Raw genomic sequence first — 53,702 nt, 5'->3', positions numbered from 1 at the left:
GCGGGGTGGGCGATCCGGTCAAGGAACGCTTCGACCTCGTCGGCGCGGTAGCGGCTGAAGAAATCCGCGTGGGTGTTGAGCGCCTCGGCCAGCATGGCGCGGTAGTCCGCGCGCGGCACCTCCGTCGCGCCGAAGCGTTCCAAATGCTTGGTGACGAACTGGGTGTCGAGGAGCGTGAAGTTCGCCGCCTTGAGCCGCGCGACGAGATGGACCAGCGCCACCTTGCTGGCGTCCCGGCGGCGGGAAAACATGCTTTCCCCGAAGAAGGCGCCGCCCAGCGTCACGCCATAGAGCCCGCCGGCGAGCAGGTCGCCCTCCCACACCTCCACCGAGTGGGCGTGTCCCATGCGGTGCAGCGAGGTGTAGAGGGTCAGGATCTTGTCGTTGATCCAGGTACGCGGCCGACGTTCCGTCGATTCCGCGCAACCATCCATGATGCCCTCGAAATTCTCGTCGAAGCTGACACGGTATTTGCGCGAGCGGATCGTGCGCCGCAACCGCTTCGGTACATGGAAGGCGGTCATGTCGATGATGCCGCGCATCCGGGGGTCGATCCAGAAAAGATCCGGATCATCCCGATCCTCCGCCATCGGAAAGACGCCGATCGCGTAGGCCCGGAGCAACATATCGGGCGTCAGGTCGAGCGGTTCCATCGGCGGTCGCCGGTTCCCTGAAACAAATGCACGCGGATCGACTCTAGAACCTTTCGGCGCCGCACGGAAGCATTGAGACGCATCCCGCGCGGCCGGGCGGGCCTATTTCTTCAGGCCCATCCACTTCTCCAGCCAATGGATGTCGTAATCGCCGTCGATGAAGCGTTTCTCGGCGATGATCCGTTGATGCAGCGGGATCGTCGTCTTGATGCCGCCGATCACATATTCAGAGAGAGAACGGCGCAACCGCATCAGGCATTCATTGCGGTTCTGGCCATGGACGACGAGCTTCGAGACGAGGCTGTCGTAAAAGGGCGGTACCGCGTAACCGGAATAGAGTTGGCTGTCGACCCGCACGCCCAGGCCGCCGGGCGCGTGATAGTCGGTGATCCGGCCGGGCGTCGGCAGGAAGCTGTCCGGGTCCTCCGCCGTGATCCGGCATTCGATCGCGTGCCCCTGGATCTTGACGTCCTCCTGCCGGATGTCGAGTTGGGCGCCGGCGGCGATGCGAATCTGTTCGCGCACCAGATCGATCGAGCAGACCATCTCCGAAATCGGATGCTCCACCTGCAGGCGGGTGTTCATCTCGATGAAGAAGAACTCGCCGTCCTCGTAGAGGAATTCGATCGTCCCGGCGCTGCGATAGCCCAGCTCCTTCATCGCGTTCGTCACGGTTTCGCCGATCCGGCGGCGCTGGGTCGCGTTGAGGGCGGGGGAGGGCGCCTCCTCGATCACCTTTTGGTGGCGGCGCTGGATGGAGCAGTCGCGCTCGCCCAGATGGATGCAGTTGCCCTGTCCGTCGCCGAGCAACTGAACCTCGATATGGCGGGGCTTGGCCAGATAGCGCTCGATATAGACCGCATCATCGCCGAAGGCGGCCTTCGCCTCCGTCCGGCAGATGGAAAGTGCGGTCTTCACCTCGTCAATCGAATAGGCGACCTTCATGCCGCGCCCGCCACCGCCGGAAGCCGCCTTGATGATCAGCGGGAAGCCGACCTCCTCCGCGATGCGCAGCGCCTCCGCGTCGGTTTCGACCGCGCCGTCGCTGCCCGGGACGCATGGAATGCCGAGGCGGCGCGCGGCCTCCTTGGCCTCGATCTTGTCGCCCATCATGCGGATATGCTCGGGGCTCGGCCCGATGAAGGCGATGCCGTGTTCCTCCACCATCTCGGCGAAGGCGGCGTTCTCGCTGAGAAAGCCGACACCAGGATGGATCGCGTCGGCGCCGGTCAGGGTCGCCGCCGTCAGGATGGCGGCCTTGTTGAGGTAGCTGTCCTTCGGCGCCGGCGGGCCGATGCAGACGGCCTCGTCGGCGAGGCGTACATGCATCGCCTCCGCGTCGGCGGTGGAATGCACGGCGACCGTCTGTATACCCATCTCCTGACAGGCACGGTGGATGCGAAGCGCGATCTCGCCGCGATTTGCGATCAGGACCTTCTCGAACAAAAGGGCTCTCCCCCCGGGCGCGCGGTGGCGGATCGGCGCCGCCGTCCGCGCGCGCGACACGACTATTCCAGGATCACCAAGGGCTCGCCGAACTCGACCGGTTGGCCGTCGGTGACAAGGACTTCCTTGACCTTGCCGCCCTTCGGCGCGGGGATCGGGTTCATGACCTTCATGGCCTCGATGATGAGCAGGGTCTGTCCCTCCTTCACCATATCGCCCGGCGTGACGAAGTTGTCCGCGCCCGGTTGCGGCGCGAGATAGGCGGTCCCCACCATGGGCGAGGGCACGGCGCCCGGATGCGCGGCCTTGTCCGCGCCGCCCCCGGTGTCCCCGCCACCGGGGATCGGACCCGCGGCCGGTGCCACCATGGGCATCGGCGCGGCCAGTCCCGCCTGTTGGCGCGATAGCTTGAGCTTGTGATCGCCCTCGGCGAGTTCGAGCTCGGTCAGCGCCTTTTCCTCCATCAAGTCGGCCAGCTTCCCGATAAGGTCGGCATCGACGGTCAGTTTCGGCATGATCGCCCCTTGAAGTGAACCCCACTTGCCGCCCGTGCCCTATATCGGAGCACGGACAACCCGCTTCATGTAGCCCCCTCGTCCGGGGGGGCTCAACCCCCTAGTCGCACCTAACGCTCCGCTTTCATGGCGTCGGGCGGACGATATCCGCCATCGCCTCGATCGCGAGGACATATCCCTTGGCGCCCAGGCCGCAGATCATACCGACCGCGATCGGCGCGATATAGCTATGATGCCGGAACGTCTCGCGCGCATGGATATTCGACAAATGCACCTCGACGACCGGCAGTTCCGAGGACAGCAGCGCATCGCGCAGCGCGACCGACGTGTGGGTCAACGCGCCGGCATTGACGATGATCCCGGCGTGCGTCTCCCGCGCCTCCTGGCTCCAGGTGACGAGGTCGCCCTCGTGGTTCGATTGCCGGAAATCGATCGCGACGCCGCGTGTCGCCGCTTCCGCGCGGCACATCCCTTCGATGTCGGCGAGCGTCGTCGCGCCGTAGATCGCCGGCTCGCGCTTGCCCAGCATGTTCAGATTGGGCCCGTTCAGGACCAGGATCGTCGCCTCGGCCATTCGGCTCTCGTCCCCCTGTCGACCGCCCCGTTCCACCGATCCGGCCCGGCGCGTGGCGCGGGCGGGAGTATAACCCGGCACCCGTTTTGGGCAAGCGGGCGTCGGGACGGCGTGGGTAGGGGCCGCGCGCTTGGGACGGTCGGCGGCCCCTTTCCCCGGCCCGTCGGCGTGGGTACGCTGCCTGGGTCGCAGCCTCCCATCAACGAGTGAAAGCGTCGAGCATGGCATCGCAGAAGACCGCGCCCTTCGGCAGTTGGGCCTCGCCGATCACGACCGACCTGATGACCCGGGGATCGGTCGGGTTGGGCCAGATCCTGCCGGACGGGGACTGCGTCTATTGGACGGAACAGCGGCCTTGGGAGATGGGCCGCACCGTCCTGGTGCGTCGCGGGCCGGACGGACAGGCACGCGATCTGACGCCCGCCCCCTACAATGTCCGCACCAAGGTGCATGAATATGGCGGCGGCGCGATTGCGGTCGGCTTGGGGGGGGCGTGGTTCGTCGATGCGCGCGATCAGCGCCTCTATCGCGCCGAAGGGGAAGGGGGCGCCATCCATCCGGTGACGCGTGCGGACGGCACGGCCTATGCCGATCTGCAAGTCGACGCGCGGCGGGAACGGTTGATCGCGGTCGCGGAAATCCCGCGCGAGGGACAGGAGCCGGAGAATCGTCTGGTCGCGATCGGTTTCGACGGCACGGTGGAGACGCTGGCCGAGGGGGCGGATTTCTACGCCATGCCCACCCTGTCGCCGGAGGGCGACCGCCTTGCCTGGATCGAATGGCGCCACCCCAACATGCCTTGGGACGGCACCGACTGCCATGAGGCGGTGCTGGATTCGGATGGGCGCGTCGTGTCCACACGCCATGTCGCGGGCGCGCGCGATATCGCGATCTTCCAGCCGGCCTACGCGCCGGACGGCCGGTTGCACTATGTCTCGGACGAAAGCGGCTACTGGAACCTCTATCGCGACGGCGAGCGGCCGGAGCATTTCAAGGTCGCCGCCGATTTCGGCCTGCCGCATTGGCAGTTCGGCATGCGTACCTATGGCTTCGTCGACGCGACGACCGTGCTGACCGCCTTCGCGGTCGAGGGGGAGTGGCAACTGGCCCTGTTCGACCTCGATGCGCGCAAGCTGAATCCCCTTTCGCTATCGGGCGGGTGGTGTGTCTTCGACGGTGTGCGCTGCGATGGGAACCGCGCGGTCTTCATGGCGGGTCGGAGAGGGGCGCCGGGGGCGGCGGTCCTGCTCGACCTCGCCGGGGGGCGGGAGACGGTGCTGCGCCAAGCTTCGGATTTGAAACTGCCTGAGGATGCGGTCTCCATCGCGCGCAAGGTCGATTTCCCGACCACCCTGCCGGACGGGACGGCGGCGCGTGCCCACGGCTATTTCTATCCGCCCGCCAACAGCGATTTCCAAGGGCCGGAGGAGGAGAAGCCGCCGCTGATCGTGATGAGCCATGGCGGACCGACGGGGCAGACCACGGCCTCCTTCGCCCTAAAGGTCCAGTTCTGGACCAGCCGCGGATTCGCCGTTCTGGACGTGAATTACGGCGGCTCCACCGGCTTCGGCCGGGCCTATCGCCGGCGCCTCAACGGTGCCTGGGGGCAGGTCGATGTGGAGGATTGCACGGCCGGGGCCCTCCATCTGGCGGAAGAGGGGCTGGTCGATCCCGACCGTCTCGTCGCGGTCGGGGGGAGCGCGGGCGGCTATACGACGCTCGCCGCGCTTACCTTCCGCGATGTTTTCCGCGCCGGGCGGTCGAGTTACGGGATCGGGGACCTGGAAACGCTCGCCCGCGATACGCACAAGTTCGAGAGCCGCTATCTCGATACCCTCGTCGGGCCGTGGCCGGAGAAGGCGGACCTATACCGCGCGCGCTCCCCGATCCATCATATCGAGGGGCTGAACTGCCCGGTCATCTTCCTGCAGGGGGAGGACGACAAGGTCGTGCCGCCCAATCAGGCGGAGGCGATGGTGGCGGTGCTGCGCGAGAAGGGGCTGCCGGTCGCCTATATCCTGTTCGAGGGGGAAGGCCACGGCTTTCGCCGGGCGGACAGCATCAAACGGGCCTTCGAGGCGGAACTCAGCTTCTATGCCCAGCTCTTCGGCTTCGAGCCGGCGGACGCGATCGACCCGGTGGAGATCGAGAATCTTGGCTGACGGCGCCTGCAAGCGCCCGTTTTCTCGACGTCGGGCTCAACGATCGGGGCCGAGTTGCGTGGCGAGATAGTCGAGGACCACCTCGCGATCCGCCTCTTCCAATGGGTACATCCCCTGCTCCTCCACCATCCAGACCAGCAGATCGTCCCAACGCTCGCGGCTCAGCCCCTGTTGGGCGACCAGCTTATTGGAATGGCAGGCGCCACAATAGCCATAGACGAGATCCCGCCCTTCGCCGGGCGGCAATCCCTCGTACTCGTCGTCCTGGGCGAGCGCCGACGCGCAGGCCGCCATCGCGAGACAGATCGCGCCCGCGGCAACCAATGATTTCATTACCGAGTACTCCCTCGTCCTCGTGAAAAGGTGCGGGCGAGCCGGTGGGGAGGCTCGCCCGCACGCAGGGGTCCTCACACGACGCGGACCGAGATTCGGTGCATCGAATTGTTGAGATACCCCTTTGGATTCCAGGCGATGGCATGGGGCTGCGAGATTCCCTTGTCCGATGTCGCCCGGGCCCAGACCTCGTAATAGCCGGCCTGGGGGAAGGAGGCCTCCGCCCGCCATTGCTGCCAGGCATAGGGGTTCTCCGGGGCGTCCAGGCTGGCTTCCCGCCATGTCGCGCCGAAGTCGTTGGAGACCTCCACCTTGGTGATCGAATCGTCCCCCGCCCAGGCATGGCCGCGAACCTCGATCGTGCGTTCGGCGGTCTCTCCGCCGGTAGCGGGCGCGGTGATCAGGGATTTGACCGGCATCGCCTCGATGATGACGAAATCCTCCTTCGGGACATCCTCGCCCGGGGCTACGGGGCGGTTGGGAACGCGATAGGAGGTGCCCGTCATCTTCGGCCCGTCATGAACCTGATCGCGCAGTTGGATGCGGGTCAGCCATTTCTGCGAGCAGGAGCCCGGCCATCCCGGCACGACGAGGCGCAGCGGCGCGCCGTTCATCGGATGGATCGGCTCGCCGTTCTGGGCGAAGGCGATCAGGTTATGCGGGTTCATCGCCTTCTCGATCGGCACCCCGCGCGAGATCGGCAGCTTGTCCGGGTCGCCGGAGAGGTGCCAATCCGCCCCGTAATGCGCGGTATAGACGACGGAGTCCTTCACGCCCGCGGCCTTCAGCACGTCGGCCAGCCGCACCCCGGTCCAGCGCGAGCAGGCCACGGCGCCGTAGGTCCACTGGTTGCCGGATGCGGGCGGGTCGAAGAAAGCCCGGCCGTTGCCGCCGCATTCGATGGTCAGGTTTTCCTCCACGACCTCGAATCGCTCCTTCAGGTCGGCGATGCTGAGGGTCATCGGCTCGTCCACCAGGCCGTCGATCGTCAGCGTCCAGCTATCGGGGTCGACATCCTCCGGCGGGATGCCGTTGTTGCGGATGAAGTGGCGGCTGGTCGGCGTTACCGCGTCATCCAGCAGATGCGGCGGCGTCTCGGCGTTCATCGGCCGGTCGTTGAGGACGGAGAGACCGTCCTTGCCCTCGATCGCGCCTTCGCTTTCGGCCAGCGCCATCGGGATGAAGCCGGACGGCATGGTGCGGTGATAGGGGATCGCCATGCCCACCATCGCCGTCATGGTGGCGAGGCCGGCGCCACGCAGGAAACCCCGGCGGTCGGCATTCGGAATGCGTCCGAAAAGACGCTTGTCCGCGCCTTCCGGGTCGTCGCGATACATATCGTACAGGGTCGGGACGGCCGGATCGTCCCGGCCGGTATCATGGTCCGTCATCGCTTTCCTCCCTCATCGGGTTCGCGTCGGCGCGGCGCGCCGACGGGGCGGCTTTCTCGCCGCTTATGGAGAAGAAACGATCGGAAGCGCCGGTTTATTCCCCGGCGATGTCGAGAAAATCGATTCCGGTGGTCGAAAAGCTTATTCGAGGGCGTCAGGCCCGGCAGGGTTGGCTTCGGCGGCGCGCGTCGGCGATCCGCTCGCGGTCGGCGCCGTCGATCTCGCGATGGCGCTGGCTGGCGTCGTGCACGGCCCGCGCGATGACCGAGAGCCGGGCGGGCTCCATCCCGCTGGCCATCAGCATGTAGCGCACCCGCCCGACCCGCCAGGCCAGGAGGGTCGTATCGGCGAACTCCCGACGCTCCAACGCCTCGCCAAGATTGCCCGCCCCGTCGTCCAGCGCCGCGAGCGTCAGCTTGCACCCCCGGTTGCCGCGATAATGCACCGCCACGCCCTGATGGCCGGAGGGACCGGCGAAGGACATGCGACGGACGATATGCAGTTGCCCGGCATCCAGGCGTGGGATGAAGGGGGAGAAGCCGTCCGTGGCGATCGGGGTGCCCCGGGTGGCTGGCGGTGGGGCTGCCTCCGCCTCCCGGGATAGGACCGCATGCTGGGCCAAGGCGGTCTCGATCCAGGGGGGCATTTGGGCGGCGTCGGTCGGTGGGGCGCCATCATTCTGGACAGCGATCCAGCCCGATCCGGCCACCAGGAGAAGCAGGATCGACGCGGCCAGCATCCGGCGGACGAGGGAGATGCGTGGATGGCCGCTCCGCGCGCCGGGGGTCGGCGGTACGCGCGGGATGCGGTCGTCCATCGGCGTCAGGGCCTCCGCGACCGATCCCTTCACGGCGCCCAGCATGGCGGCGTCGCGTGCATCGGCCGGATTCTCCGCGATCGATCGCGCCAGATCGGCGGCCTCCCGGCCCTGCAATTCCCCGTCGACGAAGGCGCAAAGTCGCCGCCAGCGTTCGGTCTCCTGGGTGTCGCGGTCGTCGCGGGTCAAGGGGGCGCTCTCTCGCTTCGGGGTTTCGCGTGGGCTTCGGGTCAGCTTCGCCCGGACCGCGTGGGAAGGGGCACGATGTTGCTGTCGTCGATCGCCGCGATCAGATGGGCGCGTGCCCGGCTGATCCTGCTCATAACGGTTCCGATGGGCACGTCAAGAAGGTCCGACGCTTCCGCGTAGCTGAATCCGGCGACATCGATCAGCGCCAGGATCTCGCGCTGATGCGGCGCCAGCTTCATCAGCCCGAAGCGGACGGTCAGGATCGTGATCGCGGCCGCGTCCTTGCGGCCGGGATGCGTCGTGTCGGATAGCTCCCCGTCAGAAGCCGCGTCGCGGACGGCCTGCCGATAGGCTTCCGCCCGCGCGGCCCAGCGGCGTTGATCCAGGAACAGATTGCGCAGGATACGGAACAGCCAGGCGCGGAACGCCGCCGCATCCGCCGGATGGCGGTCGGCGGTCATCGCCTTGATGAAGGTTTCCTGGACCAGATCCTCGGCATCCTCCGGATTGCGCGTCAGCGCCATGGCATAGCCGTAGAGCCGTGCCGCCTGATCCTGCAGCCTGCCGCGCAGATCAGGCACGGGGTGACGCCTTCCAGGTAGCGGAGCGATCCGCAGGATTGAGTCCGACCATGAAACGAACGATAGCATAGGGTGCGGGCAGCGCGCATCTTTCATACCATTCGGGCCCGACTCTCGGGCGGGGATCACTCCCGAAGGGGAAGAACCAGGATTTCGTCTTCCCCGGCGATGCGGCCCGTGCGTCGCCAGCCGAACCGGCGGTAGAAGCCGGTGGCACGAATATCCGGATCGGGATTGGCCTTGAGCCAGGGACATTCGTGTCCGATGGCGCGCAGCCAATCGACCACGGCGGCCAGCAGGCGCCCGCCATGGCCATGCCCCTCGTGCTCGGGGCGGACGGCGACGACCAGGACTTCGCCGTGCGCGCGGCTGCCCATGGCGAAGCCGACCACCGCCCCGCCGACCTCCGCGACCCAGCCCGCGACGGCGCCGCTCGCCAATGCGTTCGCCATGGCGGGTTCGGTGACGCCGTAGGTTTCCGCCAGATCCGCGCGGGTCACGGCATTCTCGACGGTGGAGAGGCGGACGGCGAATGCCGCCGGGACATCGTCCGCCGTCATCGGGCGGATCGGCGGTATCATCCCGTCCAGACGATGGCGATTGCCGCCGGAACGCTGCCCACGGCGATCACGGTGGAAACCAGGATGGCCGTCGAGCCGCGCGCGACATACTGGCCGTAGCGTCCGCCGACGATGAAGACATTGGCCGCGATCGGCAGGGCCGCCGTCAGGATTCCCGCCACCGCCCAGAAGGGGTCGATATCCATCAGGCGGAAACCGATGGCGACCGCGACGGGATGGATCGCAAGCTTGAAGAGGCTCATCGAACCGACCTCCGCCAGCCCCTTGGATATGGGACGGCCATAGAGACTGGCGCCCAGCGCGAAGAGGGCCGCCGGCCCCGCCGCGTCCGCCAGAAGGCGGGTCAACAGGTCCGCCGGTCCGGGCAGCGACCAGCCGGTCGCGGACCAAAGCACGCCGGCGGCGATCGACAGGATGAAGGGGTTGCGCGCCGTGCCGGCAAGCGCGCCGAGGGTGGTTCGCGCGATGGACCGCCCCCCGCCCTGGCGGCGCGCCTCCCCGATTTCCAGCAGCAGGATCGAGATGGTGATCGTCACCACCAGGTCCCAGAACACCGCGATCACGACCGGCAGGGCCGCCTCCGGCCCCATCACGCCGGCGATCAGCGGAATGCCAAGGAAGCCCGCATTGCTGACGGCGGCGGCTTGGCCGTGCAACGCCGCCTCGCCAAGGCGCAACCGGAACAGCAGCAGCCCCACCAGGAACGCCGCGCCATAGACGGCCAGGCTCGGCAGGCCATAGGCGATCAGAAAGTCGAAGCGCTGGATTTCCGCCAGATCGCGGGTCGCGAAGGCGCGGAAGATCAGGCAGGGCAGGGCGAAATAGAAGACGAAGACGTGAACGCCGCGCGCCGCGGGCTCGTCCATCAGCCCCCGCCAAACGGCGACCGCGCCGCAGCCGATGACGGCGAAGAAGGGCAGCGTGGTGCCGAGGATCGCGAGTATCGCACTCATGACACCCCTTATGGCCGGCCGGCGATCCGGCCACAAGGGGGTAGGCACGTGATGCACAGGATGGGGCTTTCCCCATCCGCGCGGCGCGCTATCCTTTCCCCATCATGCAGGACAGCTCACCGAAGGCGGTCACGGCCGCGCTCATCATCGTCGGCAACGAAATCCTCTCGGGCCGGACCCAGGACACCAATCTGAAGCATCTGGCCGAACGGCTGGGCGCGATCGGGATATCGCTGGTCGAGGCCCGCGTGATCCCGGATAAGGCGGATGTGATCACCGATACGGTGCGCGCGCTTTCCGCCCGGGTCGATTACCTCTTCACCACGGGCGGGATCGGGCCGACCCATGACGACATCACGGCGGATTGCGTGGCGGCCGCCTTCGGGCGGGCGATCGATATCCATCCGGAGGCGCGCGCGCGGCTGGAGGCGCACTATGCCACCAGCGAGCATGAGTTGAACGAGGCCCGCCTGCGCATGGCGCGCATTCCCGACGGCGCCAGCCTGATCGACAATCCGGTTTCCGTCGCGCCGGGCTTCCGGTTGGAGAACGTCTTCGTCATGGCCGGCGTGCCGCGCATCATGGCGGCGATGCTGGACGGCGTCCTGCCCACCCTCAAGGGGGGCGCCCGGGTAGAGAGCGTCACTATCCGCTGCGACCTGCCGGAGGGCACGGCGGCGGAGGGGTTGCGTCATGTCGCGGCCGATCATCCGGCGGTCGATATCGGCAGCTATCCGAAATATGGCAGCGGCGGGTTCCGGCTCTCGATCGTCGTGCGCGGCGTCGATAGCGCGGCGGTGGAGGATGCGGCCCGGGCGGTCGAGAAACTCGTCCAAGACCTCGGCGCGGCGGCGGAACGGTTCGATCCGGCGGCGGGCTGAGGGCTTTCCCGGCATCACATCCGGTCGCGCAGATGAAGCGCGATACCGACCACCAGCGCGACGGCGATCGCGACCGGCAGCATGCGCCGCCAAGGCGCATCGCCGGCGCGCCCGCGTCGCGCCAGTAGCCAGAGCAGTACGGCGCCGAGCGCGATCAGCCCATAATTCGTCCAATCCCGGTCCATGGATGAGAGCATAGCCTGGACTTTCGGGTAATTGCCAAGGTTACGCCATATTCCCGTCCTGATACCGACATTCCGGTTGGGTCTTCTGGGTGTCTCGGATGGTGGGGACGGCCAGGGTCGGATATCCGGGCGGGGCTTGAAGCGGTTCGGCTGGCGCGGTAGCAGGGGGTGCGTGCCGGTGGCGAACGGACGATCAACGCGCATCCCGGCGCATGAGACGGACCGACATGGGCGTGAGCACTAAATACACCAAACGTAAGATCAGGCTGGACCGCGGCGATACCCTTGGCGGCACGGTACCGCTCAGTTTGCGTAACCATGTCCAACCGGATGTGGGGTTCGGCGAACGGCGGTTCTCGCGGCGCCGGCGCGGTGGTTCCAACGCCGTATCCTGGATTCTGACGATCCTTCTCGCGCTCGTTCTGGCGATCGCCATCGGCCTCGCCATTGGTGCGCTCGATCAGCCGGGGCAGGGGGAAGGCGGCGGCCTGCTGCCGACGCTCAAGAGTTGGATCAATGCGTTCATGGAACGGATGCGCGGGCTTTTCCCGGGATAAGAATGTGGCGCGTGGAGGCGATGGGCCGGACGCGCTTACTTCCCTCTTCCAAAACCGGCACCGCCGATATAGCGTCCGTTCCGCCGTCGCCGCGCGCGCCGGTTGCCAAGCGGGCGTGGCGAAACTGGTAGACGCAAGCGACTTAAAATCGCTTGGGCTTTGTCCCGTGCCGGTTCGAGTCCGGCCGCCCGCACCATTTCTCCTGACGTCGAACTGGCGCTCCAGTTTTGGTTCGACATCCCTTCGGGATGGGGCACCATTTCTTCCATTTGCTTGTTCCGGTGCCACGATCGTCAAGTGGCCCGATGGTGAAGCGGATTATTGGGGCGGTTATTGCAAGCTGCTCCTGGCGAGGGCGCCGATCAGGTCGGTTCGTGTCACGATCCCGACGAGGTCGCCATCGGCCAGGATGGGAACCGCGTCGACATCGCCACTGGCCATCATCGGTAGGAGCGCTGCGACCGGGGTCGTCGGCGCGGCGCGTGGGGGCGTCGTGTTCATGAGGTCCGACGCACAAGGTGGAGGCATCGTTTCCCGGATGAGCAGGCGCCTCATCGCCGGGCGGAGGCCTCGATCAAGGCGGTGGGCTTGCGCGCCGATGCGCTCGATGAGGTGCATCTGGAAAATCACGCCGAGAAATCCGTCATGCTCCCCGACCACGGGGAGCGAGGTGAAGCCGTGCCGTCTGAACAGGTCCGCCACATGGGCAAGAGGCGCGCTCGGGTCGACCGTCACCAAATTGCGCGACATGATGTCGGCGGCTGTCATGGGGCCGGTCCCGTGCGTGGCGGCCTGCATCCCGGCCGCGCCGATCAGCCGGGCCAGGTCTTCGACACCCAGGTTGAAGGACTGGCGATAGCGCTCCAGGAGTTCCGTCAGTTCCTCCTTCGTGAGGCCGATTCGTTCCATCGGCTCGGGATCTTGCGTGCCATGCCGATTGGGGGCGTCGAACTGCCGGAACGGATAGCGCCGCCCGGTCAACCGGGCATAGGCGGCGGCGATCACGACCAATATGACGGTTCCGGTCGCGACCGGCGTGATGGCGAAGCGGAAGCCGAGATCCGCCACGGCGTCGGGGCTCATCGCGGCGGTCATCGCGACCGCGCCGGCCGGTGGATGCACCGCGCGGCACAGGATCGTGGCGGTGATCGCGAGGCCGACCGCGAGCGCGATCCGGGGAATCGGCTCCGGCACACTCAGGCAGACGGCCACGCCGACCGCCGCCGCGACGGTGTTCCCCACGATCGCCGACCAGGGTTGCGCCAAGGGGCTGTTCGGAACGGCGAACAAAAGAACCGCGCTCGCGCCGAAAGGAGCGATTAGATAGAGGCCGAGCGTCCGGTCGATAGACGGCGACAGAACGAACAACCCCGCCACGCCGAGGCCGATGAGGGCCCCAAGTCCCGCGCGGACGGCTTCGACGGGGGATGTCCGGGCAACCGCCGGACCGAGCGAGCGAGGAAAATGCTGCATGGGGGGTTCCCGACCGGGATGATCCTGGACCGTGCATTACGCACCAGCCATGCCGAGGATTTCAGCGAAACAGGGAAAAGACAATCCGAACCGCGCGACCCACCCGAACTTACCCTTGAAACCCTGATGGAAGCCCTGATCGTGGGGCGGAAACAATGCTCCACGCCGATACCGCGCGAAGCGCCGTGCCATGGCGGTAGCGCCGGGCAAGGAAATGCGACCGAATCCGCTTTCGGCCTCGCTTTCGGTTCAAGGCCTGGTTCCGGTCGGTGGGCAGGGCGGATTCCGCGGTCAGGAAATGATGCGCGCCCTTGGGTGCCGTTCGCTCAGATGTCCGCCTTCGCCACCGAGGCGGCGATCTTCGCGCCGCTGCCGCCACCGACTGCGACCGGTACCGGTGGGTTTCCGGCCGGAAAGACGGGTTTCGACGATGGGCGGTGAAGACCGCGCGCTTGAGGGTCCCGGATGGCATCGACCGACACCTTGCGCTCCGGCTTGGCGAGGCCCTGCGTATAATGGCCCTCCACCCGCGCGCCGGCGGCGACGCTCAGAACTTCGTGGCGGACATTGCCCAGGACGGTCGCGGTGGAATCGAGCGTGACCTGCACGGCCTGAATATCGCCTTTCACCGTGCCTTTCACATGCACGTTTTGCGCGATCGCCCCACCGATGAGTTCACCGGACGGCCCGATCACCAGCTTGCGGCAACGGAGATTGCCCTCCAGCCGACCGTCCAGGCTGACGTCGCATTCGCCGACGATCTCGCCGAGAACGGTCAATCCCTGTGCAATTTCCGAGACGCGCTTTGCCGTGTCATGTCGCGATGAGGAGGGTGAAGAAGAGAAAGTATCGGATTCGGTACGCTTTCTTCCGAAGATCATTTGTGGGCTTTCTCATCCGGGCGGAAGGGCGACGAACACCCTTCCTCAATTTGATCGCTATGGTACGCCACCCTTCGCCCAGCGGCAACGAAAGCCGTTTAAAATTTTAGGTAAAAACACTTAGTTCGACTACTCAGCCGCCTCCACGCGCTCTGCGCCACCCAGAGCCAGATACCGTTCCGCCTCCAACGCGGCCATGCATCCCATGCCGGCGGCGGTCACCGCCTGTCGATAGACATGGTCGGTGACGTCGCCGGCGGCATAGACGCCGGGTACATCGGTCGCGGTCGAATCGGCGGCGGTCAGGATGTAGCCGTTCGCATCCATCTTGAGCGCGTCCTTGAAGACGGCGGTCGCGGGGTCGTGGCCGATCGCGATGAACACGCCTTCGCAGGCGATGTCCGCGGTCTCGCCGCTTTTACGGTTCTTCAGGCGCGCGCCGCTGACGCCCGGCGGGTCGCCGTCGGCCAGGATCTCCTCCACCACGCTGTCCCAGATCACCTCGACCTTCGGATGGGCGAACAGGCGGTCTTGCAGGATCTTTTCCGCGCGCAATTCGTCGCGCCGATGGATCAGCGTCACCTTGCTGGCGTGATTGGTGAGATAGAGCGCTTCCTCCACCGCCGTGTTGCCGCCGCCGACGACGGCGACCTCCTTGCCCCGGAAGAAGAAGCCGTCGCAGGTGGCGCAAGCGGAGACGCCCATGCCCTGCAGGCGCTGTTCGCTCTCCAGCCCGAGCCAGCGCGCCTGCGCGCCGGTCGCGATGATCACGGAATCGGCCGTGTAGATCGTGCCGCTGTCGCCGGTGCAGCGGAAAGGACGGCCCGTGAAGTCGACCGCCGTGATCAGGTCGTAGTGGATGTCGGTACCGACATGCTCCGCCTGTTTCTGCATCTGCTCCATCAGCCAGGGGCCTTGGATCACGTCGGCGAAACCGGGATAGTTCTCCACGTCGGTCGTGATCATCAATTGGCCGCCGGGCTGCATGCCGGCGACGAGGCGGGGGGCGAGACTCGCCCGGGCGGCATAGATCGCGGCGGTATACCCGGCGGGACCGGCGCCGATGATCAGGACCTTGCTGTGGAGTTCGTCGGCCATGGGCTGGGCTCCTTCATCGGAGAGGGAAAGAGATAAGCGAGGGGGGCGGCTCTCGCGGGGTTCATATTGTCCGACTTCGTGGGTCGGGTTGGGTCTGGACGCTGTCGCGCGGGGCGCATGTGGTCCCGCCGGTTCGGTGCGCCGTCCCCTTGAAGGATAGTGGCGCGCCGGCCGGGCGCAACCCCGCCCGGGGGGCGGCGGGTTACATTCCGTCGGCGCCGACCCGCGCGAGGCGGGTGAAGCTATGGGCCGGATTGTCCCCGGCGGCCGGCCGGTCGTCGCGCGCCGTCTCCCGCCAGGCGTTTCGATCGAAATCCGGAAAGAAGGCGTCGCCTTCCGGATGGGCGTGAACCTCCGTCAGGTAAAGCCGCTCCGCGCGCGGCAGGGTCATGCGGAAGATTTCCGCCCCGCCGATAACGCTGATCTCCGGATCGTCGAGGCCGGCTGCCGAGGCATGAGCGTCCGCGCGGGCCAGCGCCGCGTCGATATCGGTGAAGATCTCGGCGCCCTCGGCCATGAAGTCGCGCTGGCGTGTCACGACGAGGTTGGGGCGCCCGGGCAGCGGCCGTCGCGGCAGGGAGTCCCAGGTCTTCCGCCCCATGACGATCGGCTTCCCCATGGTGACGGCCTTGAAATATTTCAGATCCTCCGGCAGCCGCCAGGGAAGCCCGCCATCGGCGCCGATCACGCCGTTGTCGGCAACGGCGACGACAAGGGCGACCGGATGTTCGAGCGATGCGTCGTGCGTCATGCGACCCCGTATCCAACCGCCGCCATCAGACCGCCACCGGCGCCTTGATATGCGCCTGCGGGGCGTAGTCCGCCAGCGTGAAATCGTCATGGACGAACTGGTCGAGTTCCGTGCGCGCCGGGTTCAGCGTCATGCTGGGCAGCGGCCCGGGCTTCCGCGCCAATTGCGTGTCCGCCTGCTCCAGGTGATTGAGATAGAGATGCGCGTCGCCCAGCGTGTGCACGAAGTCGCCCGGCCGATAGCCCGTCACCTGCGCCACCATCAGGGTCAGCAACGCGTAGGAGGCGATATTGAACGGCACGCCCAGGAAGATGTCGGCGCTGCGCTGATAGAGCTGGCAACTCAACCGGTCGTCCGCGACATGGAACTGGAACAGGCAGTGGCAGGGCGGCAGCGCCATGCGCTCCACATCGGCGGGGTTCCAGGCGCTGACGATGTGGCGGCGGCTGTGCGGGTGGCTGCGGATCTGGTCGACCACCTGGGCGATCTGGTCGATCGTCCGCCCGTCCGCCGCCGGCCAGGAGCGCCATTGATGGCCGTAGATCGGGCCGAGATCGCCGTTCCCGTCCGCCCATTCGTCCCAGATGCTGACTCCGTTCTGCTTCAGATAGGCGATGTTGGTATCGCCCGCGAGGAACCAGAGCAGCTCGTGGATGATGGAGCGCAGATGCAGCTTCTTCGTCGTCAGCAGCGGGAAGCCCTCGGCGAGGTCGAAGCGCATCTGCCAGCCGAAGACGGAGCGCGTGCCCGTGCCGGTCCGGTCGCTCTTCAGCGCGCCGTGGTCCTTCACATGCCGGAGGAGGTCGAGATATTGCCGCATGCGCTCTTTCTAGGGCGAGTCCCGGGCGGGAGTCCACCGGGCTTCGCGCCCTGACTCGCGGCGCCCGGATTTCCGGGGATTCACGAAAAATCCAACGAAAATTAACGCGAATGTGACGGGGGTCACCTTCGATCACCTCCATTCGACTGTAGGGTGATGTCGATGGGCGCGCGCGTCCGGCCCGAATCGGCCCGAATCGTAAGGAAACCCCGATGATCCTGGTGGACTACAGCAATTATCTGGAACAGCAGGCGCAATATGCGCGCTGCCTGTCGCGGATGGCCGTCCATGCCCGCGATCAGCGGGAAAAGGAACGGGCCGCGCGATTGGGCGATGCCGCCGGGGAGGCCTATACGCGCCTGTGGCGCATGCGCGAGCGCGAGGTCACCATAGGCTGATACCCGCCACGGCCCGCCGCGTGCCGGATCGACATCGGGGCCAAGGGCGGGAGCAGGCGCGCGGTCGGGATCAGATCGAGCTTTCCTCGTCCCGCAACCCCGCCGCCCGGGCCAGCGTTCGCCGCGCCCAGGCGGGCTGGGTCGGGTCGATCTCCGCATGCTCCGCGAAGGCGAGCAGATCGGGCTCGTGGTTCAGCAGGAAATCCAGCAACCCCATCTGGAAGGTCGGGTCGCCCAGGCGCTCGCGCAGCTCCCCCGGCCCGATCCCGCTCAAGGCCAGGAAGCGGCCCAGCCGGTCCTCGTCCTCCGCGACGAAGCGCATGGCCTGCAGGGCGATGGTCTCGGCGGTATCGCGGTTCATGAACTGTCCCTTCCGCACTGTCCGGTTTGGCCCCATTCGCGTGCCGGGGGGCGAGTTGCGTCTTGCCGTGCGTCGGCCTATGTAGTGCCCAGCCGCCGGTGCGGAAAGACCTTCCTCGATCCGGTCCCGCACCGGACTTTCCTGGGATGCCCCGGCACGAGAAAGGCAGGAGACCGCCCAAATGCAGCTTTCCAACCCCAAACTCTTCCGCGAGCAGGCCTTCGTCGCCGGCAAGTGGACCGATTCCGATAACGGCGCGACCTTCAAGGTCACCAACCCGGCGACGGGCGAGGTGCTGGCCAATGTCGCCAATTGCGGCGCCGCCGAGACCCGCCGCGCGATCGAGGCCGCGAACGAGGCCTGGCCCGCCTGGCGCGCCAAGACCGCGAAGGAACGCGCCCAGATCCTGCGCCGCCTGTTCGACCTGATCATGGCGAACCAGCGCGATCTGGCCATGATCATGACGATGGAGCAGGGCAAGCCGCTGCAGGAATCCATGGGCGAGGTGGTCTATGGCGCCTCCTTCTTCGAATGGTTCGGCGAGGAGGCGAAGCGCGTCTATGGCGACACCATCCCGGCGCACCGGGCGGATAGCCGCATCGTCACGGTGAAGGAGCCGATCGGCGTCACCGCCGGCATCACGCCGTGGAATTTCCCGCTGGCGATGATCACGCGCAAGGCCTCGCCCGCGCTCGCCGCCGGCTGCCCGATGGTGATCAAGCCGGCCGAGGCGACGCCGCTCACCGCGCTGGCGCTCTGCGTGCTGGGCGAGGAGGCGGGCATCCCCGCCGGCGTCCTTTCCGTCGTCACCGGCGACAAGGCGGCCGATATCGGCGGCGAGATGACCGGCAACCCGATCGTGCGCAAGATCGGCTTCACCGGCTCCACCCCGGTCGGCAAGCTGCTGATGAAGCAGGCCTCCGACACGGTGAAGAAGGTCAGCCTGGAACTCGGCGGCAACGCGCCCTTCATCGTCTTCGACGACGCCGATATCGAAAGCGCGCTGCCGGGCGCCATCGCCTGCAAGTTCCGCAATGCCGGCCAGACCTGCGTGTGCGCCAACCGCATCCTGGTGCAGGACGGCATCTACGACAAATTCGTCGACCGCCTGAAGGCCGAGGTCGCCAAGATGAAGGTCGGCAACGGCATGGAGGACGGCGTCACCATCGGCCCGCTGATCGACGAACGCGCGATCGCCAAGGTGACGGAACTGGTCGGCGGCGCGAAATCGGCCGGCGCCAAGCCGACCGTCGGCGGCGATCCGCACGAACTGGGCGGGAACTTCTACAGCCCCACCGTGCTGGAGAACGTCACCACCGACATGGATATCCTCAATAACGAGATCTTCGGCCCGGTGGCGCCCATCGTGCGCTTCAAGGACGAGGCGGACGCGATCCGCATCGCCAACGACACGCCCTTCGGGCTGGCCGCCTATTTCTATGCCCGCGACATCGGCCGCGTCTGGCGCGTGTCCGAAGGGCTGGAATACGGCATGGTCGGCATCAACACCGGCATCCTCTCCACCGAGGTCGCCCCCTTCGGCGGCGTCAAGGAATCCGGCATCGGCCGCGAAGGCTCGAAATACGGCATCGAGGAATGGATGGAGATCAAGTATCTCTGCATGGGGGATATCTGATCGCCGCGACGGACTAATTCTCGATAGCCCGCGCGTGGCCCCTATTTAGGGGCGGCGCCGCGAACGAATGAAACAGACTATGCAGCCGTAGGTGTTCCTGCGGCTGCATTTTTTTGTAATGGAGGCGGTTCAAATTCAAAGGAGTGTGAAATAGCGCTCAACATCGGAAACTGTCTTTAGATATTGAATCCCATATGTGGCTGCGTTTGGAAATGCTACTGCACGTAATGTCGCGCAAGCCGACTGTGAGACGTATCGATAAGGTATACTCAAATGAGCCATGATTAAAAATTATAGATTGAAACCAATGCACTTCTTTATGCATAATGCTGTTGGCGCGTTTTACTTTATGTGGATAAAGACGCCACCGAATAGGCCATCAAACTATTTGAGGAAATCGAATGATAGTGGATTATAGAATCGAGTATAAAATGCCATTTTCTTTAAAAATTGACGTCGAAAGCTCAATTTTAATCAATGAGAAAAGAGCGCACGTCCGGCTAAGAACCAATCGAAAAAGAGAAACAACATTTCCCGGCCTTTCTGAGGCGAAGAATGCATTCCTGGAGAATGATGATACGAACCATTTCGAGTATACAGAAGTTACCCTGTTTTTTAGTGACGAAGTGCCAGACAAAAAAACAGAGAGAATCACTTATAAAATGAAATTTATAAATGATTTTGTTTTAAAAGTATCAAATCACCTTATTGATTGCGCAAGGATTTGTTTAGAAGACTATGTTTTGCAACCTCTTTCAGAGTCATGGCAGTTGGGTCCGTTAAATATATCGACTAAGACTCCTGACAGCGAAAGCTACCGGAAAGGTAGCGTTTCTGCTATGTTTCCTGGCGGAGGCATTAGTAATTTTAGAAAACCATACTCCACTGAACAGTGTAACTTTTTCAAATCATGCATTGAATCAGGTTATAACTTTCCACTTTCAACACGAATATTAGCAGATGCAAATCATTATGTTCTTAAGAACAATTTTTTAATGGCATCAGCGAATTTATCCCTGGGATTTGAAGTGTATTTAAACGAAACTATTCGTTCAACTGCTAAAAAACGTAAAATTCCAGAAGAAAAATTCAACAGTGGGAAGCATTTACAATGAATAAAATTGCGTCTTCTGCATTCAAAGATGTGTTTGGGAGCGGAATTGAGAGTAAAGAATTTTGGGGTGAGGATACCGTGAAGGGATACAGAATATTGAATAAAATAAGGAATACGGTTCTTCATTCTGCAACGCTTATTGTGAGCGTTGATGAAGAGATTAAACTAAATTTGAACAAAAGTTCCGATATCCAATATGCTTTTGAAATACTTGATTTCATAATAAAAACTATCAGCGAAAGAGCAGATGACATCACTTGATTTTTCTCCATTTTTACCCCGCCTGTCAGGACCAAGGTTGTCCAGTAAGGTGTTATTCCAGTTATGCCTACAACATCACTCATTAAAACCTTTATCTTATGGCGCTTTTATTTCAGGGGAAGCCTTAGGGAGGCAGGCCTTTAACGGAAGAAACTCGCCGCCTAGCACTACCTTGTTGTGACGAATTTGTGCCAGCCTAGGACGGCCTTGATCGGATTTATCTGGTCTTGTGCCAGAGATGCCCGCGACAGCACCCTGATAAGCCATTGATATTACTTGCTCTCGTTTCTAGAGCGGTCCCTCTCACGGCGGAAACAAAGTCATATGGGTAATGCCGTAGGCGCTAGGTTGGTGCTTTGTCACTGGCCTGATGCGCGGCAAAGTCAGCAAATCGCACAACTTCACGCACTGGCTTGGTCCTGCACCGTACCGATCTGTACCAAATTCTGATGGACGGTGTTTTGGAGGGATCGGTCATGTGATGGGGGAGGTCCGAAACAAAAAAGCCCGCGCCCCTCCTCGGAGGGCGCGGGCTTTTTCGTGGGGTGCCGCGGGCCTTGGGGTCGCGGGGACCGGATCAGCGGCCGAGGGGGCGGCCGGTTTCGACGACGCGGTCGATCTCGCTGCGCGCGATGCCGAGGTCGGCGAGGTCGTGGTCGCTCAACCGGTGCAGTTCGGCGCGGGCGCGCTGCAGGCGGCGGGCGTGCCGGACGCGGGCGACCAGGTCGGAGACCAGGGTGACGGCGGGCGCGCGACCGATGGCGCGGCCGGTGGGGGCGAGGGCTTCATTGAGGCTCATGGGACCAACTCCGTTTCATCTCGTTTTATGGCAGTGTAACTGCCCTATTAGATAGGCAGTGCGCCACCGCCATGCTTGCATGCCCCCCCTGCGGCGCCTGCATGGGGGCGCCTGCATGGGGGGCGCCTGCATGGGGCGGCGCCTGCATGGGGCGGCGCCGGCATGGGCGCGCGGGGCGGACGGCTTGCCCCGGCCGGCTGGGAAGGCTACCTCCGGGGCACGCCGCCGGGCTTCGGCCCGGCCCTTCGACCCTTCGAGGAGATTCCGCATGACCTCCTATCGTTTCAGCCTGCATGAGGACCGCATCGCCCCCGGCGGGTGGGTCGAGATCGCGACCCCGGCGGCGAACCGCGTGATCTATTGCGTGGAGGGGTCGCTCGGCGTGGGGGGCGGCAGCCTGGGCGACCTCGACCCCGTGGCGCGCGACGAGGCGGCGCTCGCCATGGGGCTCACCCGGATGGAGACGGGGCATGACGGCGCGCTCGTCCTGCGCTGGGAACTGGCCCCGGCCGACCAGCCGGAGGAGGTCGAGGAGGCGGGCTGCACCACCGGCCTTCTGATGGAACGCACCATCGAGTTGCCGGAGGAGGAGGAACGCCTGATGCGCCTCGACGCCGTGGCGTTGGAGGCGGGGGCGGAGGACCCGACCCACATCATCCCGGGGCCGAGCCTGCGGGTCCTGGCGAGCGGCGCGGTCTCCGTCGCGCTGGGCCAGCGGACGACGCCGCACCGGCCGGGCGGCGCCTGGTTCGTCAAGGAGGGCGAGGAGGCGGTCGTCACGGCCGAGGATACCGAGCCCGCCCTGACCTTCCGCGTCGCCATCCTGCCGACGAGCCTAAAGGGCGAGAGCGCCCTTTTCTATGCCGAGAAGGGCGGCGGCGACGGCCCGCCACCCGCCCGCGTCTATGTCGACCGGGAAATCGCGCTTTAGGGGCGCGAACAGGGGGAGGCGGAAGCGCGCGGGCGGGCATGCTATAACCCCACCCCATGCGCGCGCCGCCCGATAACCCGCCCCCCAACGACCCGTCCAAGGGCACCGATCTCGGCCCCTGTCCGATCTGCGGGCGGGCGATGATCGCGGGGCCGTCGGTGGACCGCCATCACTGGATTCCACGCAAGGAGGGTGGGCGGCACTGGGACTGGCTGCATCGGCTGTGCCACAAGAAGCTGCACAGCCTGCATGACGAGAAGACGCTGGCGCGCGACCTGCCCGACGCGCGAAGCGCCCGCGCCGATCCGGAGATCGCGAAATTCATCAAATGGGCGCGCAAGCAACCGCCCGAGGCGATGGGCCGCCACGCCAAGCCCAAGCGCCGCCGCAAGCGATAGAGGCGGCGTGGGCGCGCCCGTCCCGCCATCAGCCGCCCGCCATCAGCCGCCCGCCATCAGCCGCCCGCCGTCAGCCGCCCGCCATCAGCCACCCGCCTTGAAGCGCTTGCGGCGCGCGCGCTTGATCAGCCACATCGACACGCCCGTGATCGCGAACAGCAACGGCAGAAGCCCGGAGACGAAGACCAGCGCCCGCCAGACCGGGCCGAGCCCCCGGCCCTCGTGCAAGGGGCGTTGCCAGGCCTCTATGGTCCGGGCGGCGTCGAAGCGGCGCGGATCCTCGATCGCCAGCACGTCGGCCGTCCAGGGGTCGAGGGAGACGGTCACCGACGGCGCGCCGTCGGCCGCGCCGGGCAGGGCCAGCCAGGCCCGCGTCGGCTGGCCCGGGCGAAACGGCGCCATGGCGCGCCACAGACGGCCCTCCGGAACCGCCGCCTGGGCGCTCTCGGCGAGGCGGCCGAGGTCGAGCGGCGGCGCGCCCTCCACCGCCTCGATCGGGGTGAGGGGCGGGGCGAGGGGCGATGTGCTCTCCACCGATCCGCTGGTCACGGCGGAGACGGCGGCGGTCAGGGTCCGGGGGAAGGCGATATAGACGCCGGTGACGCTTACCACCATGAAGACGATCAGCGACCAGAAGCCGACGGCGCCATGCAGGTCGCGATGCAGGCGAAGGCCGCGCGCCCCGCGCTTGATCGTCAGCGCCTGCCGCCATTGCCCGCGTTTCGGCCACCAGATGACGAGGCCGCTGATCCCGAGGATCACCATGCCGACGCCCAGCCAGCCGATGACCGGGCGCCCCGCGCCGCCGATCAGCGCATGGCCGTGAATGCGGTGCATCAGGGTGGTGAGCGCGCTGCGCCCGCCGCCACCTCCATCGCCGTCATCCAGGATGGCGAGGGTGGCCGGGTCGATCGCCATGTCCACCATGCGCGGGTCGCGGAAATTGGCGTCCGCCGGGCCGACGCGCACGCGCGCGGCCTCGCCCGGCGCATCCGGCATGAAGAGGAGCGTCGCGGCCGCGCCGTCGGGGGCGGCCGCCAGGGCCGCGGCGACGATCTCCCCCGCCGGGCGGGGCGGTCCGTCGGTGGCGGTGACGCTCCCCCCGCCGGCCAGCAGCGCGTCGAAGCTCTCGTGATAGACGAGATAACTGCCGCTCACCCCCAGGAGGATGAAGGGGATGCAGAACCCGACGCCGATCCAAAGATGCAGGTCGGCCAGGAACCGCCGAGTGCGGGCCGGAAGGGCATCGGCCTTCCGCCGGGGGCGGCGTTTCATTGTCGGGGTGGTGGTGGTCCGGCTCGACATCATCAAGGCTCCGCCCAGCGCCGCAGCAGGTTGTGATAGGTCGCGGTCAGGCGCGGCAGGCTTTCATGATCCGGGAAATCCCGGCCGAGGCTCTGGATCGCCTGATCCATCTCGAAAAGCAGGGACCGCTGCCCCACGTCGCGCACCAGGCTCTGCATCCAGAAGAAGGAGGCGGTGCGCGCGCCGCGCGTCACCGGCGTCACATGATGCAGGCTGCTCGCCGGATAGAGGATCATGTCGCCCGCCGGCAATTTCACGCCGTGGGTGCCGTAGGTGTCCTCGACCACCAGGTCGCCGCCGTCGTAATCCTCCGGCTCGCTCAGAAAGAGGGTGGCCGACAGGTCGGTGCGGATGCGCCCGACATGCGGGTTCTGGCGGATCGCGTTGTCGACGTGATTGCCGAAGGCCTGGCCGCCCGCGTAGCGGTTGAAGAGCGGCGGGAATATCCGTTGCGGCAGGGCGGCGGAGATGAAGAGCGGGTTTCGGTTGAGCGCCGCGACGATCAACTCGCCGACCCGGCGCGCGGCCGGGTGCTCCTCCGGAATCTGTTGGTTGTCCTTGACCCGCGCGGAATGGTGCCCGGCCGTGACCCGGCCGTCGACCCAATCGGCGGCATCCAGCGCGGCGCGGACCTGGGCCAGTTGATCGGGGGTAAGAACCCGGGGGATACGCACCATCATGGTCGGTCGGGAACTCCCGCGCGAGCCCCCGGGACGCGCGGGGCGCCCCGGGAATCGTCGCTAGGCTAGAAGGTGAAGTCGGTGGACAGCACGACGGAGCGGCCCGGGGCCACGGTCGCGAAATGCGTCACATACGGCTTGTCGTAATATTTCTTGTCGAGGATGTTCTCGACATTGAGCCGCAGGTCGGCATTCTCCGTGATCGAATAGCGGGCCATCCCGTCGAAACGCCAGTAATCCGGCACCTCCACCGTGTTGCCGGTGTTGCCGAAGCGGCTGGACATATAGGTGGCGCCGCCGCCGAGGGTCCAATCGTCGAGCAGGTCATAGGTCGACCAGATGCTCAGGCTGTGCGTGGGAACATTGGGGATCTCGTTACCGTCGTCGGTGGCGTTGGGACCGTCATCGACGATCTCGCTGTCGAGGAAGGTATAGCCGCCGAAGACGTGCCAACGCTCCGTGATGTCGCCGGAGACGCCCAGTTCGAACCCATCGACGCGCTGTTCGCCGCCCAGCACCTGATTGGCGCCACGTCCCGGGGCGGTGGCGATCCGGGCGTTGGTCTTCTCGGTACGGAAGATCGCGGCGGTGACGGCGAGCTGCTCGTCGAACAGATCCCACTTCGTCCCGACCTCGTAGCTGCGGGATTCCTCCGGATCGAGATTCTCGTTTGAGGAGCCGAGATTGTCGCGGCCTTCCCCGGCCGTCGTGCCCGACGGGTCGGAGGAGGTGCCGTAATTGACATAGACGCTGCCGTTCGGCGCGGGCTTATAGACGACGCCCGCCTGATAGTTGATGAAGTCGGTATCGTTGCTGCCGTTATAGGGGCCGCCGCGCCCACCGCTGCTTTCCGCCTCGGTGCGGTACTTGTCGTAGCGCAGGCCGAGATTGACGAGCCATTGCGGGTCGATCTCGATCGTATCGAAGGCATAGATCGACATGGTGTCGACGCTGGTCTGCGAGGACCCCGTCGAGGGGGCGATGGAGCCGGCCCAGGGATCGCCCGGATCGGGGTCGAACAGGCTGGTGCAGTTATAGCCGGAGGAGGCGCCGATGCCGGTGACGGAGCAATCCCGGTTGCCTGTGTCGACGCTGTAGTTCCGGTTCTTGCTGTCCTCGCGGCTGAGTTCGATGCCGGTATTGAAGCTGTGGCCGAGCCCGCCGGTGTCGAAATCGCCCGACAACTCGGTCTGGTTGGTGATCACGGTCGTATCCGCGTTGCGGCTCTTGATCGCGCGCCAGACCGTGCCGTTCGCGACATTGCCCGCGCTGTCGTCCGGGTTGGTGACGATATAATCATTCTCCGACCAGCTAAACCGGGTGACGTTGCGAACGGTGAGGGCATCGTCGATATCGTGCTCGATCTCGACTTGCGCGGCATCCGTCTGGGTTTCCTGGAAGTCGCGGTTGGTCAGGCCGTAGAAATTCTCCTGATCGACATCGACGGGCCGGCCGGTCGCTTGGTCATAGGGATGACCGTAATCCGGCATGTCGTCGGTCTGGAGGTGATAGAGGCTAATCGTGGCGCGCGTCGGCTGGCCGAGACCGAGCGAGAGCGACGGCGCGAAGCCGATGCTGCTGGTCTCCACCTCGTCGCGTCCGGCGACCTCGGTTTCTTCCCACATCAGGTTGACGCGCATCGCGGCGTTGTCGGTGAAGGCGTAGTTGCCGTCCAACTCGGTCCGGCCGCGCAGCGGATAGCCGGCCGAGACGCTGCCCGCGACGAAGTTGTCCGCCTGGGCTTTCTTGGTGACGAGATTCAGGCTGCCGCCGGTCGAACCGCGCCCGGCATAGGCGGAGCCCGGGCCCTTGATCACCTCGACCTGCTCCAGATTGAACATGTCGCGGGTCTGGGAGCCGGTATCGCGCATGCCGTCGATATAGATGTTCCCTTCGGAGGCGAAGCCGCGGATATTCGGCAGATCGGCGTTCGGAACGCCGCCCTCGCCGGCGCCCAGCGTGATGCCCGGCGTCGTGCGCAGCACATCGTCCAGGCTGTCCGCGTTGCGCTCCTGCATCACCTGCTTGGGAATGACGGTGACCGACTTCGGCGTGTTCACCAGGGGGGCCGTGAACTTGTCCGACGCGGAATTGTCCGTCTTATAGTCGTCGTCGCGCACGCCCTCGACGGCGATGGTCGGGAGTTCCATCACCTCTGACCCGGTATTCGCGGCCTCGCCCGATTGGGCGTGGGCGGGCAGGCTCAAAAGGACATATAAGGCGGCGCCGAGCGCCGTCCCCGTCATCAGGCGTTGCGCGAATCCGTCCGATTGGACGCGGCGCGCGGGCAGGCTGGGTATCATGACTCACCCTTTCGATAGCGTCGTGAATGGAAATCCACTGGCTGGCTACCGACCCGCGCGGCGGGCGTTGGGTGGCTGGCTAGGACATGGGCTCCAGGGCACGCCCCTGGACGGCGGTCGATCCTATTTCGTCAGGATCAGCTTATCGTTGCTCGTCAGGCGGAGACGGTACTCGATATCCTTGTGGATGATCCGTACCTCTCCCTGCGGCCCCAGCAAATCACGCGCATCGACGCGTTGAATGGCCCGCTCCCGCGAACTGTGCGACGTGTGATCGATGTCTTGCATTTTCCCCCGACCGGCGTTGCCGGTCCAACTCTCGACGACATCCAAGCCCCTTATACAAGCGCGGAAATGCGACTGCAAGTAATTCGCAATCGCTTACAAGTTCCGCTTCTTCCAAACTGTTGTGCCCGGGCGGGAGCCGGGGGGCTCCGCCAGGGGGAATGGAGATGCCCGACATGCCCGCGTCACGGGCTATTTGAATGACTTCAGGGGTTTTCCACCCGCCCGCGCTTCAGGTCCTTGAGCGCGGCGAGCGCCGCGTTCCGGCCCGGAATGCCGGAGACCCCGCCGCCCGGATGCGCGCCGGAACCGCAGAGATAGAGCCCGCCGAGCGGCATGCGGTGATCGGCATATCCCGCCGCCGGGCGCAGGCTGTAGATCTGGTCGAGCGCGAGTTTTCCATGGAAGATATCGCCCCCCACCATGTTGAGCCGACGTTCGATATCCAGGGGAGAGTGGATTTGCCGTCCGACGATCGCCCCCTTCAGGTTCGGGCAATAGGCGGCGACGGTGTCGACGATCCCGTCGGCGACCGTCTCGCGCACATCGTCCCAGCTTCGCCCGTCCGGCAGATGGCGGCGGAAATGCTGGCAGAACAGGCTCATGACGTGGTGCCCCTCCGGCGCCAGCGTGGGATCGCTGATCGAGGGGATGCACATGGAGACGATCGGCGCCTTGGCCCAGCCGTCGCGCCGCGCGTCGTCATGGGCCGCCTGCAGATAGGGCAGGGACGGGCAGATATCGATCGTGTTCTGCATCGCCGTCAGGCCGGTATCGTCGTGCGGCACGGTGTCGAATTTCGGTAGTTCCGAAAGCGCCAGGTTCATCCGGAAGGTCGCGCTTTCCGAGCGCCAGTGACCGACCTTGGCGCGGAAGGCGTCCGGCGCCTCCTCCAACGGCAGAAGTTGGCCATAGAGGATTCGCGGGTGGCAGTTCGCGGCGACCACCGGCGCCTCGATCCGCCGCCCGTCGGCCAATAGGACACCGGTCGTCCGGCCGCCCTTGCGCGTGATCTCGACCACCTCGGCCTCGGTCTCGATCACGGCGCCCTTGGCGCGCGCGAAGCCCGCCATCGCCTGGGTGATCGCGCCCATGCCGCCCTTGGCATAGGCCCAGGCGCCGGTCTGCCCGTCGATCTGGCCGAAAACGTGATGCAGCAGGACATAGGCCGTCCCCTGCTCGTACGGGCCCTGGAAATTGCCGATCACGCCCTCGAAACCGAACAGGCCCTTGATCGGGTCGCTTTCGAACCAGCGGTCCAGAAAATCGCCGATCGACATGGTCATCAGTTCGGCGAGCGTCGCCTGATCCTCGACCGTTAGCTTGCGCATCCGGTTGGCGGTGCCCAGCAGGGTCATCAGATCGCCGATGCCGCCGCCGAAATTGGGCGGCGGTTCCGCCGCCAAGGCGCGGACCAGATCGCCGAAGCGCTCCAGCATGTCCTCGAAGGCCTGGAAGCGCCCCGCGTCCTTCTCCGAGAAACGGGCGAGTGCCGCGCGCGCCGCCGCCGGGTCGCGCGGCAGGTACATGTGATCGCCGTCGAGCACCTGCAGGCTGCCGCCCGGACGCTTGATAAGCTCCAGCCCGTGATCCTTGAGCGCGAGATCGCGGATCACGCGCGCGTCCAGAAGGCTCACCAGATAGGAGAAGACGGAATTGCGATAGCCCGGATGGAATTCCTCCGTCAGCGCGGCGCCGCCGATATGACCCGCGCGTTCGACCACATGTACCTTCAGCCCCGCGCGCGCCAGATAGCCGGCGCAGGCGAGCCCGTTATGCCCCGCCCCGATGACGATCGCGTCCGCCTGCTGGGTCGTCATGGCTGTCCCCCTGCCGTCGATGAATGCGCCTTGCGTCTTCTAGCGCTTGCGCCCCGCTTGGAAAAGCGGGGGCGCATTCCGGCGGAGGACCCGTTGCGGGATGCGTCGCGGATCTGCCCAGGATGTGGCCGGATTTCCGATCCGGGATTTGGCGGCCCCGAGTACGGTGCGCGCATCTGCATTTTCGGTTAACCTCGTCATCGCGCGATCGCGTTACCCGCCCATCGGCCGGGCCGTGCGCGTACTCCCTTTTCAAGAAGATCGAGGATGGCACATGGGCGAGCACATGTTCGTCGTGACCGGCGGCCCCGGCTCCGGGAAAAGCAGCGTGATCGCGGAGGTGGCGCGGCAAGGCTATAGGAGCATGCCGGAGGCCGGTCGGGCGATCATCCAATATCAGATGGCGATAGGGGGCACGGCCTTGCCCTGGTCGGATCGGGCCATGTTCGCGGAGCTCATGCTGGCGTGGGATCTGCGCTCCCATCATGAGGCCTCGGCCTTCGAGGCGCCTGTTCTGATGGATCGCGGCATACCCGATGTCGTCGGCTATCTCACGCTATGCGGGCTGCCCGTTCCGGATCATGTCGAGGCGGCGGCGCGTCTTCATCCCTACAATGAACTTGTCTTTCTCGCGCCATATTGGGACGCGATCTTCTCGCAGGATGCCGAGCGCAAGCAGGACCGGCGGGAGGCCGAGGCGACCGGCCGAGTGATGGCCGAAACCTACAGCCGGCTTGGCTATCGGATCGTCGAACTGCCATTGGTGGGGATCGAGGCGCGCGCCGAATTCATCCTCGCGCGGTTGCGGGGTTATTGACCGCGCCCGCGCCCTTGAAAGCCATGTTGCGATGCGACATCTGAAAGGAGCGCAATGGTCCCGTCCCAGGGGCCTAGGCCGGAATTTAGGCAGTGACTTAGGCAGTGACTCAGGCAAGGGAGCGTGAACATGCCCGACGGCGGAGAACCCCGCGCGGTTCAGGTCGTGGAAAGTCTCGGCACGATCGACCGCGCCGAATGGGATGCCTGCGCCGGGTCCGAGAATCCCTTCGTCTGCCATGATTTCCTGAATGCGCTGGAGGAGAGCGGGTCCGTCTGTCCCGAGACCGGCTGGCTGCCGCAGCATCTGTTGCTGCGCGACGACACGGGCCGGCTGGAGGGGGCGGCGATCTGTTACCTCAAGGGGCACAGCATGGGCGAATATGTCTTCGACTATGGCTGGGCCCATGCCTATGAGCGCGCGGGCGGACGCTATTACCCGAAGCTGTTATCGGCCATACCCTTCACGCCGGTGACGGGCCCCCGGCTGCTGGCCGCGGCCGCCACGGACCGCGCGGGCGTACAGGCGACCTTGGCCGCCGGGCTCGTGGAACTGACGGAACGTCACGGCGTTTCCAGCCTGCATGTCAATTTCCTGCCGCCCGATCAGGCGGAGGTGCTGGCGGCGGCCGGCTTCCTGATCCGCAAGGGACATCAGTTCCATTGGCGCAATGACGGCTACCGGGATTTCGACGACTTCCTGGAAGCGCTGTCCTCGCGCAAGCGCAAGGCAATCCGCAAGGAACGCCGTCAGGTGGCGGAAGCCGGCCTTACGATCGAGGCCCTGACGGGCGATGACCTGAAACCCCATCATTGGGATGTCTTCTACCGCTTCTATGTCGATACCTACGATCGGAAATGGGGCGACCCCTATCTGACGCGCCCCTTCTTCGATCTGCTGCAGGAGCGGATGCGCGAGCGTGTCGTGCTGATGATGGCCTATCGGGACGGAGACCCGGTCGCGGGCGCGCTAAACCTGAAGGGAAGCGAGGCGCTGTTCGGCCGCAATTGGGGCTGTGTCGGGGACTTCAAGTTCCTGCATTTCGAACTGTGCTACTATCGCGCCATCGATTTCGCGATCGCCCATGGGCTCGCCCGGGTCGAGGCCGGCACCCAGGGGGAGCATAAGATTCAGCGCGGCTATCTGCCGGTGGAGACGCGTTCGGCCCATCTCCTGCCTAACCCGTCCTTTCGCGAGGCGGTCGCGCGTTTCCTGGAGGGGGAGACCGGCCAGGAAGACCATATCCGGGACCTGCTGGCCCGCCACTCTCCCTATAAGCAGGGGTAAGTCTCGTCTCCGCGGCCCCCGCTTGCCGATCGAAGCGGCCGTCGGCTAAAACGGGGCGGGATTCTCGGTGGGGGGCGCGTGGCGATGTCGGACGAACCATCTTTGATTCTGCTCGATCCGTTGGGCGGCGTCGCGGATGAAATCGACGGATTGTTGCGACCCTTCGGGTATCGCGTGACTGCGATCGCAGATGCCACCGCGCTGGGGGCGTGTGTCGGGCGGGATTCCCCGAGCCATGTCATCGTCCGCCTGCGTGGCGGGAAGGAGGACGGCGCCGTCCTGGACGCCGTGCGCGATCTCGCCGCCGCGTCCGGCCCCGCCGTCACCGTGATCGCCGACGATGCCTCTATGCGCGCGCGCATAGAGGCGGTTCGCGCCGGGGTGGAGGCCTATCTAACGCCGCCGCTCGACGCGCTCGGTCTGGTCGAGCGTCTGGAGAGCCTGAAGCGTGGCGTCCGGGCCGATCCCTATCGCGTGATGATCGTCGATGACGACGTGACCATGGCGAAATATTACGATGCCGTCCTGCGCGCGGCCGGTATGCAGGTAATGGTGCTGAACGACCCGATGAAGGTCATACGGTATCTGGCGGACTTCCGCCCCGAATTGATCCTGATGGATCATTACATGCCGGAGATTCAGGGACGCGAACTCGCCGCGGTGATCCGCCAGGAGGCGGCGTTCGACTCGATTCCCATCGTCTTCCTCTCCGCCGAGGATGACGCCACGATCCAACAGCGCGTGATGGGGATCGGCGGCGATGATTTCCTGACCAAATCGATTCGCGCCGACAACCTCGTCAGCGCGGTAGCCAATCGCGCCCGCCGCTTCCGGGCGTTGCGGGCCACGATGCTGCGCGACAGCCTGACCGGGCTGCTCAACCATACCGCCATGAAGGAACGGTTGGCGGCCGATCTCGCCCGGATGAAGCGAACCGACCGGCCGCTGACGCTCTGCATCCTCGATCTCGATCATTTCAAGTTGGTCAACGATACCTATGGGCACCCGGCGGGGGATCGGGTGCTCCGCGCGCTGGCGCATCTATTGAAGCAGAGGCTGCGCGTCTCGGACGTCATCGGGCGCTATGGCGGGGAGGAATTCGCGATCGCCTTGCCGGACACGTCGGTTGAGCAGGCCTTGCCGGTCCTGGACGAAATCCGCGTGGCCTTCGCCGAGATGCCACAACATCACGAGGGCGGTACCTTCCACGTGACCTTCTCCGCCGGGCTCGCCGCCTTTCCGCGATCGGAGGATAGCGCACGTCTTACCGATGCGGCCGACCGCGCGCTCTATCGGGCCAAGGCCGCCGGTCGCGACCGGGTGGTGCCGGCCGGCGCCGTGGAATATGGCTCGCGCGATGCCATGCACGACCATGACGGGATGCGCGCGCTTTGAGCCGTAGTGGCGCGATCGCGGTTCGCGGCCGGGGGATGTCTCCGCCGCTCACTCGTGCCGCGCCCGCAATTCGCGGCGTATGATCTTGCCGGTCGCCGTCATCGGCAGGCTATCCACGAAGGCGACGATGCGCGGGTATTCGTGCGCGGCGAGCTTGGTGCGGACATGCGCCTTGATCGCCTCCGCCAGTTCGTCGGAGGGGAGGTGCCCCGGCGCCGGCACGATGAAGGCCTTGATCGCCTGGGTCCGCACCGGGTCCGGCACGCCGACGACCGCCGCCATGGCGACGGCGGGATGAGCCATCAGGCAATCCTCGATCTCGCCCGGGCCGACGCGGTAGCCGGCGGTGGTGATGACGTCGTCGTCCCGTCCGACATACCAGAAATAGCCGTCGTCGTCGCGCCGGCCCGTATCGCCGGTCAGCAGCCAATCGCCCGCGAACTTGGCGCGCGTCGCGGCCGCGTTGTTCCAATAGCCGAGGAACATCACCGGGTCCGGCGCCTTGACGGCGATATTGCCGTCCTGACCGTCGGGCAGTTCGCGTCCCTCCGCGTCCACGATGCCGACCCGGTGGCCCGGCACCGCGCGTCCCATGGAGCCCGGACGCACATCCATCAGCCCCGCGCAGTTGGAGAGCACGAGATTGCATTCGGTCTGACCATAGAACTCGTTGATCGTCAGACCGAAGGTCTCCCGCCCCCAGGCCAGCAGTTCCTCGCCCAGGGTTTCCCCGCCGCTGCCGATGGAGCGCATCCTATAGCCGTGGCGCGCCGGGTCGGGCACCTGACGCATCAGCTTCAGGGCGGTCGGCGGCATGAAGGCGTTGCGCACCCCGAAATCGGCGAGGACGCGGAACGCCTCCTCCGGGTCGAACTTTCCCGCGCGATGGGCCAGGACGGGCACGCCGTGATGCAGGCTCGGCAGGAGGACGTCGATCAGCCCGCCGATCCAGGCCCAATCCGCCGGCGTCCAGAACAGGTCGCCCTCGGCCGGGAAGAATTCCTGCGGCAGTTCCACCCCCGGCAAATGCCCCAGCAATACGCGGTGCCCATGCAGCGCCCCCTTGGGCTGTCCCGTCGTGCCGGAGGTGAAGATGATCAGCGCCGGATCGTCCGGCCCGGTATCGACCGGCGTGAAGCGGTCGGAGGCGCGCGCCATCAGGGCGTGGAAATCCTCCGCTCCGTCTCCCGCTCCATCTACCGACAATACGAGGTCGAGATCCGGCAGCCGGTCCCGGATCGCCGCGATCTTCGGCAGGCTGGCCGCGTCGGTGACCAGCGCGCGGGCACCGCAGGCCTTGAGCCGGTATTCCAGCGCTTCCTCCCCGAACAGCGTGAAGAGCGGTACCGCCACCATCCCCGCCTTGTAGACGCCCAGATGGGTGAAGGCCGTCTCCGGCGCCTGCGGCAGCAGGACCGCCACCCGGTCGCCGCGCGCGATCCCCTTCGCCGTCAACAGATTGGCCACCCGGTTCGAGGCGTTGGAGAGGTCCCCGAACCTATACCGCGTCACCGATCCGTCGCCGGCGCGGTAGATCAAGGCGAGGCGGTCGGGCGCATGCTTGTCGGAGCAGTCGACGCCGATATTGTAGCGCTCCGGAATCGTCCATCGGAAACCGTCGCGGAGGGCGCGATAGTCGGCGGCGCGGGTCAGCATGGGGCGTTTCCTCAAATCCTGTTTCGGGGAAGCCTATGCGTGGGGCGGCAGGGGGGCAATCGCGCCGACCCTTTCGCGGCGAGGGGAGTGGCGCGAGGGGAGGGAAGGCGCGAGGGCGCTTGCCATCGGCCGCCGGGCGCGCTCTGCTGGCCGCCGCGTCGCAACCAAGCTGCCAGGTGTTTCACCCATGTGCCGTTGGATCGCCTATCGGGGCCGCCCGATCCGGCTCGACAGTCTGGTCTATGAGCCCATCCACTCCCTCGTCGATCAAAGCCGTGCCGCGCAGTTCGGCAAGAGCGCGATCAATGCCGACGGCTTCGGTGTCGGGTGGTACGGGGAGGAGACGGAGCCCGGGCTCTATCGCGATATCCTGCCGGCCTGGAGCGACCCCAATCTGCGCTGCATCGCGCGAGCCATCCGCTCGCCGCTGTTCTTCGCGCATGTGCGCGCCTCGACCGGCACGGCGACCAGCCGCCCGAACTGCCATCCCTTCGGGCATGGGCGATGGATGATGATGCATAACGGCCTGATCCGGGATTATGAGAGCCTGCGCCGCCCGCTCGACGAGGCGCTGGACGATCCCTATTACAATGCCCGCCTGGGGACGACGGACAGCGAGGCGCTGTTCCTGCTGATGCTGAGCCTGGGGCTGGACGCGGACGCGCCCGGGGCAATCCGGCGGGCCGTCGCCCATGTGAACGCGCTGGGCGTGGATCGCGACCGTCCGGATACGTTGAGCGCGACGGCCGCGATCAGCGACGGCCGCACGCTTTACGTCCTGCGCACCGCCGAAGGCCCGTCCGGAGCCCCGCCCAGCCTCTACTACCGCCGGTCGGAGGAGGGGCTGACCGTCGTCTCCGAACCGTTGGACGAGGCGGTGGAAACCTGGACCGCCCTGCCGCCGGGCAGCCTGTTGATCGACGGGCCGGACAGGGCGGCGCATGTCGAGGCGCTGGCCGTATAGCCCCCTTCCCCCCGGAAAAGTGGGGAGGGTGGTGATTATTCGAATGCGACCCCTCTCGGGCCCCGGCAGTCTCGCGCGGCGGATCGAGGACCACCGGAAGCGGCGGGCCGAGTCGCCCCGGACAAAGCCCCGATCCCCTCCCCTCGCGCTCGCGACCGGCGTGGGCCGGGATCAGCCGAACCGGGTGCGGGATGTGATCGCGCTCAAGAACGCGCTGTCCTGGACCGGGCATTATCCGCCCGAAAGGACCCGCGCGGCCGACCCGGGCGTGGACGAGGACCTGACCTGGGGCCTCTCCGGTTTCCAACGCGACTTCGGCCTCGCCCACGATGGCTATTCCCTTCCCGGCGGCGAGACCGAGACTCGCCTGAACCAGATCATCCAACCGATGATCCAGGCGGCGGCGCAACTTGGAGCGATAAGAGCGACCTTCGCCTTAAACTGATCCGTAAATGAACGGCGCTTCGTCATCTCGTATCCCTCTCATAGCTTCGGGATACACCTTAGCGACCTGTCCGGATTTCCGGGACCACTTCAGTCGGCTCCTGTACGTCAACAATGCACGTTTTAGTACTGTGCGTAGAATCCTGTGGACAGGTGGCCGCTTACTTGCTACGCTTAATGCAAGGTGAAGAAGGTACGGGCATACGGATTTTCGTAGCTGCCCGTCCGTACGGAGCCTGTTCCAGTAGCTGCAAATAGCAGCACTTCCACAAAAAAATGATAAGGACCGTGACAGACCTTCTTGAGAAGGGCTGGGTCGTTCTTCGCGTTGTCTGGACGTTCCTGAAGTCTCTGTTTGGGCAGGGGAGGGGCCGACCGCTCCACCGTGTCACCAAGACGGAGATCTCTTGCGGGAAGTTCCAGCTGCGGCGCGAGACGAGCACGCTCTATGACTCCGAATAGAGCCGCCTGCTAGCGGCAAAAATGGACGTCGCTTTTGCGGCGTTTTTCTATGGCCAAAATTTACATAAAAACACTGTTGTAGGGACACCTTCCTGCTGCCCAACGACTCTGGTAACCGACACGGAACGCAATTGGGAGTAGGGCAATGGCAGACGCTGGCTCAGACATAAGCATCTTGGAGTGGGTTCGAACCGGGGCTGCGGTAGTCGTTCCGTTTCTAGCCGTCTACTTCGCGACATGGCGAGGGCTCAGAAACGCTCGCACCTTCTATGTGGAGAGTCAGCAGCAGAAGGCGGAACGCATGCTGCGTGCCACCGTAATGGAAATGGCGGCCAACATAAAAAAGCTTCGACCCGACGTGGCCCGCGCCGAGCATGGCTTTTTCCTTTCTGAACAATCCAAGACCGACAACAAGGACTATTGGTTGGAGTTGAACGAAAATTCTCCGAAACCAAGTATTAGTGCCTACGAAGCTTTGGTGGAGCACTTTGGTGTCTTGCTCCCCGACATTACTGCGAGAGTTATGCAGTTTTATGAGGAAATAGATCTTTGCTATCGGCAAGCAAAATCACTTAGAGGTAAAGAAATAGACCTAGACCCAGAGCGGGAGGAAATACACCGTTTGCGACCAGTTGTATTGTCTTTTGGTAACGCCATTCATTGTTGGAAAGATGTTGTGGAGCTATCCAAGATAAATCTATCAGACTTTGAGGAGAAAGCGGACAAATTAGCGAATAGAACTATCGATCAACACTCCAAATCAGAAATTCGAGCACTGCAAGGAAACATCAGCGTAGAGAGTACGTAGTCTAATCGTTTCTGTCGTATTCTACTATAATTGATATTTGTGATTGTCTGGATGAACCGCCCCGGGATTGCCGGAGGCCCCAACTCCTGAGACGAAGGGGCCATCATGAGCAAGACGACGAACAAGTTTTCACCTGAGGTGCGCGAGCGAGCCGTTCGGATGGTGAGGGAGCATTGAGACGAGTATCCGTCTCGGTGGTCGGCGATAACCTCTATTGCGGCCAAGATCGGCTGCGCGCCTTCGACGCTGTCGGAGTGGGTCAAGAAGGCCGAGACCGGCAGCCGCGTCGTGGCGGGCGTGCCGAGCGACGTTGCCGAGAAGATGAAGGCTCTGGAACGGGAGAACCGTGAGCTGCGGCAGGCGAACGAGATCCTGCGTAAGGCATCGACATATTTCGCTCAGGCGGAACTCGCCTGCCCACTCAAGCGATGATCGTCGTCATTGACGATCACCGGCCAGAGTCCGGGGTCGAGCCGACCCGGTGGCGGGACCAAGACTCGCCTGAACCAAATCATCCAACCGATAATGAGGGAAACGGCGAGTCGCGTGGCGCGCCTTCGGCCCGCGCTCAGTTCAGCGCGAGCCTCAGGACGAAGCGGCCTTCCTCCATGCCGTCGAAATATTCGGCGACGGCGGGGTGGAAGGGGCCCTCGTCATCCGCGCTCGGCTCCAGATTCTGCTCGGAGACGTAGGCGATATAGGGGCTCTCGTCCTGCGGATTGACCGCGAACAGATGATAGAAGGGCTGGTCCTTGCGCGGACGCACCTCTTCCGGGATCGACTGATACCATTCCTCGGTATTGTCGAATTCCGGATCGACGTCGAAAATGACGCCGTGGAAGCCGAACTTCCGATGCCGCACGGGCAGGCCGATCGGGAACTTCGCCTCCGCGAACAGGGGGGCATCCTCGCGCGTTTCCTCCGCCTCGGTCACGAGGGGGAGATGCTGCGCGTCGGCGCGCCGGGTCTGGGTATCGTTGCGATCATCCATCATGCCCTGAAAATCGGACGTCCGGGCCGGAAAATCAAGGGCAAGCGCGCATTCCGGCGGCGGCGCTTGAGCGGGGGGCGGTCATCGGCTACAACCCGCGCGCAGCGCGGACTTCGCGCGCGTTCCATTTCAATGGTCAAGCAAACGGAAAGCGAGCCCATGGCCTCCTATCAGTACGTCTTCGGCATGAATAAGCTGGGCAAGGCCTATCCGGGCGGCAAGGAGGTGCTGAAGGACATCAATCTTCAGTTCCTGCCCGGCGCGAAGATCGGCGTGCTCGGCTATAACGGCGCGGGTAAATCGACGCTGCTGCGCATCATGGCCGGCATCGATACCGAATATACCGGCGAGGCCTGGGCTGCGGACGGGGTGAAGATCGGCTATCTGCGCCAGGAACCCCAGCTCGACGAGAGTAAGACCGTCGCGGAGAACGCGATGGAGGGCATGCAGGAGCTGAAGGACCTCGTGGATCGCTTCAACGAAGTGTCGATGAAGCTCGGCGAGGTCACCGACGACGACGAGATGATGGCCCTGATCGCCGAGCAGTCGGAGATGCAGGAGAAGATTGACGCCGCCGATGCCTGGGACCTGGAAGGACAGGTCGAGGTGGCGATGGACGCGCTGCGCTGTCCGCCCGGCGATTGGTCGGTGGAGAAGCTCTCCGGCGGGGAGCGGCGGCGCGTCGCGCTCTGCCGCCTGCTGTTGTCGAAGCCCGACATGCTGCTGCTGGACGAGCCGACCAACCACCTGGACGCGGAAAGCGTCGCCTGGCTGCAGCGCTTCCTGGCGGATTATGCCGGGACGGTCGTGATGGTCACCCACGATCGCTACTTCCTCGACAATGTGACGGGCTGGATTCTCGAACTCGACCGCGGGCGCGGCATTCCCTACGAGGGTAATTATTCCAGTTGGCTGGAGCAGAAGGAAAAGCGCCTGCGCCAGGAAGGCCGGGAGCAGGAATCTCGCCTTCGCAACATCGCCGCCGAGCGGGAGTGGGTCAGCGCCTCCGCCCGCGCGCGCCAGACCAAGTCCAAGGCCCGTATCCAGTCCTACGAGAAGCTGGTCCAGGAGGCGCAGGACGCCGAGCAGGCGAACCAGACCGCCCAGATCGTGATTCCGCCCGGCCCACGGCTCGGCGATCTGGTGATCGAGGCGGAGGGCATCTCCAAGGCCTATGGCGACAAGCTGCTGTTCGAGGATATGAGCTTCAAGCTGCCGCCCGGCGGCATCGTCGGCGTGGTCGGCCCCAACGGCGCGGGCAAGACGACGCTGTTCCGCATGATCACGGGTCAGGAGGAGCCGGACGGCGGCTCCATGCGCGTCGGCGAGACGGTGAAGCTCGGCTATGTCGATCAGTCGCGCGACGCCCTCGATCCCAACAAGAATGTCTGGGAGGAAATCTCGGACGGCGCCGATATCCTGGAACTCGGCAAGCGCAAGGTGCAGAGCCGCGCCTATGTCGGCTCCTTCAACTTCAAGGGCGCGGACCAGCAGAAGAAGGTCGGCCAACTTTCCGGCGGTGAGCGCAACCGGGTGCATCTCGCCAAGATGCTGAAATCCGGGGCGAACGTGCTGCTGCTCGACGAACCGACCAACGACCTGGACGTCGATACGCTGCGCGCGTTGGAGGATTCGCTCTCCACCTTTCCCGGCTGCGCGGTGGTGATCAGCCACGATCGCTGGTTCCTCGACCGTCTCGCGACCCACATCCTGGCCTATGAGGGCGACAGCCAGGTCACTTGGTTCGAGGGCAATTACGAGGATTACGAAGCCGACCGCAAGCGCCGCCTGGGCGAGGATGCGTCGACCCCGACGCGGATCAAGTACCGCCGGATGACGCGCTAGGGCCGCGTGATAGGGCGGAGCGCAGGGGAATGACGACGGAACGCCTCCTGGTGCTCTACGAGGACGCGGCGGCGCTTCGCGACATCTTCGCCGAAGGGCTGCCGGACGATCTGCCCGTGCGCTTCGTGGAGCGGCGGGCGGATATCGCACCCACGCTGGCGGAATTCCGCCCGACCGTGGCGCTTGGCATCTGTTCCGGCGATATCGACAAGGCGTCGCTCAAGCATGTGCTCGATTTCGAAAGCGTGCGCTGGTTCGCGAACGGCGGCGCGGGTATCGATCACCTCATGCCCTGGAACCCGGCGGAGAAGCGGGTCACCAACGCCGCCGGGGTCAATGCGGCCTTCCTCGGTGAATATGTCGCCGCCGCCCTGCAGATGATGAATGTCGGTTTCGTCGGTTTCATGGCCGATACGCGGGCCAAGCGCTGGGTGGAGCGCACCTGGACCGGCATCGCGGGCAAGCGGCTGTGCGTCGTCGGTCTGGGCCATGTCGGACGGGAGGTCGCGCGCCGCGCCTCGGCTCTCGGGCTGGAGGTCGTCGGCGTGCGCGCCAATCCCGCGCCGACGGAACATGTCTCCCAGGTCTTCGGCGCCGACCGGGTGGCGGAGGCGGTGACGGGGTGCGATTTCGTCGCCGTCCATGCCGCGCTGACGGCGGGAAGCCGGGGGCTGGTCGATGCGTCCGTCTTCGCGGCGATGAAGCCGGGCGTCCATTTTCTCAACGCCGCGCGCGGGCCGGTGGTGGATGAGGGCGCGCTGATCGATGCACTGCGTGACGGCCGGATCGGTAGCGCCGTCCTCGACGTCTTCGCGGAGGAGCCGCTGCCGGAATCCTCGCCGCTCTGGTCGTTCGACACTGTCGTCGTCACCCCGCATATCGCCGATCTGGTGTCGGACTGGTACCGGCGGATGGCGATCGCGTTCCGCGACAATCTGGCGGATGCGCTGGCCGGTCGCGCGGCGCGTAACGTGGTCGATCCGGCGCGCGGTTACTGAGCGGCGTCGGCGTGGCCCGCGGCCCGGTGGGTCGCGCGCGCCTCCGCCTTGGTCGGCAGATGGGCGCGGAAGAGCAGCGCCCCCACGGTCAGGATCACGAAGACGACGGCCAGCAGGATCGGCATGGCGTGCGGCCCCGATGCCTTCATCGCGGCGCCGATACCCCAGGGCCCGACGACCGCCCCCAAGCCCCACAACATGGTCAGCGCCGCGCTCGCGGTGGACAGCGCGGGGCCGCGGAAGCGGCGACCGACCAGCATCAGGCTGACGGTGAAGATCGCGAAGCAGGCCCCGCCCCAGATCACCAGCGTCGCGAAGAAGGGCAGGCTGTTCGGCTCCAGGGCGGGCAATAGGAACCCGCCCGCCGCGCAGACCGCCGCGCAGGCCGGCAGCACCTGGCGCGGCCCCCAGCGATCGGCGAGCCAGCCCATCGGATATTGCAGCGCGACCGAGCCGGCGACCATCACCGTCAAGGGCCAGGAGGCGGCCTCCCCCTCCAGCCCGAGGGCGAGCGCGTAGATCGGCATCAGGCCGAGCGTCGTGCCGTCCATCAGCCCGAAGGCGAGCACGGCCGCCAGCATGACGGCGGCCCCACGCAGCACCGGCCCGAAACGCGCCTGGCTGGCGCCGCCCCGCGCGGTCTCGCCCCGCAGGGGATCGATGCGCCGGAAGCCCAGCACCGGCGCGACCGAGGCGGCGATAACCACCATCACCAGATAGAAGGGGGTCGAATCCGCGATCCCGACGACGGGGACCAGCGCCGGACCGGCCGCGAAGGCGGCCCCCATGACGGTGGTGTAAATCGCGATCGTGCGCCCGCGCTTCTCCTCGCCCGCGATGGCGTTCACCCAGGCCTCGCCGATCACATAGAGGCCGTTGATGAAGATACCGAGCAGGAAACGCAGCGCCAGCCAGGCCCAGTATTCGTAGGCAAGGCTCATCGCCGCCAGAACCAGGATCGCACCGCCCGCGCCGACGAACAGCATCGGCCAACCGCCATGGCGTTCGGTCAGACGCGGCAGAAGCCCGGCACTGACCATGACGCCGCAACCGACCATCGCGGTATTCAGGCCGATCATGTCCTCCGCCACGCCGCGCGCCTCCAGCATCAGCGCCACCGTCGGATAGAGCAGCCCGGCCGAGAAGGCGAAGCCGCAGACGGTGGCGATCACGGCGGGCAGTTCGTAGCGGGGGCGAAAAGGCGGCGGGGACATATGCATGGTGGCTCGCCGCTAGCACGGCCGGCGCCACCGCGCCAGCGCGAAGTGCGTCAGGCCCGACGGAAGGATCGGGGAATAAGTTCATCGTTCGAAAATCGTCACGCCCCCCACCCTTGTTCTCCGTCGCGATCCGGGGCTAGATAGGGGTAAGAGGTGGGATGGTGCGCGCCTCGCCGATGTGATCGACCGGTGCGCGCGAATGGATATCGGGGATCCTTGGCCGGCATGAAGTCCGACGCGGGGGATGGTGCCGGGGCGTCCGGCGACGCCTTGGATGGCGATGGTGCCATGTTGGCACCGGAGATCGCGGCGGCGCTCGATGTTCTGGGTGAGGCCTTTGTCATCTATGACAAGGATGGCCTCCTGATCTACTGTAACCGCCGATTTCGGGAGATTTACGGCTATAGCGCCGAGGAAGCGCGCCCCGGCGTGCATTTTCGCGACCTTGGCCGGATCGATGTCGCGCGGGGCAATGTCGTCGTCGGCGATGAATATGGCAGCGATGAGGCCTATCTGGACCGCAAGGCGGAATATCGCCGAACATTGGAGGGCTCCTTCACCGTTCGTTTGCGCGACGGCCGTTGGTTGAAGACCACGGATCGTGCCATTCCGGGGGGCGGTTTCGTCAGCGTCCAGGCGGATGTCAGCGATCTCAAGCAGGCCGAGGTCGATATGGCCTACGCCAAGGACTTGGCGGAACGCGCCAATCTCGCCAAATCCGACTTCCTGGCGCGGATGAGCCACGATCTGCGCACGCCGCTGAATTCGATCCTCGGTTTTTCGGAACTGCTCGCGGGGGCCGCCGACCTCGGACCGGAGGACGAGCGAATGCGCGCCTATGCGGACGCGGTGCATTTCGCGGGGTCTCACCTGCATGCGTTGATCAACGATATCCTCGATATTGCCAAGGTCGAGGCTGGAAAGCTCGTTCTGGAGGAGGAGCCGGTCGATCTCGCGGCGGAACTGGCGGGGTGCATGCGCCTTTTGCGCTCACCGTCGGAGGTGGGCGACATGGCGGTTTGCCGTTTGGTGGCGGAGGTGGCGCCGGTGGTGCGCGGCGACGCACGTCGCTTGCGCCAGATTTTCGTCAATTTGATCTCGAACGCATTGAAATTCACGCCGCCCGACGGTGTCGTGGAGCTTTCGGTGTCCCGCCTGCCCGATGGCGGGTGCAGGGTGTGCGTCAGCGACAATGGCATCGGTGTCGCGCCGGAGGATATGGACCGGATCGTGAAACCGTTCGAGCAGGGTAGCGGCACCTCGCTCCGCTCGGAGCCGGTGGAGAGCACGGGGCCGGCCACCACGTGGGGGGGAAGCGGCCTCGGACTCGCGATCGCGAAATCCCTGGCGGAACTGCATGATGCGACATTCTCGCTTTCCCCCTCGCGTGAGGGGGGGCTGGCCGTCGCCGTCGATTTTCCTCCGCATCGCATGCGCGCGGCGGAGCAGAAGGGGCGTTAGGCCGGAAACGGACTCCGGACCGGGAGGGTCCGAAGAAGACACCCACCGATAGGCCGCGATAGGGACGGATACGGGACCGTCGAATAGCGTTCGGACAGCATTCCCCCTCTCCCGTCCCTCTCCCCCCCGTCCCTCTCCCCCCGGTGTCGTTCTTGGTGTAGCGCGCCATTTGAATCTGCAGTCACCGACATTTGAAATTGCAGCAGAATGGTCATGCGGGGAAGAGGGTGGATTCGATGAGCGCGTCGCGGTCGAAGAGGCACCGAATGCCGTGCCGCGACGGGACGCCGTAAGCGTTCGTGGCCGTGAAGGTCGAGGTGATCGTGGTTCGGCCGTTGTCGTGGGTCCGGATCCGCAGATCGCGAACAAGGGAAAAATCGACGGTTTCTGGCCACGCCGCCTTCCGGCGCGCTTCTTCCTCGCAGACCGTCATCGCATAGGATTTGTCGATATGCGTTCGATTGGCCGCAGCGACCTTCGCGCGATCATCCGCGCGGTTCATGTAGAGGTATCCGCCAACCAACACCACGACAATGAGCGCCACCTTGGCGTTCTGTCGGGTCATCACCTGCATCGTCACCTCCCCTTGTTACCGGACTCCGAATGCTGACGGAGGTCGCTTCGGGCACCCTTCGAGGACCATCTCTGAGCGTGCACCAGGCCGGCATCGACCGGCAATGTCAAAACGGCCGGCCTGGATGAACAGCGGTAATCAAGGCCCTTGAATAATCACCTCGCCCGCCGGCTTCCTCGCGCCGTGCCGCGCCGAGTAGGTGGTCTCCACGGCCTCGACCCGGTACGCGCCGAACATCTCGCGAACCTCGGGCACATCGTTGAGCGACATCACAAAGCGCCCTGAGAGGCCTCTCAGAAGGCTCTCGAGGCGCTCGAAGTCGGCGCGCTCGAAGAGGCCGGGGCCGTAGTCTCCCTCGCACGCCCAATAGGGCGGGTCGAGGTAGAAGAGCGTGCCCGGCCGGTCGTAGCGGCGAATGAAATCGGCATAGGGCAGGCACTCGATCGTCACCGGGGCGAGCCGTGCGTGCACGTCCTCGAGCATGGGGACGATCTTGGTGACGTCGAAGCGCGACGGCGTCGAGGGCGATATGCCGAAGGTGGGCCTGGCAACACGGCCGCCAAAGCTCGTGCGCGCCAGATAGAGGAAGCGCGCGGCGCGCTCCAGGTCGGTCAGCGTCTCCGGATCCGTCCGCACCAGCCGCTCGAAGTCGGATCGGGTGGCGAGCTTCCAGCGGATCATCTCGACGAACGGCTGATAGTGCCGCTGCACGATCCTGAAGAGAGTGGCGACGTCGCGGTTAAGGTCGTTGATCGCCTCCGCGCGCGGCCGGCGGCGGCGGCGCAGGAATATCCCTCCCATGCCCACGAACGGTTCGGCGTAGATATCGACGCCTTCCATCCCATCGATCAAGGCGGTGAGACGCTTGGCGAGATTACGCTTACCACCGACCCACGCGGCCAGCGGACGGACGGGATCGACGGCCGCACCATCGAAATTGGTCGACTCCATGATTGTGTACTTTCAGACTTCCCCCGCGCTGGTGCCAGCGTGCGGGGCGACCGCCGGCCGTTAGCTGGGCCGGCCTAAGTGAGGGGTTGCGGCCCCTCGGCTCGGGGCGGTGCAACGCCCCGGCCCCCGCCTTATTCAAGCGGAGAGAATTCATCCCACCCCCATCGCGCGCAGGATCGTGGCCTCGGCGACGAGGCGGCGGAAGGCGGTGTTGATCTGGGCGATATAGGCGGCCTCGATGACCTGGCGGGCCAGGACGACACGGCGGCGATCGCCCCCGGCCGCGCGCATCAGCGCGGCCTTGAGCTTCTTGGTATTGGCGCGCCGATATCCCCTCCAGCCCTCGCGAAATGCGCCCCGGTAGCGCGGCTCGACGCTCTTGAAGCACCGGCCGCAGATAACCTGCCCCTCGATCGGATTCCGCCGCTTGTAGGTGCGGCGGCAGTTGGGGACGATACAGCCTATTCGGCCGTAGGGTCCGGGGTCGGCCGCCGTCATGCCATCCATCCTATTGCCCGAGGATAATCGACCACTGGACGATCTCCAGCGCGGCCAGCGCGATCAACCAGGCGACCGTGCGCGAATGCTCGTTCATGCGCCCACCTTTTCCAGCCGGAATTCATCGAGCGAGACGGACTCGAGCGATCCGTTGACCATCCACTCGACCCGATAGATCGGGGCGCGGCCGGCGCAGAAAGTGACCGCCACGACCGTGGCGGCGATCGATGCATCGCCGTCGATCGTCACGCGGTCGCGGACATCGAATCTGCTGCGGTATCGTGCCATCACGGCCACTCCGCCGCCGTCTCGATATCGAAATCCTCGCCGTCGCGGAGGCGCGCCTTGATGGCGCTGGCGGCGAAGACGAGGCGCCGCTCGAACGCCAGATAGGCTTTCCCGAAGGCGATCGCGGTCGGCGCGTCCATCTCCACAAGACTGTTGTCCGTCGCGATCCAGACGAAATCGCTGTCCGGATCGGCCCAGCGCAAGTCACCGGCCTCCGCTCCGTCCAGGGTGATCGCGATATGCGCGGCGCTGGCGGTGCCGGCGATCCGCTTCACGCTGTTCGGGTCGGTCTGGAACGCGGTGCCGCCGAAGGTGAAGCCACCGGCGATCTTGCTGTCGCGCAGCGCGTCGACGGCGTCGCAGCGCTCTTGCAGCGTCGGTTCCGGCGGCGTGGCCGCCACCCCGGCCGGCAAGGGGCCGGGCGCGAGGATCGTGCTCGCGGCGCCGGTCTCCTGATCATAGACGGTCTCGCCGCGATGATCCTCGATCTGCTCCCAGGCCGAGCCGGTCCAGCGCGCGATGGCACCGGATTGAGGCTCTGGCGGCGCCTCCTCGACCGCGCCGGCGGGCAGTAACCAACGCGCCGGCTCCATCGGGTCGCGGTCGCTGGCATCGAGGACCAGCGGGGCGAGCAAGTAGCCGTCGGCGTCGGTCTGATAGACGGTTTTCGTGGTCATGGTGCTCTCCTCAGTAGCTCTCCTCAGTACTTGATGCAGGTCAAGAGCGAGTAGTTTCGCGGGCGGGTTTCCGTGGCGACGCGCGCGCCGCCGGGGCCGGGCGAGAAGGCGATGTCGAAGGTTGGGCCTCCGCCGGTTCCCGGCTTGTTGTTCGTCGATGAGCCATAGCCGGTGAAGGCGCCGTCGATCGAGCCGCCGCCGGTCCAGGCCGAGCGTATCCAGCCCGAGAAGTTCTGGAGGGCGTCGAATTGGTGGGACCCGAACGTGCGGCCCGAATCCACGCCTCGCCCGTCGTCCCAGGCCCGCAGAAATTCCCCGCGCAGATCGGGTACGTTGAAGGTGGTCGATCCGTCGCCGGCGCCCCAGAAGGTATTGATGACCCCGAACAGGGCGGCATAAGCGGCCCGGCCGACCGCCGCGCCGTTGCATTTAAGGAAACCCGACGGCAGCGTGCTCGTCGCCATCATCACGATTGCACCGCGCGGCAGGAGATCCGGACTGTTGCTCAAGTTCTGGCCGCCGAAATCGACCGGCCGGGCGACCATGAGGGTCCCGTCCGTATTCCCGAAGCGCTCCCGCAGATAGGCGAGCATATCGTCCTGGGCCTGCTTGGCCTGGCCGTTCGTGCGGGCCGGATCCGAGAAGTAGGCGGCCGCGGGCAAAAGCGTGTCGGGCATGGTCAGTATCCCTTCATGTCGTTGATATCGATCGTCGCCTGCGCGGCGCCGACGGCCTTAAGCATCGGCCCGAGGTCCGGGTCGAGGTCGAGCACGACGACATTGGTGGCGTCGTAGCCGTCGTCCTGCAGCGAGATCTCGCCGATCGCCTTGATGGCCCGGTAGCTCTTGGTGATCGGCACGCGCGTGCCGGCGGCCGCGATCACCAGATCCTCGAAGCTCTCCAGGATGTCGGGCACGTCTATATTGGCGCTGAGCGCGGATATCCTGCCCTGGCGCGCGCCGGCATCCAGCGTGACACGGAAATCGAGGCGTTCACGGCCAGCCGAGACGCTGGAGGCGACCGGCCGCCAATCGCTCGGCCCGCCGAGATAGGGGGCGTCGTCCGCCCCGAGATAGGCCTCCCGCTCGGGTCCGAGATAGAGGCCGCCGTCGCCCGCGCGGCGATATTCGACGCGCCAGCCCTCGCCGTCGATGTCGGCCAGGATGAAGATCGTGGCGGGGACATCGGCCTGCTCCGGCACGAACCCGAACCGATAGCTGGCCGCGCGGTAGGTGAGCGGCAGGTAGTCCTCGGCGATCTGCGGCAGATAGAGCGCGTCGTCGGCGGGAAGGTAGAGATCGCCCGTATCGTCGGCGACGAGATCGCCGTCGTCGATCGTGGCGCCCTCGATCGCGCCGGGAAAGCCGGCGGCGGCCTCGTCCTGGGTGAAGAGGAGGTTTTCCGGGCCGTAATCGCCGAGGCCGATGGTCAGCACCGCCGCGCCGCGCGAGAGGTTGCCGGTCGTATCCACGGCCTTGACCATGATTGTCTGCACGCCGGTGCCGACGCCGCCGAGGTCGATCTCGCGCGCGCTCAGCAGGGCGCCGTCGCTCGGCCAATCCACGGCCTGCGCCCAGTTGCGCGTCTTGCCGGCCAGCGTGCGGACGCGGAAGCCCGCGAAGTCCTTCGGCGGCGACGGATAGGGCCAGACAGCGCGGTCGCCCTCGCGGAACAGGCGCGGCACGTCCGGCGGCGGCGCGGTCTTGCCGACCGCGACGTGGAAGATATGCGGGCTCCAGTCGGACCTGACGCCATAGCCATTGGCGGCCCGCGCCTGGATCTCGTAGGTCGCCAGATCCTCGACGCCGGAGATATAGGCATGATCGGCCGAGCCCTCGACCAGCACCGACGCCCAAGGGCCGCTGCCCGCCGCCGTCGCCTTGCGCCAGCGCACGGTCATCGTGCCGCCCGACGTGACATAGCCGTCGGCCGGCGGCGTGAGCGGCACGTGGATGCGCGTCGTCATCGTGCCGTCCGCCATGACCAGCAGGTGGTCGTCGCCGCTGTCGATCGTGCCGATCGTGGGCGGCGCGACGGCGGCCATGGGCGGCGGCAGGCGCGTGTTGGGGGCATAGTCGCGGGCGACCATCTGCTCCGGCCCGACCTCCCAGGCCTCGGCCGCTTCCTCGCGGAAGGAGATACGGATCGCGGAATTGCCGGACGCGCCGTCCTCCACGCGGCGAACGCGGAAGGGTTTCGCATCCCAGCCGAAACGCGGCATGTCGAGCGCGACGACATCATTGACCTCGAGCGCCATGACCGATTGGTCGAAGGGCATCTGCACGGAGAGCCCTTGGTGCATGACGGCCATCATCACGCGCAGGACGCGTTGCGCCATCATGTCGTCGTTGGTGAAGGGCAGATCCTTGCTGACGACCAGCGGCTCGCCGTCCTGGGCGATCCAGGCCGGGTCGCTGACCTCCGGATAATCCGTGCCCTCGTAGCGCGTGGCCGGACCCGCGAAGACGCCGCGCGCGACATTATAGAGGTCGGAGACGGTCGGCGCGGTGTCGATGCTGAAGCCGCCGGCGGCCAGCGCGTCCTCGTCGATCGTCATGACCGGCGCGTCCGGCCCGCCGACGTGGACGCGGAAGCCGCGCTCGGACCAGGTGATCTCTCCGTTGCAACTGCTGAGTAGGCGCTCGAGATTGTCCTCGCGGCTCGGGCCGAGCTCGACGACGCCGTTGCATGTGTAGCGACGTTGACCTGTGCGGGCGGCGTAAAGCTGGCCGGTACCAGGCCCAGACAGCATCATCGGATAGCCCGCATGCGCGTGATCCGTATCGACGGCCAGCTGGAAACCGTCGGTTATGTCCGACGGGATCAGGAACCCGCCACCATCGACGAGAGGCCAGGGCAAATCGCCGGTCGATGTGACGGTCACGAATTGGCCGTGCGCGCCGCCCAGCGGCTTGGACGGCCGGAACCTATCGAGCGCGAGGATCGTGCAGCCGCCGCCGCCCGTGATGGTGATCGGCTGGGCGGCGAGCGCGTTATTGCGGGTGCTCGCCAGCCCGAACTTCCGGTCGCCCCGGCGCAGCACGTAATAGGTGCCGTGCGGCACGAGGGGCGCCGGCGCGGAGCCGCTGCTGATGAAGACGGCGTCGCCGGTCTCCAGGATCATGTCGCTTCCGGCCTGCAGCAGCCAATCATAGCCGGTCACGGAATAAATCGGCTCCGTGCGCGTCACGTATTCACCCAAATTCTGCGAGTAGACCTGGGTCTCCTGGTTGGTCCAGCCCATGATCGCCTGCGCGGTCAGCGTGCCGCTTTCCAGCGCGACGGCGATCTGCGGGCCGGGGATCGGCTTCCACTCGTCCGCGCGGTTCGCCGCCGCGATCCAGCTCGCCCAATCGATCTCCCAATCCGGATCGCAATCGACGCCGTCAAGCGAGAGCATGTAGTCGAGGGTGCAGAGCGCCGCGTTATCGCTCCAGTACATCCCGGTCACCGTGCCGCCGGCGCCGCCGGCGGCGAGCGCGACCGGCTTGTCGTCGTCGTCGACCAACGTGAAACTGGATGCCGACGGCACGGACCCGATCCAATAGGCCTTCTTGATTATCGGCGTCGATCCGGCGTGGCCGCCGATCCAGACCGGCGCGCCGACGCCGAGGCCATGGGCGCTCGCCGTCGCGAACAGACCCGGCGTGCCCGCGTAGGACGCGACGATGGCGACGCCGGAATGGCGGGGATCGTAGAGCGCGTGGCCTTGCGTGATCGCGCTGATATTGGGGATGCCAGAGAGCCAGACCGATTGGTCGTAGGTCAGGCGCGTGTAGACGTACGGCACGCCCCGGCCGACATGGGCCGATGTCCATTCGGGGATTTCCGCGACGAGATCCGGGTCGGCGGTCCCTTGCGTGCCGTCATAGGTCTTGAGCCGCGCGACGCCGACGAACCGGGCGGCGGAGGCGGCCTCCTGATTGTAGAAGACCTCGCCGATGCGGGTGACCGGGCGATGGCTCAAGGCCACGACCATGTGCAGGTGCCGGTTGCTGGATCCGGTCGATTTGAGCAGCGGCAACATGCCGGACAGACGCATGCGCCCATAGATCAGGCGGCCGGGCGTGGTGGGGGAGCGCACGGCGTATTTGCGATCCTGGGTCTCGGCCGCGAAGGGTGTCGCGGACGACGGCGTGTCCGGCTTGAACAACATGGACGAGGCCTGCGCCAGGACGCCGGCGATCGCGGCCTGCGCCAGGACGGCACCCCAGACGATCGTCGATCCGGCGATCGCGGCGCCGGCGGCACTGGCGGCGGCGGCGCCGACGGCGGCGAGGGCGGCCTGGGGCATCAGCCGATCCTCCAGGCATGGCGCGCGCGGTCGGCCGGGACGACCGCCAGCCCGACGCGCGCCGGCAGCAGGATGTGCGCGCCCCCGACAACACCGCAATGCGGGGCGATCGCGCCGTCGCGCTCCGCATCCGGCCAATCGACGAGGGCGATGTCGCCATGGCCGGCATGGCGCGGGGATATCGCGTGCGCGCCATGCGCGGCCAACACCGCGCCGACCACATGCGCCAGACGCGCCACCGGCGCGACCTCCGGCGCGAGATCGGCGAGCAGGGCGTCGGCTTCCCGCCGCGACGCATAGCGGCCGCGCCAGCGCGCCATCGGGTCGATATCCGTCATCGCCAGGATGCAATCCGCCGGCAGGATCAGGCAGTCGAAAGAGCCCCAGCCGAAGCGTTCGCGCGCGCAGCGACGGAAGCAGGCGGCGAGGCGGACCTCCCAGTCCGCCAGGCGGCGAAGTGCCGGCAGCGCGCCGTTCGGGATCGGGAGGGTGGTTTCGGTCATCCGCGTCCCCAGATCACCTCGGTCTCGGCCGTTTCCTCGGCCAGTTCGAAGAAGCGGTCGCCCGGATGGCGGCTTTGGTGATTCTGATCGTTGAACCGGACCGGCGCAGCGCGCGTCCAGTCGGCAAGCCGGTTGGTGACGCGCAACTGGCCGATCTGACGCCCGCTGTCGTCGCGGACGAGGGAGAGCGTATCCATCCGCCCGACGAAGCGCACGAAGGGCGGGCCGATCACCCGATGATCGGCATCGAAGAGCGCGCGCCAGATCATGACGCGTTGGCCTTGCACCTGTTCGGTCAGGACGAGCGCGATATCCTCGTCGCGGATGCCGGAAAGCTCGAGGACGATCGAATGCTCCTTGAGCTCCGTCGATTCCTCGACGCCGGACGCGGCGGCCAGGCCGCCGACGCCGATAAACTCGTTCTCCTCGCCGCCGCCGGTATCGTCCCAGAAGATCGAGAAGCCGAGATCCTGGTCGTTGAGATAGAGCGTGGCGTTGCGGAACGTGAGCCGCGCCAGATGCGCCCAACGCGCCACGCCGCCCGCGATCGCGGCTTGCTGGGCTGGGGTGAATGTCCTCATGAGGCCGCTCCCACGAAGCTCTCGATCAGGTGAAAGCTCGCCCGGCCGATCTTGCGATTGCGCGTGATCGTCAGCGCGCCCTGCTTGTCGTCGATCGCGCGCATGGCGCAGGACGGGCCGTCGATCACGATCGCCGCGCCGTCGGCGGGCGCCCGGCGGATCGGCGGCGCGAAGGCGAGCGTCGCGGCGCCCGCGCCATCGCTTGATGCGTCGGCCGTCAAGAGCTTCAATTCGCGGATACCGGACAGATTGTCGAAGCAGAAGAAATCGCCGGCATGCAGCACCGTCTGGCCGGCAGGCCAGCCGGTGGTGATCAGGCTGCGGCCGAGCTGGCCGGCGCCGGCGACGACGGGCGTGCCGCCGGGCAGGCCGCCGGGCAGGCCGAACTGCGGCCGCGCGGCGTGGGTCGGGGTGTAGTACATCAGGCCGCTGGCGCCCGCGAGACCGACCACGAAGGCGGACCACCGCCGCCACTCGGATTCCGTCATCGCGCCCAGGCGAAGCGCCACGGTCCAACGCGGGGTGAGATCGCCGCGTATCCGCTCGGCCGAGGTCAGGCTGGACGGAAAATGTTCGGTGCGGTGCAGGAGGTCGAAGTCGCCGACCTCCTCGATGCCGACATTTACGGGAAAGACCGGCAGCGTCATCGCATCCCCCGCGAGAGATCGTCCGCGTAGCGGCCGCCCTGCCGGGCCAGCCCGCGGACTGCGGCGGTCGCGTCCTCGACGGACTTGCGCCGGATCGTCTCGGCCAGCGCCTGCAGGCGCGGGACGGCATCGGCGTCGGCGCCCCGGAAGTCGTAATTGTTGGTGATCGCGATCGTGCCCGCCGACGGCGCGCGGCGCTCCGCCATCGCGGTCCGGAAAAGCCGCTCGCCGTTCGTCAACTGCTCGGGCGTGAAGATCTTCTCTCCCGTCCGCGCGATCACCGCCCGCTCGTCCGGCGCCAGGCCGATATCGCCGCCGGTATGATAGCGCGGCGCGCCGACAAAGGCGGAGGCGGCGACGCGTCGCGTCAATTGACCGGGCCGGCCGATATCGCCGCCGGTGTGATAGGCGGGCGCGGTGACGGGAGTATTGTAGGACGTGACGTTCTGCGCGCCCGCGACCGCCGTCGGCGATGCCGCCGGCGTGGCGGAGAACCACGAACCGATCTCGTCGCCCAGCGCTGATGCAAGCCCACCGGAAAGCTCATTGGCCAGCGGTGAGGTGATGTTCTGACGGACCTGCAGCCGTGCCAAGTCGGCCAACATGGAATTGACCATATCGCGCGCGGAGAGTTTGCCCGTGCGGGACCACGAGACAAGTGCGTCCTCCATGCCGGATAGCGCGTTCGTCGTTACGCGCTCGGCGTTGAGAGCGGCGTTGGATGCCTCGTCCGAATAGTCGCGCAGGCTGCGTTCGACGCCGTCGCTCCACTCGCGGCTATGCTCGAGATGTACCTTCTGCGCCTCGACCAATTGCATCGTGTGGATTCGCTCGACCTCGTCGGCGAATGCCTTGTAGCCCTTCTCCGCCTCATTGAGGCCGGCCAGCGCTTCCGTTCGCCAGGCGTCGGCCTCGGCCACGGCGCGGCGGTAGGGATCGGCGAGGGCCAAGCCCGCGCGGCGGATTTCCTCGATTGCGGCCTCGTGCGCTTCGGCTGCATCTTCCGCCGCGCGCTGCTGGTCGCGATGGGATGTCTTCGCATCGTCGAGCGCGGCCTTCGCCTCCGCGTAGGCGAAGGCCGCGCGCGCGACCGCCTCACCCTCCTCGCGCGTGAGGTCGGTGCCTGCCTTGCGGATTATGTTCATCGCCTCGTGCGCGATCTCGGCCTGGCGCACGGCCTCCTCGCCCTCGCCATAAGCCTGCGTCAAT

The 53,702-nt window shown here is 65.9% G+C and carries 55 protein-coding genes, 1 tRNA gene, 1 pseudogene and 1 other annotated feature (2 of these 58 only partly in view); of the genes and pseudogenes, 20 read left to right on the top strand and 37 right to left on the bottom strand.

The genetic code is table 11. The annotated features are described in order from the left end of the window. The 4 genes from aat to aroQ form a co-directional block, all read right to left on the bottom strand. Positions 1-653, bottom strand: partial view of a leucyl/phenylalanyl-tRNA--protein transferase gene (gene aat / locus KAJ83_RS10055; RefSeq protein WP_210681937.1) — the 5' portion only. The gene continues 4 nt to the left of window position 1, outside the view; 653 of the gene's 657 nt are visible here — the first part of the coding sequence; it begins with the start codon at positions 651-653; its stop codon lies off the left edge, out of view. 102 nt (positions 654-755) lie between these two features. Continuing rightward, complete coding sequence (gene accC / locus KAJ83_RS10050; protein WP_210681936.1) at positions 756-2,099, bottom strand: acetyl-CoA carboxylase biotin carboxylase subunit; 1,344 nt, start codon at positions 2,097-2,099, stop codon at positions 756-758. A 62-nt stretch (positions 2,100-2,161) separates the two neighbouring features. Continuing rightward, positions 2,162-2,614, bottom strand: a complete 453-nt coding sequence (gene accB / locus KAJ83_RS10045) for an acetyl-CoA carboxylase biotin carboxyl carrier protein (protein ID WP_210681935.1) — start codon at positions 2,612-2,614, stop codon at positions 2,162-2,164. A 124-nt stretch (positions 2,615-2,738) separates the two neighbouring features. After that, the gene (gene aroQ, locus KAJ83_RS10040) at positions 2,739-3,188 is read right to left on the bottom strand and encodes a type II 3-dehydroquinate dehydratase (RefSeq protein WP_210681934.1); all 450 of its coding nucleotides are present in this window, start codon (positions 3,186-3,188) and stop codon (positions 2,739-2,741) included. 221 nt (positions 3,189-3,409) lie between these two features. Between aroQ and KAJ83_RS10035 the strand changes: the two genes are divergently transcribed. After that, positions 3,410-5,350 carry a S9 family peptidase gene (locus KAJ83_RS10035; protein ID WP_210681933.1) on the top strand — a complete coding sequence of 647 codons (1,941 nt, stop codon included), beginning with the start codon at positions 3,410-3,412 and terminating at the stop codon, positions 5,348-5,350. A gap of 36 nt (positions 5,351-5,386) precedes the next feature. Here KAJ83_RS10035 and KAJ83_RS10030 read toward each other — a convergent pair whose 3' ends face one another. The 6 genes from KAJ83_RS10030 to KAJ83_RS10005 all read right to left on the bottom strand — a co-directional run bounded on the left by KAJ83_RS10030 (position 5,387) and on the right by KAJ83_RS10005 (position 10,195). After that, a complete protein-coding gene (locus KAJ83_RS10030) occupies positions 5,387-5,683 on the bottom strand; it encodes a hypothetical protein (RefSeq protein WP_210681932.1) in 297 nt (98 codons plus the stop codon). Positions 5,684-5,757: 74 nt separating this feature from the next. Beyond that, complete coding sequence (locus KAJ83_RS10025; protein ID WP_210681931.1) at positions 5,758-7,074, bottom strand: sulfite oxidase; 1,317 nt, start codon at positions 7,072-7,074, stop codon at positions 5,758-5,760. Positions 7,075-7,228: 154 nt separating this feature from the next. Further along, on the bottom strand, positions 7,229-8,080 hold the full coding sequence (locus tag KAJ83_RS10020; protein ID WP_210681930.1) for a hypothetical protein: 852 nt from the start codon (positions 8,078-8,080) through the stop codon (positions 7,229-7,231). A gap of 41 nt (positions 8,081-8,121) precedes the next feature. Next, a complete protein-coding gene (locus tag KAJ83_RS10015; protein ID WP_343221980.1) occupies positions 8,122-8,661 on the bottom strand; it encodes an RNA polymerase sigma factor in 540 nt (179 codons plus the stop codon). Positions 8,662-8,786: 125 nt separating this feature from the next. Then, the gene (locus tag KAJ83_RS10010) at positions 8,787-9,221 is read right to left on the bottom strand and encodes a GNAT family N-acetyltransferase (protein ID WP_210681928.1); all 435 of its coding nucleotides are present in this window, start codon (positions 9,219-9,221) and stop codon (positions 8,787-8,789) included. A 17-nt stretch (positions 9,222-9,238) separates the two neighbouring features. After that, on the bottom strand, positions 9,239-10,195 hold the full coding sequence (locus KAJ83_RS10005; RefSeq protein WP_210681927.1) for an AEC family transporter: 957 nt from the start codon (positions 10,193-10,195) through the stop codon (positions 9,239-9,241). Between the two features lie 104 nt (positions 10,196-10,299). Here KAJ83_RS10005 and KAJ83_RS10000 point away from each other — a divergent pair, with 104 nt between their 5' ends. After that, on the top strand, positions 10,300-11,076 hold the full coding sequence (locus tag KAJ83_RS10000; protein WP_210681926.1) for a competence/damage-inducible protein A: 777 nt from the start codon (positions 10,300-10,302) through the stop codon (positions 11,074-11,076). Between the two features lie 14 nt (positions 11,077-11,090). Here KAJ83_RS10000 and KAJ83_RS09995 read toward each other — a convergent pair whose 3' ends face one another. Then, positions 11,091-11,261 carry a hypothetical protein gene (locus tag KAJ83_RS09995; RefSeq protein WP_210681925.1) on the bottom strand — a complete coding sequence of 57 codons (171 nt, stop codon included), beginning with the start codon at positions 11,259-11,261 and terminating at the stop codon, positions 11,091-11,093. A gap of 212 nt (positions 11,262-11,473) precedes the next feature. Between KAJ83_RS09995 and KAJ83_RS09990 the strand changes: the two genes are divergently transcribed. After that, positions 11,474-11,818, top strand: coding sequence for a hypothetical protein (locus KAJ83_RS09990; RefSeq protein ID WP_210681924.1), 345 nt, complete (start codon positions 11,474-11,476; stop codon positions 11,816-11,818). Between the two features lie 109 nt (positions 11,819-11,927). After that, positions 11,928-12,014 (top strand) — tRNA-Leu (locus KAJ83_RS09985). Between the two features lie 134 nt (positions 12,015-12,148). Here KAJ83_RS09985 and KAJ83_RS09980 read toward each other — a convergent pair. The 5 genes from KAJ83_RS09980 to KAJ83_RS09960 all read right to left on the bottom strand — a co-directional run bounded on the left by KAJ83_RS09980 (position 12,149) and on the right by KAJ83_RS09960 (position 16,841). After that, a complete protein-coding gene (locus KAJ83_RS09980) occupies positions 12,149-13,291 on the bottom strand; it encodes an HPP family protein (protein WP_210681923.1) in 1,143 nt (380 codons plus the stop codon). A 326-nt stretch (positions 13,292-13,617) separates the two neighbouring features. Beyond that, positions 13,618-14,070 (bottom strand): bactofilin family protein, encoded by a 453-nt coding sequence (locus KAJ83_RS09975; RefSeq protein ID WP_210681922.1) that lies wholly within the window; start codon positions 14,068-14,070, stop codon positions 13,618-13,620. A 231-nt stretch (positions 14,071-14,301) separates the two neighbouring features. Next, a complete protein-coding gene (gene trxB, locus KAJ83_RS09970) occupies positions 14,302-15,270 on the bottom strand; it encodes a thioredoxin-disulfide reductase (RefSeq protein ID WP_210681921.1) in 969 nt (322 codons plus the stop codon). Positions 15,271-15,472: 202 nt separating this feature from the next. Then, entirely contained in the window at positions 15,473-16,021 is a 549-nt protein-coding gene (locus KAJ83_RS09965) for a dihydrofolate reductase (RefSeq protein WP_210681920.1), read from the bottom strand. A gap of 25 nt (positions 16,022-16,046) precedes the next feature. Further along, the gene (locus tag KAJ83_RS09960) at positions 16,047-16,841 is read right to left on the bottom strand and encodes a thymidylate synthase (protein WP_210681919.1); all 795 of its coding nucleotides are present in this window, start codon (positions 16,839-16,841) and stop codon (positions 16,047-16,049) included. A gap of 212 nt (positions 16,842-17,053) precedes the next feature. Here KAJ83_RS09960 and KAJ83_RS09955 point away from each other — a divergent pair, with 212 nt between their 5' ends. Further along, complete coding sequence (locus KAJ83_RS09955) at positions 17,054-17,239, top strand: hypothetical protein (protein WP_210681918.1); 186 nt, start codon at positions 17,054-17,056, stop codon at positions 17,237-17,239. A gap of 70 nt (positions 17,240-17,309) precedes the next feature. Here KAJ83_RS09955 and KAJ83_RS09950 read toward each other — a convergent pair whose 3' ends face one another. Next, positions 17,310-17,600, bottom strand: coding sequence for a DUF3572 domain-containing protein (locus KAJ83_RS09950; protein WP_210681917.1), 291 nt, complete (start codon positions 17,598-17,600; stop codon positions 17,310-17,312). 181 nt (positions 17,601-17,781) lie between these two features. Here KAJ83_RS09950 and KAJ83_RS09945 point away from each other — a divergent pair, with 181 nt between their 5' ends. The 3 genes from KAJ83_RS09945 (at position 17,782) to KAJ83_RS09935 (ending at position 20,611) form a co-directional block, all read left to right on the top strand. Beyond that, the gene (locus tag KAJ83_RS09945; RefSeq protein ID WP_210681916.1) at positions 17,782-19,236 is read left to right on the top strand and encodes an NAD-dependent succinate-semialdehyde dehydrogenase; all 1,455 of its coding nucleotides are present in this window, start codon (positions 17,782-17,784) and stop codon (positions 19,234-19,236) included. A 407-nt stretch (positions 19,237-19,643) separates the two neighbouring features. After that, the gene (locus KAJ83_RS09940; protein ID WP_210681915.1) at positions 19,644-20,351 is read left to right on the top strand and encodes a hypothetical protein; all 708 of its coding nucleotides are present in this window, start codon (positions 19,644-19,646) and stop codon (positions 20,349-20,351) included. After that, the gene (locus KAJ83_RS09935; protein WP_210681914.1) at positions 20,348-20,611 is read left to right on the top strand and encodes a hypothetical protein; all 264 of its coding nucleotides are present in this window, start codon (positions 20,348-20,350) and stop codon (positions 20,609-20,611) included. The genes KAJ83_RS09940 and KAJ83_RS09935 overlap by 4 nt, the downstream gene beginning before the upstream one ends. Before the next feature lie 577 nt (positions 20,612-21,188). On the opposite strand, the gene KAJ83_RS09930 is transcribed toward KAJ83_RS09935, so the two are convergent. Then, positions 21,189-21,410: a DUF1127 domain-containing protein gene (locus KAJ83_RS09930; RefSeq protein WP_210681913.1), complete on the bottom strand. Its 222-nt coding sequence runs from the start codon at positions 21,408-21,410 to the stop codon at positions 21,189-21,191. 268 nt (positions 21,411-21,678) lie between these two features. Between KAJ83_RS09930 and KAJ83_RS09925 the strand changes: the two genes are divergently transcribed. Together KAJ83_RS09925 and KAJ83_RS09920 are read left to right on the top strand one after the other, a co-directional pair. Then, on the top strand, positions 21,679-22,341 hold the full coding sequence (locus tag KAJ83_RS09925) for a hypothetical protein (RefSeq protein WP_210681912.1): 663 nt from the start codon (positions 21,679-21,681) through the stop codon (positions 22,339-22,341). A 56-nt stretch (positions 22,342-22,397) separates the two neighbouring features. Further along, positions 22,398-22,739 carry an HNH endonuclease gene (locus KAJ83_RS09920; protein WP_246484428.1) on the top strand — a complete coding sequence of 114 codons (342 nt, stop codon included), beginning with the start codon at positions 22,398-22,400 and terminating at the stop codon, positions 22,737-22,739. Positions 22,740-22,823: 84 nt separating this feature from the next. Here the strand turns inward: KAJ83_RS09920 and KAJ83_RS09915 are convergent, their stop codons facing one another. From KAJ83_RS09915 to KAJ83_RS09895, 5 genes are all read right to left on the bottom strand, one after another. Continuing rightward, positions 22,824-24,047 carry a PepSY-associated TM helix domain-containing protein gene (locus KAJ83_RS09915; RefSeq protein ID WP_210681911.1) on the bottom strand — a complete coding sequence of 408 codons (1,224 nt, stop codon included), beginning with the start codon at positions 24,045-24,047 and terminating at the stop codon, positions 22,824-22,826. After that, complete coding sequence (locus KAJ83_RS09910) at positions 24,047-24,724, bottom strand: Fe2+-dependent dioxygenase (protein ID WP_210681910.1); 678 nt, start codon at positions 24,722-24,724, stop codon at positions 24,047-24,049. The genes KAJ83_RS09915 and KAJ83_RS09910 overlap by 1 nt, the downstream gene beginning before the upstream one ends. Positions 24,725-24,789: 65 nt before the next feature. Next, complete coding sequence (locus KAJ83_RS09905; protein WP_210681909.1) at positions 24,790-27,027, bottom strand: TonB-dependent receptor; 2,238 nt, start codon at positions 27,025-27,027, stop codon at positions 24,790-24,792. 123 nt (positions 27,028-27,150) lie between these two features. Continuing rightward, on the bottom strand, positions 27,151-27,315 hold the full coding sequence (hemP, locus tag KAJ83_RS09900; RefSeq protein WP_210681908.1) for a hemin uptake protein HemP: 165 nt from the start codon (positions 27,313-27,315) through the stop codon (positions 27,151-27,153). A 203-nt stretch (positions 27,316-27,518) separates the two neighbouring features. Continuing rightward, positions 27,519-29,132, bottom strand: coding sequence for a phytoene desaturase family protein (locus tag KAJ83_RS09895; RefSeq protein WP_210681907.1), 1,614 nt, complete (start codon positions 29,130-29,132; stop codon positions 27,519-27,521). Positions 29,133-29,406: 274 nt separating this feature from the next. Here KAJ83_RS09895 and KAJ83_RS09890 point away from each other — a divergent pair, with 274 nt between their 5' ends. From KAJ83_RS09890 to KAJ83_RS09880, 3 genes are all read left to right on the top strand, one after another. Then, positions 29,407-29,949: an AAA family ATPase gene (locus KAJ83_RS09890; RefSeq protein ID WP_246484427.1), complete on the top strand. Its 543-nt coding sequence runs from the start codon at positions 29,407-29,409 to the stop codon at positions 29,947-29,949. 129 nt (positions 29,950-30,078) lie between these two features. Continuing rightward, positions 30,079-31,236, top strand: coding sequence for a GNAT family N-acetyltransferase (locus KAJ83_RS09885; RefSeq protein WP_210681906.1), 1,158 nt, complete (start codon positions 30,079-30,081; stop codon positions 31,234-31,236). Between the two features lie 84 nt (positions 31,237-31,320). Next, the gene (locus tag KAJ83_RS09880; RefSeq protein WP_210681905.1) at positions 31,321-32,631 is read left to right on the top strand and encodes a diguanylate cyclase; all 1,311 of its coding nucleotides are present in this window, start codon (positions 31,321-31,323) and stop codon (positions 32,629-32,631) included. Positions 32,632-32,679: 48 nt separating this feature from the next. Here KAJ83_RS09880 and KAJ83_RS09875 read toward each other — a convergent pair whose 3' ends face one another. Next, positions 32,680-34,287, bottom strand: a complete 1,608-nt coding sequence (locus KAJ83_RS09875) for an acyl-CoA synthetase (RefSeq protein WP_210681904.1) — start codon at positions 34,285-34,287, stop codon at positions 32,680-32,682. A 187-nt stretch (positions 34,288-34,474) separates the two neighbouring features. Here KAJ83_RS09875 and KAJ83_RS09870 point away from each other — a divergent pair, with 187 nt between their 5' ends. From KAJ83_RS09870 to KAJ83_RS09855, 4 genes and pseudogenes are all read left to right on the top strand, one after another. After that, on the top strand, positions 34,475-35,251 hold the full coding sequence (locus KAJ83_RS09870) for a class II glutamine amidotransferase (protein WP_210681903.1): 777 nt from the start codon (positions 34,475-34,477) through the stop codon (positions 35,249-35,251). A gap of 184 nt (positions 35,252-35,435) precedes the next feature. Further along, positions 35,436-35,696, top strand: a complete 261-nt coding sequence (locus tag KAJ83_RS09865) for a peptidoglycan-binding domain-containing protein (RefSeq protein ID WP_210681902.1) — start codon at positions 35,436-35,438, stop codon at positions 35,694-35,696. A gap of 762 nt (positions 35,697-36,458) precedes the next feature. Next, positions 36,459-36,965: a hypothetical protein gene (locus KAJ83_RS09860; protein ID WP_210681901.1), complete on the top strand. Its 507-nt coding sequence runs from the start codon at positions 36,459-36,461 to the stop codon at positions 36,963-36,965. A 105-nt stretch (positions 36,966-37,070) separates the two neighbouring features. After that, positions 37,071-37,441 (top strand): annotated as a pseudogene (locus KAJ83_RS09855) (transposase); the annotation flags it as partial. Continuing rightward, positions 37,352-37,446, top strand: a sequence feature (AL1L pseudoknot). Its footprint overlaps the pseudogene before it by 90 nt. 87 nt (positions 37,447-37,533) lie before the next feature. On the opposite strand, the gene hspQ reads toward KAJ83_RS09855, so the two are convergent. Next, complete coding sequence (hspQ, locus tag KAJ83_RS09850) at positions 37,534-37,959, bottom strand: heat shock protein HspQ (protein ID WP_281413121.1); 426 nt, start codon at positions 37,957-37,959, stop codon at positions 37,534-37,536. Positions 37,960-38,115: 156 nt separating this feature from the next. Between hspQ and ettA the strand changes: the two genes are divergently transcribed. Further along, complete coding sequence (ettA, locus tag KAJ83_RS09845; protein ID WP_210681900.1) at positions 38,116-39,801, top strand: energy-dependent translational throttle protein EttA; 1,686 nt, start codon at positions 38,116-38,118, stop codon at positions 39,799-39,801. A 29-nt stretch (positions 39,802-39,830) separates the two neighbouring features. Further along, positions 39,831-40,799, top strand: a complete 969-nt coding sequence (locus KAJ83_RS09840) for a D-2-hydroxyacid dehydrogenase (protein WP_210681899.1) — start codon at positions 39,831-39,833, stop codon at positions 40,797-40,799. On the opposite strand, the gene KAJ83_RS09835 is transcribed toward KAJ83_RS09840, so the two are convergent. Further along, entirely contained in the window at positions 40,793-42,019 is a 1,227-nt protein-coding gene (locus KAJ83_RS09835) for an MFS transporter (protein WP_210681898.1), read from the bottom strand. The genes KAJ83_RS09840 and KAJ83_RS09835 overlap by 7 nt on opposite strands. 225 nt (positions 42,020-42,244) lie before the next feature. Here KAJ83_RS09835 and KAJ83_RS09830 point away from each other — a divergent pair, with 225 nt between their 5' ends. Continuing rightward, positions 42,245-43,480: a PAS domain-containing sensor histidine kinase gene (locus KAJ83_RS09830; RefSeq protein WP_210681897.1), complete on the top strand. Its 1,236-nt coding sequence runs from the start codon at positions 42,245-42,247 to the stop codon at positions 43,478-43,480. A gap of 211 nt (positions 43,481-43,691) precedes the next feature. Here KAJ83_RS09830 and KAJ83_RS09825 read toward each other — a convergent pair whose 3' ends face one another. From KAJ83_RS09825 to KAJ83_RS09775, 11 genes are all read right to left on the bottom strand, one after another. After that, complete coding sequence (locus KAJ83_RS09825; RefSeq protein ID WP_210681896.1) at positions 43,692-44,054, bottom strand: hypothetical protein; 363 nt, start codon at positions 44,052-44,054, stop codon at positions 43,692-43,694. Positions 44,055-44,192: 138 nt separating this feature from the next. Next, positions 44,193-45,005, bottom strand: a complete 813-nt coding sequence (locus KAJ83_RS09820; protein WP_210681895.1) for a DNA adenine methylase — start codon at positions 45,003-45,005, stop codon at positions 44,193-44,195. A 150-nt stretch (positions 45,006-45,155) separates the two neighbouring features. Beyond that, the gene (locus tag KAJ83_RS09815) at positions 45,156-45,503 is read right to left on the bottom strand and encodes a hypothetical protein (RefSeq protein ID WP_210681894.1); all 348 of its coding nucleotides are present in this window, start codon (positions 45,501-45,503) and stop codon (positions 45,156-45,158) included. Positions 45,504-45,596: 93 nt separating this feature from the next. Continuing rightward, positions 45,597-45,791: a hypothetical protein gene (locus KAJ83_RS09810; protein WP_210681893.1), complete on the bottom strand. Its 195-nt coding sequence runs from the start codon at positions 45,789-45,791 to the stop codon at positions 45,597-45,599. Beyond that, positions 45,791-46,468, bottom strand: coding sequence for a DUF4376 domain-containing protein (locus KAJ83_RS09805; protein ID WP_210681892.1), 678 nt, complete (start codon positions 46,466-46,468; stop codon positions 45,791-45,793). Before KAJ83_RS09805 ends, KAJ83_RS09810 begins: the two co-directional genes overlap by 1 nt. A 23-nt stretch (positions 46,469-46,491) precedes the next feature. After that, positions 46,492-47,145: a phage tail protein gene (locus tag KAJ83_RS09800; protein ID WP_210681891.1), complete on the bottom strand. Its 654-nt coding sequence runs from the start codon at positions 47,143-47,145 to the stop codon at positions 46,492-46,494. Positions 47,146-47,147: 2 nt separating this feature from the next. After that, positions 47,148-50,762 carry a phage tail protein gene (locus tag KAJ83_RS09795; RefSeq protein WP_210681890.1) on the bottom strand — a complete coding sequence of 1,205 codons (3,615 nt, stop codon included), beginning with the start codon at positions 50,760-50,762 and terminating at the stop codon, positions 47,148-47,150. Then, complete coding sequence (locus KAJ83_RS09790; RefSeq protein WP_210681889.1) at positions 50,762-51,265, bottom strand: DUF6950 family protein; 504 nt, start codon at positions 51,263-51,265, stop codon at positions 50,762-50,764. Before KAJ83_RS09790 ends, KAJ83_RS09795 begins: the two co-directional genes overlap by 1 nt. Beyond that, positions 51,262-51,846, bottom strand: coding sequence for a hypothetical protein (locus tag KAJ83_RS09785; RefSeq protein ID WP_210681888.1), 585 nt, complete (start codon positions 51,844-51,846; stop codon positions 51,262-51,264). Before KAJ83_RS09785 ends, KAJ83_RS09790 begins: the two co-directional genes overlap by 4 nt. Beyond that, positions 51,843-52,493, bottom strand: coding sequence for a hypothetical protein (locus tag KAJ83_RS09780; RefSeq protein ID WP_210681887.1), 651 nt, complete (start codon positions 52,491-52,493; stop codon positions 51,843-51,845). Before KAJ83_RS09780 ends, KAJ83_RS09785 begins: the two co-directional genes overlap by 4 nt. Then, on the bottom strand, positions 52,490-53,702 hold the 3' portion of the coding sequence (locus tag KAJ83_RS09775; protein ID WP_210681886.1) for a tape measure protein. It continues 1,622 nt past the right edge of the window; only the last 1,213 of its 2,835 coding nucleotides appear in the window; its start codon lies beyond the right edge, outside the window; it ends in the stop codon at positions 52,490-52,492. Before KAJ83_RS09775 ends, KAJ83_RS09780 begins: the two co-directional genes overlap by 4 nt.

Origin of the sequence: Marivibrio halodurans, from assembly GCF_017963645.1 — a bacterium.
Taxonomy (GTDB): Bacteria; Pseudomonadota; Alphaproteobacteria; order UBA8366; family Aestuariispiraceae; genus Marivibrio; species Marivibrio halodurans.
This window is presented reverse-complemented; position numbering and strand designations above follow the sequence as displayed.

Excerpts from the sequence above, each read along its gene's own strand:
- KAJ83_RS09805 (WP_210681892.1), bottom strand. The coding sequence starts at position 46,468 with ATGACCACGAAAACCGTCTATCAGACCGACGCCGACGGCTACTTGCTC.
- KAJ83_RS09800 (WP_210681891.1), bottom strand. The coding sequence starts at position 47,145 with ATGCCCGACACGCTTTTGCCCGCGGCCGCCTACTTCTCGGATCCGGCC.
- KAJ83_RS09930 (WP_210681913.1), bottom strand. The coding sequence starts at position 21,410 with ATGAGCCTCAATGAAGCCCTCGCCCCCACCGGCCGCGCCATCGGTCGC.
- KAJ83_RS09780 (WP_210681887.1), bottom strand. The coding sequence starts at position 52,493 with ATGACGCTGCCGGTCTTTCCCGTAAATGTCGGCATCGAGGAGGTCGGC.
- KAJ83_RS09915 (WP_210681911.1), bottom strand. The coding sequence starts at position 24,047 with ATGATGTCGAGCCGGACCACCACCACCCCGACAATGAAACGCCGCCCC.
- KAJ83_RS10005 (WP_210681927.1), bottom strand. The coding sequence starts at position 10,195 with ATGAGTGCGATACTCGCGATCCTCGGCACCACGCTGCCCTTCTTCGCC.
- KAJ83_RS09895 (WP_210681907.1), bottom strand. The coding sequence starts at position 29,132 with ATGACGACCCAGCAGGCGGACGCGATCGTCATCGGGGCGGGGCATAAC.
- KAJ83_RS10025 (WP_210681931.1), bottom strand. The coding sequence starts at position 7,074 with ATGACGGACCATGATACCGGCCGGGACGATCCGGCCGTCCCGACCCTG.
- KAJ83_RS09815 (WP_210681894.1), bottom strand. The coding sequence starts at position 45,503 with ATGACGGCGGCCGACCCCGGACCCTACGGCCGAATAGGCTGTATCGTC.
- KAJ83_RS09795 (WP_210681890.1), bottom strand. The coding sequence starts at position 50,762 with ATGCCCCAGGCCGCCCTCGCCGCCGTCGGCGCCGCCGCCGCCAGTGCC.
- KAJ83_RS09945 (WP_210681916.1), top strand. The coding sequence starts at position 17,782 with ATGCAGCTTTCCAACCCCAAACTCTTCCGCGAGCAGGCCTTCGTCGCC.
- KAJ83_RS09840 (WP_210681899.1), top strand. The coding sequence starts at position 39,831 with ATGACGACGGAACGCCTCCTGGTGCTCTACGAGGACGCGGCGGCGCTT.
- KAJ83_RS09950 (WP_210681917.1), bottom strand. The coding sequence starts at position 17,600 with ATGAACCGCGATACCGCCGAGACCATCGCCCTGCAGGCCATGCGCTTC.
- KAJ83_RS09875 (WP_210681904.1), bottom strand. The coding sequence starts at position 34,287 with ATGCTGACCCGCGCCGCCGACTATCGCGCCCTCCGCGACGGTTTCCGA.
- KAJ83_RS09860 (WP_210681901.1), top strand. The coding sequence starts at position 36,459 with ATGCTGCGTGCCACCGTAATGGAAATGGCGGCCAACATAAAAAAGCTT.
- KAJ83_RS09995 (WP_210681925.1), bottom strand. The coding sequence starts at position 11,261 with ATGGACCGGGATTGGACGAATTATGGGCTGATCGCGCTCGGCGCCGTA.
- KAJ83_RS09785 (WP_210681888.1), bottom strand. The coding sequence starts at position 51,846 with ATGAGGACATTCACCCCAGCCCAGCAAGCCGCGATCGCGGGCGGCGTG.
- KAJ83_RS09980 (WP_210681923.1), bottom strand. The coding sequence starts at position 13,291 with ATGCAGCATTTTCCTCGCTCGCTCGGTCCGGCGGTTGCCCGGACATCC.
- KAJ83_RS09955 (WP_210681918.1), top strand. The coding sequence starts at position 17,054 with ATGATCCTGGTGGACTACAGCAATTATCTGGAACAGCAGGCGCAATAT.
- KAJ83_RS09790 (WP_210681889.1), bottom strand. The coding sequence starts at position 51,265 with ATGACCGAAACCACCCTCCCGATCCCGAACGGCGCGCTGCCGGCACTT.
- KAJ83_RS09920 (WP_246484428.1), top strand. The coding sequence starts at position 22,398 with ATGCGCGCGCCGCCCGATAACCCGCCCCCCAACGACCCGTCCAAGGGC.
- KAJ83_RS09880 (WP_210681905.1), top strand. The coding sequence starts at position 31,321 with ATGTCGGACGAACCATCTTTGATTCTGCTCGATCCGTTGGGCGGCGTC.
- KAJ83_RS09990 (WP_210681924.1), top strand. The coding sequence starts at position 11,474 with ATGAGACGGACCGACATGGGCGTGAGCACTAAATACACCAAACGTAAG.
- KAJ83_RS09905 (WP_210681909.1), bottom strand. The coding sequence starts at position 27,027 with ATGATACCCAGCCTGCCCGCGCGCCGCGTCCAATCGGACGGATTCGCG.
- KAJ83_RS09810 (WP_210681893.1), bottom strand. The coding sequence starts at position 45,791 with ATGGCACGATACCGCAGCAGATTCGATGTCCGCGACCGCGTGACGATC.
- KAJ83_RS10000 (WP_210681926.1), top strand. The coding sequence starts at position 10,300 with ATGCAGGACAGCTCACCGAAGGCGGTCACGGCCGCGCTCATCATCGTC.
- KAJ83_RS10030 (WP_210681932.1), bottom strand. The coding sequence starts at position 5,683 with ATGAAATCATTGGTTGCCGCGGGCGCGATCTGTCTCGCGATGGCGGCC.
- KAJ83_RS09825 (WP_210681896.1), bottom strand. The coding sequence starts at position 44,054 with ATGCAGGTGATGACCCGACAGAACGCCAAGGTGGCGCTCATTGTCGTG.
- KAJ83_RS09935 (WP_210681914.1), top strand. The coding sequence starts at position 20,348 with ATGAATAAAATTGCGTCTTCTGCATTCAAAGATGTGTTTGGGAGCGGA.
- aroQ (WP_210681934.1), bottom strand. The coding sequence starts at position 3,188 with ATGGCCGAGGCGACGATCCTGGTCCTGAACGGGCCCAATCTGAACATG.
- KAJ83_RS09870 (WP_210681903.1), top strand. The coding sequence starts at position 34,475 with ATGTGCCGTTGGATCGCCTATCGGGGCCGCCCGATCCGGCTCGACAGT.
- KAJ83_RS09830 (WP_210681897.1), top strand. The coding sequence starts at position 42,245 with ATGAAGTCCGACGCGGGGGATGGTGCCGGGGCGTCCGGCGACGCCTTG.
- trxB (WP_210681921.1), bottom strand. The coding sequence starts at position 15,270 with ATGGCCGACGAACTCCACAGCAAGGTCCTGATCATCGGCGCCGGTCCC.
- KAJ83_RS10035 (WP_210681933.1), top strand. The coding sequence starts at position 3,410 with ATGGCATCGCAGAAGACCGCGCCCTTCGGCAGTTGGGCCTCGCCGATC.
- hemP (WP_210681908.1), bottom strand. The coding sequence starts at position 27,315 with ATGCAAGACATCGATCACACGTCGCACAGTTCGCGGGAGCGGGCCATT.
- KAJ83_RS09910 (WP_210681910.1), bottom strand. The coding sequence starts at position 24,724 with ATGATGGTGCGTATCCCCCGGGTTCTTACCCCCGATCAACTGGCCCAG.
- KAJ83_RS09835 (WP_210681898.1), bottom strand. The coding sequence starts at position 42,019 with ATGCATATGTCCCCGCCGCCTTTTCGCCCCCGCTACGAACTGCCCGCC.
- KAJ83_RS09925 (WP_210681912.1), top strand. The coding sequence starts at position 21,679 with ATGACCTCCTATCGTTTCAGCCTGCATGAGGACCGCATCGCCCCCGGC.
- KAJ83_RS09885 (WP_210681906.1), top strand. The coding sequence starts at position 30,079 with ATGCCCGACGGCGGAGAACCCCGCGCGGTTCAGGTCGTGGAAAGTCTC.
- KAJ83_RS09820 (WP_210681895.1), bottom strand. The coding sequence starts at position 45,005 with ATGGAGTCGACCAATTTCGATGGTGCGGCCGTCGATCCCGTCCGTCCG.
- KAJ83_RS09890 (WP_246484427.1), top strand. The coding sequence starts at position 29,407 with ATGGGCGAGCACATGTTCGTCGTGACCGGCGGCCCCGGCTCCGGGAAA.
- KAJ83_RS09960 (WP_210681919.1), bottom strand. The coding sequence starts at position 16,841 with ATGCGGCAATATCTCGACCTCCTCCGGCATGTGAAGGACCACGGCGCG.
- hspQ (WP_281413121.1), bottom strand. The coding sequence starts at position 37,959 with ATGATGGATGATCGCAACGATACCCAGACCCGGCGCGCCGACGCGCAG.
- KAJ83_RS09965 (WP_210681920.1), bottom strand. The coding sequence starts at position 16,021 with ATGACGCACGACGCATCGCTCGAACATCCGGTCGCCCTTGTCGTCGCC.
- accB (WP_210681935.1), bottom strand. The coding sequence starts at position 2,614 with ATGCCGAAACTGACCGTCGATGCCGACCTTATCGGGAAGCTGGCCGAC.
- ettA (WP_210681900.1), top strand. The coding sequence starts at position 38,116 with ATGGCCTCCTATCAGTACGTCTTCGGCATGAATAAGCTGGGCAAGGCC.
- KAJ83_RS10010 (WP_210681928.1), bottom strand. The coding sequence starts at position 9,221 with ATGACGGCGGACGATGTCCCGGCGGCATTCGCCGTCCGCCTCTCCACC.